This window comes from Massilia oculi (assembly GCF_003143515.1).
Taxonomy (GTDB): domain Bacteria; phylum Pseudomonadota; class Gammaproteobacteria; order Burkholderiales; family Burkholderiaceae_D; genus Telluria; species Telluria oculi.
This window is the reverse complement of record NZ_CP029343.1, coordinates 1299960-1355819: the sequence shown is the minus strand read 5'-3', so window position 1 is coordinate 1355819 and position 55860 is coordinate 1299960. Positions and strand designations below refer to the sequence as shown.

Annotated in this window: 50 protein-coding genes, 1 other RNA gene and 2 riboswitches (2 of these 53 running past the window's edge); of the genes, 34 read left to right on the top strand and 17 right to left on the bottom strand. The window is 65.9% G+C overall.

From position 1 onward, the window contains the following. A protein-coding gene (locus DIR46_RS06265; protein WP_109344464.1) for an AI-2E family transporter crosses the window boundary here: on the bottom strand, window positions 1–857 show its 5' portion. The gene continues 235 nt to the left of window position 1, outside the view; only the first 857 of its 1092 coding nucleotides appear in the window; the start codon lies at window positions 855–857; its stop codon lies off the left edge, out of view. 183 nt (window positions 858–1040) lie between these two features. Here DIR46_RS06265 and DIR46_RS06260 point away from each other — a divergent pair, with 183 nt between their 5' ends. Further along, window positions 1041–1247, top strand: coding sequence for a CsbD family protein (locus DIR46_RS06260; RefSeq protein ID WP_109344463.1), 207 nt, complete (start codon window positions 1041–1043; stop codon window positions 1245–1247). 77 nt (window positions 1248–1324) lie between these two features. Here the strand turns inward: DIR46_RS06260 and DIR46_RS06255 are convergent, their stop codons facing one another. Together DIR46_RS06255 and DIR46_RS06250 are read right to left on the bottom strand one after the other, a co-directional pair. After that, on the bottom strand, window positions 1325–3544 hold the full coding sequence (locus tag DIR46_RS06255; RefSeq protein ID WP_109344462.1) for a S9 family peptidase: 2220 nt from the start codon (window positions 3542–3544) through the stop codon (window positions 1325–1327). A gap of 52 nt (window positions 3545–3596) precedes the next feature. Next, the gene (locus tag DIR46_RS06250; RefSeq protein ID WP_109344461.1) at window positions 3597–5006 is read right to left on the bottom strand and encodes an MATE family efflux transporter; all 1410 of its coding nucleotides are present in this window, start codon (window positions 5004–5006) and stop codon (window positions 3597–3599) included. 127 nt (window positions 5007–5133) lie between these two features. Here DIR46_RS06250 and tssF point away from each other — a divergent pair, with 127 nt between their 5' ends. From tssF to DIR46_RS06235, 3 genes are all read left to right on the top strand, one after another. Further along, window positions 5134–6969: a type VI secretion system baseplate subunit TssF gene (gene tssF, locus DIR46_RS06245; RefSeq protein ID WP_109344460.1), complete on the top strand. Its 1836-nt coding sequence runs from the start codon at window positions 5134–5136 to the stop codon at window positions 6967–6969. Next, window positions 6966–7967, top strand: coding sequence for a type VI secretion system baseplate subunit TssG (gene tssG, locus DIR46_RS06240; RefSeq protein ID WP_229446518.1), 1002 nt, complete (start codon window positions 6966–6968; stop codon window positions 7965–7967). The genes tssF and tssG overlap by 4 nt, the downstream gene beginning before the upstream one ends. Before the next feature lie 106 nt (window positions 7968–8073). Continuing rightward, on the top strand, window positions 8074–8703 hold the full coding sequence (locus tag DIR46_RS06235; RefSeq protein ID WP_109344458.1) for a type 1 glutamine amidotransferase domain-containing protein: 630 nt from the start codon (window positions 8074–8076) through the stop codon (window positions 8701–8703). Window positions 8704–8724: 21 nt separating this feature from the next. Here the strand turns inward: DIR46_RS06235 and DIR46_RS06230 are convergent, their stop codons facing one another. Further along, a complete protein-coding gene (locus DIR46_RS06230; RefSeq protein ID WP_109344457.1) occupies window positions 8725–9282 on the bottom strand; it encodes a manganese efflux pump MntP in 558 nt (185 codons plus the stop codon). Between the two features lie 3 nt (window positions 9283–9285). Next, a riboswitch (yybP-ykoY riboswitch) is annotated at window positions 9286–9458 on the bottom strand. Window positions 9459–9729: 271 nt separating this feature from the next. Here DIR46_RS06230 and DIR46_RS06225 point away from each other — a divergent pair. Both DIR46_RS06225 and DIR46_RS06220 read left to right on the top strand, forming a co-directional pair. After that, window positions 9730–10683, top strand: coding sequence for a DnaJ C-terminal domain-containing protein (locus DIR46_RS06225; protein ID WP_109347925.1), 954 nt, complete (start codon window positions 9730–9732; stop codon window positions 10681–10683). Between the two features lie 3 nt (window positions 10684–10686). After that, window positions 10687–10998, top strand: a complete 312-nt coding sequence (locus DIR46_RS06220; RefSeq protein WP_109344456.1) for a chaperone modulator CbpM — start codon at window positions 10687–10689, stop codon at window positions 10996–10998. Between the two features lie 143 nt (window positions 10999–11141). Here the strand turns inward: DIR46_RS06220 and ssrA are convergent. Continuing rightward, window positions 11142–11500: a transfer-messenger RNA gene (gene ssrA, locus DIR46_RS06215) on the bottom strand. Between the two features lie 150 nt (window positions 11501–11650). Between ssrA and DIR46_RS06210 the strand changes: the two genes are divergently transcribed. Continuing rightward, complete coding sequence (locus DIR46_RS06210) at window positions 11651–12508, top strand: class I SAM-dependent methyltransferase (RefSeq protein ID WP_205289085.1); 858 nt, start codon at window positions 11651–11653, stop codon at window positions 12506–12508. Between the two features lie 42 nt (window positions 12509–12550). On the opposite strand, the gene DIR46_RS27600 is transcribed toward DIR46_RS06210, so the two are convergent. From DIR46_RS27600 to ompA, 4 genes are all read right to left on the bottom strand, one after another. Then, window positions 12551–13168 carry a glycine zipper 2TM domain-containing protein gene (locus DIR46_RS27600; protein ID WP_109344454.1) on the bottom strand — a complete coding sequence of 206 codons (618 nt, stop codon included), beginning with the start codon at window positions 13166–13168 and terminating at the stop codon, window positions 12551–12553. Window positions 13169–13331: 163 nt separating this feature from the next. Continuing rightward, on the bottom strand, window positions 13332–14039 hold the full coding sequence (locus tag DIR46_RS06200) for an HAD family hydrolase (RefSeq protein WP_205289084.1): 708 nt from the start codon (window positions 14037–14039) through the stop codon (window positions 13332–13334). Between the two features lie 5 nt (window positions 14040–14044). Then, window positions 14045–14749, bottom strand: a complete 705-nt coding sequence (gene ubiG, locus DIR46_RS06195; RefSeq protein WP_109344453.1) for a bifunctional 2-polyprenyl-6-hydroxyphenol methylase/3-demethylubiquinol 3-O-methyltransferase UbiG — start codon at window positions 14747–14749, stop codon at window positions 14045–14047. Window positions 14750–14906: 157 nt separating this feature from the next. Then, window positions 14907–15611 carry an outer membrane protein OmpA gene (gene ompA / locus DIR46_RS06190; protein WP_109344452.1) on the bottom strand — a complete coding sequence of 235 codons (705 nt, stop codon included), beginning with the start codon at window positions 15609–15611 and terminating at the stop codon, window positions 14907–14909. A gap of 387 nt (window positions 15612–15998) precedes the next feature. Here ompA and gyrA point away from each other — a divergent pair, with 387 nt between their 5' ends. The 19 genes from gyrA to DIR46_RS06095 all read left to right on the top strand — a co-directional run bounded on the left by gyrA (window position 15999) and on the right by DIR46_RS06095 (window position 38748). Next, complete coding sequence (gyrA, locus tag DIR46_RS06185) at window positions 15999–18614, top strand: DNA gyrase subunit A (protein WP_109344451.1); 2616 nt, start codon at window positions 15999–16001, stop codon at window positions 18612–18614. A 91-nt stretch (window positions 18615–18705) separates the two neighbouring features. After that, the gene (locus DIR46_RS06180) at window positions 18706–19278 is read left to right on the top strand and encodes a DUF2059 domain-containing protein (protein WP_109344450.1); all 573 of its coding nucleotides are present in this window, start codon (window positions 18706–18708) and stop codon (window positions 19276–19278) included. Between the two features lie 18 nt (window positions 19279–19296). After that, window positions 19297–20394, top strand: a complete 1098-nt coding sequence (gene serC / locus DIR46_RS06175) for a 3-phosphoserine/phosphohydroxythreonine transaminase (RefSeq protein WP_109344449.1) — start codon at window positions 19297–19299, stop codon at window positions 20392–20394. Between the two features lie 75 nt (window positions 20395–20469). Continuing rightward, window positions 20470–21540: a prephenate dehydratase gene (gene pheA / locus DIR46_RS06170; protein WP_109344448.1), complete on the top strand. Its 1071-nt coding sequence runs from the start codon at window positions 20470–20472 to the stop codon at window positions 21538–21540. Between the two features lie 19 nt (window positions 21541–21559). Continuing rightward, entirely contained in the window at window positions 21560–22687 is a 1128-nt protein-coding gene (hisC, locus tag DIR46_RS06165; protein ID WP_109344447.1) for a histidinol-phosphate transaminase, read from the top strand. Next, on the top strand, window positions 22688–23596 hold the full coding sequence (locus tag DIR46_RS06160; RefSeq protein WP_109344446.1) for a prephenate dehydrogenase: 909 nt from the start codon (window positions 22688–22690) through the stop codon (window positions 23594–23596). Continuing rightward, complete coding sequence (gene aroA, locus DIR46_RS06155; RefSeq protein WP_109344445.1) at window positions 23593–24924, top strand: 3-phosphoshikimate 1-carboxyvinyltransferase; 1332 nt, start codon at window positions 23593–23595, stop codon at window positions 24922–24924. Before DIR46_RS06160 ends, aroA begins: the two co-directional genes overlap by 4 nt. 18 nt (window positions 24925–24942) lie before the next feature. Beyond that, window positions 24943–25605 (top strand): (d)CMP kinase, encoded by a 663-nt coding sequence (gene cmk, locus DIR46_RS06150; protein ID WP_109344444.1) that lies wholly within the window; start codon window positions 24943–24945, stop codon window positions 25603–25605. 349 nt (window positions 25606–25954) lie between these two features. Next, window positions 25955–27658 carry a 30S ribosomal protein S1 gene (gene rpsA, locus DIR46_RS06145; RefSeq protein WP_109344443.1) on the top strand — a complete coding sequence of 568 codons (1704 nt, stop codon included), beginning with the start codon at window positions 25955–25957 and terminating at the stop codon, window positions 27656–27658. Between the two features lie 33 nt (window positions 27659–27691). After that, a complete protein-coding gene (locus tag DIR46_RS06140) occupies window positions 27692–27997 on the top strand; it encodes an integration host factor subunit beta (protein WP_005668997.1) in 306 nt (101 codons plus the stop codon). Between the two features lie 156 nt (window positions 27998–28153). Continuing rightward, on the top strand, window positions 28154–28471 hold the full coding sequence (locus tag DIR46_RS06135) for a LapA family protein (RefSeq protein WP_071359980.1): 318 nt from the start codon (window positions 28154–28156) through the stop codon (window positions 28469–28471). Between the two features lie 21 nt (window positions 28472–28492). Beyond that, complete coding sequence (gene lapB, locus DIR46_RS06130) at window positions 28493–29668, top strand: lipopolysaccharide assembly protein LapB (RefSeq protein ID WP_109344442.1); 1176 nt, start codon at window positions 28493–28495, stop codon at window positions 29666–29668. Between the two features lie 5 nt (window positions 29669–29673). After that, window positions 29674–30651 (top strand): D-glycero-beta-D-manno-heptose-7-phosphate kinase, encoded by a 978-nt coding sequence (rfaE1, locus tag DIR46_RS06125; protein ID WP_109344441.1) that lies wholly within the window; start codon window positions 29674–29676, stop codon window positions 30649–30651. A gap of 109 nt (window positions 30652–30760) precedes the next feature. After that, entirely contained in the window at window positions 30761–31114 is a 354-nt protein-coding gene (locus DIR46_RS06120) for a ComEA family DNA-binding protein (protein WP_109344440.1), read from the top strand. Between the two features lie 99 nt (window positions 31115–31213). Next, entirely contained in the window at window positions 31214–32599 is a 1386-nt protein-coding gene (locus tag DIR46_RS06115) for a M20/M25/M40 family metallo-hydrolase (protein WP_205289083.1), read from the top strand. Between the two features lie 130 nt (window positions 32600–32729). Next, window positions 32730–33632, top strand: a complete 903-nt coding sequence (gene cysM, locus DIR46_RS06110) for a cysteine synthase CysM (RefSeq protein ID WP_109344438.1) — start codon at window positions 32730–32732, stop codon at window positions 33630–33632. Between the two features lie 132 nt (window positions 33633–33764). After that, window positions 33765–34703 (top strand): diguanylate cyclase domain-containing protein, encoded by a 939-nt coding sequence (locus DIR46_RS06105; RefSeq protein WP_109344437.1) that lies wholly within the window; start codon window positions 33765–33767, stop codon window positions 34701–34703. Then, entirely contained in the window at window positions 34700–37546 is a 2847-nt protein-coding gene (locus DIR46_RS06100) for a CHASE domain-containing protein (protein WP_109344436.1), read from the top strand. Before DIR46_RS06105 ends, DIR46_RS06100 begins: the two co-directional genes overlap by 4 nt. Continuing rightward, complete coding sequence (locus DIR46_RS06095; RefSeq protein ID WP_229446608.1) at window positions 37546–38748, top strand: response regulator; 1203 nt, start codon at window positions 37546–37548, stop codon at window positions 38746–38748. Before DIR46_RS06100 ends, DIR46_RS06095 begins: the two co-directional genes overlap by 1 nt. Before the next feature lie 357 nt (window positions 38749–39105). Here the strand turns inward: DIR46_RS06095 and DIR46_RS06090 are convergent, their stop codons facing one another. The 5 genes from DIR46_RS06090 to DIR46_RS06070 all read right to left on the bottom strand — a co-directional run bounded on the left by DIR46_RS06090 (window position 39106) and on the right by DIR46_RS06070 (window position 44916). Then, a complete protein-coding gene (locus DIR46_RS06090) occupies window positions 39106–39444 on the bottom strand; it encodes a hypothetical protein (protein WP_109344434.1) in 339 nt (112 codons plus the stop codon). Window positions 39445–39897: 453 nt separating this feature from the next. After that, window positions 39898–40983, bottom strand: a complete 1086-nt coding sequence (mltB, locus tag DIR46_RS06085; protein WP_109344433.1) for a lytic murein transglycosylase B — start codon at window positions 40981–40983, stop codon at window positions 39898–39900. Next, entirely contained in the window at window positions 40980–42968 is a 1989-nt protein-coding gene (locus DIR46_RS06080; protein WP_109344432.1) for a transglutaminase TgpA family protein, read from the bottom strand. The genes mltB and DIR46_RS06080 overlap by 4 nt, the downstream gene beginning before the upstream one ends. Continuing rightward, a complete protein-coding gene (locus DIR46_RS06075) occupies window positions 42965–43996 on the bottom strand; it encodes a DUF58 domain-containing protein (RefSeq protein ID WP_109344431.1) in 1032 nt (343 codons plus the stop codon). Before DIR46_RS06075 ends, DIR46_RS06080 begins: the two co-directional genes overlap by 4 nt. Next, window positions 43996–44916, bottom strand: a complete 921-nt coding sequence (locus tag DIR46_RS06070) for an AAA family ATPase (protein WP_109344430.1) — start codon at window positions 44914–44916, stop codon at window positions 43996–43998. Before DIR46_RS06070 ends, DIR46_RS06075 begins: the two co-directional genes overlap by 1 nt. 200 nt (window positions 44917–45116) lie before the next feature. Between DIR46_RS06070 and DIR46_RS06065 the strand changes: the two genes are divergently transcribed. The 4 genes from DIR46_RS06065 (at window position 45117) to ylqF (ending at window position 49437) form a co-directional block, all read left to right on the top strand. Then, window positions 45117–46049, top strand: coding sequence for a histone deacetylase family protein (locus DIR46_RS06065; RefSeq protein WP_109344429.1), 933 nt, complete (start codon window positions 45117–45119; stop codon window positions 46047–46049). Between the two features lie 85 nt (window positions 46050–46134). Then, a complete protein-coding gene (locus DIR46_RS06060) occupies window positions 46135–47007 on the top strand; it encodes a hypothetical protein (RefSeq protein WP_109344428.1) in 873 nt (290 codons plus the stop codon). A gap of 9 nt (window positions 47008–47016) precedes the next feature. Next, a complete protein-coding gene (locus DIR46_RS06055) occupies window positions 47017–48204 on the top strand; it encodes a hypothetical protein (RefSeq protein ID WP_109344427.1) in 1188 nt (395 codons plus the stop codon). A gap of 285 nt (window positions 48205–48489) precedes the next feature. Then, window positions 48490–49437, top strand: coding sequence for a ribosome biogenesis GTPase YlqF (gene ylqF, locus DIR46_RS06050; protein ID WP_109344426.1), 948 nt, complete (start codon window positions 48490–48492; stop codon window positions 49435–49437). On the opposite strand, the gene DIR46_RS06045 is transcribed toward ylqF, so the two are convergent. After that, the gene (locus tag DIR46_RS06045; protein WP_109344425.1) at window positions 49438–50262 is read right to left on the bottom strand and encodes a DODA-type extradiol aromatic ring-opening family dioxygenase; all 825 of its coding nucleotides are present in this window, start codon (window positions 50260–50262) and stop codon (window positions 49438–49440) included. Window positions 50263–50348: 86 nt separating this feature from the next. Next, window positions 50349–50598: riboswitch (cobalamin riboswitch) on the top strand. Window positions 50599–50667: 69 nt separating this feature from the next. On the opposite strand from DIR46_RS06045, the gene DIR46_RS06040 reads away from it, so the two are divergent. The 4 genes from DIR46_RS06040 to DIR46_RS06025 all read left to right on the top strand — a co-directional run bounded on the left by DIR46_RS06040 (window position 50668) and on the right by DIR46_RS06025 (window position 54658). Continuing rightward, complete coding sequence (locus tag DIR46_RS06040) at window positions 50668–52623, top strand: TonB-dependent receptor (protein ID WP_229446516.1); 1956 nt, start codon at window positions 50668–50670, stop codon at window positions 52621–52623. A 4-nt stretch (window positions 52624–52627) separates the two neighbouring features. Continuing rightward, entirely contained in the window at window positions 52628–53503 is an 876-nt protein-coding gene (locus tag DIR46_RS06035; RefSeq protein WP_109344424.1) for a cobalamin-binding protein, read from the top strand. Window positions 53504–53654: 151 nt separating this feature from the next. Then, window positions 53655–54317, top strand: a complete 663-nt coding sequence (locus DIR46_RS06030; protein ID WP_109344423.1) for a thiol:disulfide interchange protein DsbA/DsbL — start codon at window positions 53655–53657, stop codon at window positions 54315–54317. Further along, window positions 54314–54658 (top strand): hypothetical protein, encoded by a 345-nt coding sequence (locus DIR46_RS06025; protein ID WP_109344422.1) that lies wholly within the window; start codon window positions 54314–54316, stop codon window positions 54656–54658. Before DIR46_RS06030 ends, DIR46_RS06025 begins: the two co-directional genes overlap by 4 nt. A gap of 33 nt (window positions 54659–54691) precedes the next feature. Here the strand turns inward: DIR46_RS06025 and DIR46_RS06020 are convergent, their stop codons facing one another. Both DIR46_RS06020 and DIR46_RS06015 read right to left on the bottom strand, forming a co-directional pair. Further along, entirely contained in the window at window positions 54692–55330 is a 639-nt protein-coding gene (locus DIR46_RS06020) for a helix-turn-helix transcriptional regulator (protein ID WP_109344421.1), read from the bottom strand. After that, a protein-coding gene (locus DIR46_RS06015; protein ID WP_109344420.1) for an MFS transporter crosses the window boundary here: on the bottom strand, window positions 55327–55860 show its 3' portion. It continues 684 nt past the right edge of the window; 534 of the gene's 1218 nt are visible here — the last part of the coding sequence; the start codon falls outside the window, past its right edge — the gene reads right to left on this strand; its stop codon occupies window positions 55327–55329. The genes DIR46_RS06020 and DIR46_RS06015 overlap by 4 nt, the downstream gene beginning before the upstream one ends.

The following is a 55860-nucleotide window of genomic DNA, read 5'->3' as shown; positions in this document are numbered from 1 at the left end:
AACAGTGCATACATCGCCATTTCCGGGCTGATCGACAGCGCCAGCAGCACGGCCGGGATGCCGGCCATGATCGGGCCGAGGTAGGGAATGAAGTCGAGCAGACCGGCGATGATGCCCAGGATCAGCGCCAGCGGTACGCCCAGCAGGGACAGCCCGATCGCGGTGGTGGTGCCCACGATCAGCATCGACAGCGCCTTGCCGAGCAGCCAGCTGGCGAGCGAATCGCTCATCTCGTCGATGACCTCGCGTGCGCGGCCGCGCTTGTGTTGCGGGATCAGGCGGATGAAGCCGCCGGTATAGACGCCCGGCGTGGCGGCGAAATAGATGCCGACGAAGATGATGATGACGACGTTGCCGAGGGCGCCCAGGACGCCCGAGAAGAACAGGCCGGCGTTCGGTACCAGCGAACTCATTTGCTTGACGATGTCTTCCGGCGGCGGCAGCTCGTCCACCACACGCTTGAGCAGCGGATGCTGTGCGACTTCGCCCTGCAGACGCTCGATGGCGGCCGGGATTTCCTCCGCCAGCTGGGTCGACTGCTCGGAAATCTGCGGCGCCATGGCCCAGCCGCCCAGGCCGATGATGGCGCCGAGCAGCAGCACGACGATGCCGAGCGCGAGCTTGCGCCGCATGTGGAAGCGCCGGTGCATGATCTCGCTCAATTTATAGAGCAAGATGGCGAACAGGATGCAGGCAAACACCAGCAGCAGCGCATCGGCCGCGAGCACGACGGCGGCCAGGCCGAGGATGAACAGCACGGCGATGCCATTGACGAGGGTCACGCGGCGCGCCAGGCGGCGCTGGGCCTGCGGAGCTTCGTGGGTTGCCGGGACGGCGTCGGTATTGTTGTTATTCATGGAGAATTCTCTTCTTGAGCGGCGGGCCGCGTTGCAAGAAAAGATTAGCATTTGAGCTACAAAAATGTCGCGCGGGTGGGGACGGATCGCTGTGTGCGTGCGCTAACAGATGAGCAGGTGCGGATGGACTATTCTGTACCCATCGCATGGCCATCCAGGCATGCATTACTCAAGGAGAACACCATGAACAAGGACCAAGTCGAAGGCAAACTGAAAGACATCGGCGGCAAGATTCAGGAAGGCGCCGGCAAAATGGTGGGCAGCACCGAGCAGCAGGCCAAGGGCCTGGCGAACCAGGCCGAGGGCAAGACCCAGGAAGCCTATGGCGACGCGAAAGAGGTCGTGAAGGATGCCGTGGACGAAGCAAACCGTCCAACGCCACGTCCGTAAGCCACACCGCGCTTTGACAGCGCAATGAAAAACGGCCGCGTCGATCGACGCGGCCGTTTTGTTTTGGAAAGCAACGATCAGTTCGGCTGCGTGCCGCCCAGCTGCTTCTTGAAGTAGGACTCGATCAGGCCATACACGTGGCGCTGGTTGGTGCGGCCCGACATGCCGTGCTTGGCGCCCGGATAGGTCATCAGGTCGAACTGCACATTGCGCTTCACAAGCTCATCGATCAACAGGGTGGTGTTCGAGAACAGGACATTGTCGTCGGCCATGCCGTGGATCAGCAGCAGATGCGATTTCATGCCGTCCAGGTGGGCGAACACGCCGCTGCGCTTGTAGGCTTCCGGATCGCCCTTGGGCGTACCGCCAACGTAGCGCTCGGTATAGTGGGTGTCGTACAACGCCCAGTCGGTCACCGGCGCCACCGACACGCCCATCGCGATCTTGTCCGACGCTGCGGACAGCAGGCGCAAGGTCATGAAGCCGCCATAGCTCCAGCCGAACACGCCCACGCGTTTCGGATCGACGAAGCTCTGCCTGGCCAGCCAGTCGATGCCGGCCACCTGGTCTTCGACTTCGTGCTTGCCCAGGTTGTTGTGCAGTACGTCGGTGAACTGTCGCTCGCGGCGGCCCGAGCCACGATTGTCGAGACGGAAGACCACGAAGCCCTGCTGCGCCATGTACTGATCAAAATAATTGCCCCAGGCACGGGTCACGCGCTGCGAATGCGGGCCGCCATAGGTGAACAGGAACACCGGGTAACGTTTAGTCGCATCGAAACCGGCCGGCTTGATGATCGAATAGTGCAGGGTCTGGCCATCGGCCGCCTTCAGGGTGCCGAACTCGGTCGGCAGGTGCGCATCGAGGTGGCGCGTGTATGGATGGTTGGCATTGAGTTCGTTTTTCTCGATCCACTCGACCATGCTGCCGTCGGCGCGACGGATCGACACTTGCGGCGGGGTGTTCGGATTCGAATAGGTGTCGACGAACAGCTTGCCGTTGCCGGCGAACGAAGCCTCGTGCCAGCCGTCGCCCTGGGTAATGCGGGCCGGCTTGTCGGCGCCGCGGCCATCCAGCGACAGCGCATAGGTCTGCTTGTCGATCACGGCGTCGCGGTTCGACGAAATATAGATCTTGCCGGCGCCTTCATCGACGGCCAGGATATTGTCCACGCCCCAGTCGCCGCGCGAGATCGGGTGCAGCAGCTTGCCGTTCAGGTCGTACAGGTACAGGTGCTTGCGGCCGGTGCGCTCGGATGCCCAGACGAAGGCCTGGCGGTTCTTGAGGAAGCGCAGGTCGTTATGGACTTCGACCCAGGTGCTGGAGGTTTCCGAGAACAGCGGACGCTGGGCCAGGGTGGCGACGTCGACCGCCACCAGGTCGAGGCGCTTCTGGTCGCGCGTCTGGCGCTGGTAGACCAGGGTCTTGGCGTCGGCGCTGAAGTCGGCGCGCACCAGGTAGATGTCCTTGTCCTGGCCGAGGTCGATCTTGCGCTGCTCACCGGTGGCCGGATTGACGACCATCAGCTCGATCGCCACGTTCGGATCGCCCGCGGCAGGATAGTGCTGGTCGATCACCTCGGTGCGGTCGGCGAAGATCTCGAAACGGCGCACCACCGGCACCGGCGCGTCGTCGTAGCGGCGGTAAGCGATGTGCGAGTCGTCCGGCGCCCAGTAGTAGCCGGTGGTCTGGCTCATCTCTTCCTGCGCGATGAATTCCGCTTCACCATTGTGCACGGTGCCCTTGCCATCGGTCGTCAGCTGGCGCTCGGCGCCGGTGGCGAGATCGATCACCACCAGATTCTGGTTGCGCACGAAGGACACGTAGCGGCCGCGTGGCGAGATTTTCGGATCGATGACGTTGCCCGAGGCGACCTTGCGCGCGGCTTCCGGTTTGGCGGCATCGACGAGATACAGGTCGCCGCCGATCGGCACCAGCAGGCGCTTGCCGTCGGGCGACCAGTAATAGTTGAGGATGCCCGACAGGCCGGCGGTACGCGCGCGTTCGCGGCGCGCCTTTTCTTCGAGCGACAATTCCTCGTTCGGCACCAGCTGCTTGGAATCGACCAGGCGCTGCGTGGCCTTGCTCCTGGTGTTGTATTCCCACAGGTCGAGACGGTACTGGTCGTCGGCGCGCGGGCGCAGGAAGGTCACGCGCTCGCCATCCGGCGACACGCGCAGGTTGCGCACGCTGGCGCCGGCCAGCGAGGCTTCACCGTAGATGCGGTCCAGTGTCAGTTTTTCGGCCATGGCGGGCGTGGCCGCGAGGGCGGCCAGGAGAAGGAGGAGAGGGCGCATTGATGTCTCTTGAGGATTATTAATTTACAGCAATCGCGAGACGATACCAGAGTCAGCGGGGCTGCGCCATCGCGCCGTCGCGGATACGCTGGCGCGCCAGCTTCTCGAACTGCCAGGTCAGCAACACCGCCGCCACCGTCAGCGCCACCACCAGGCCGATCCAGAAGCCGGTGGCTTCCATCGGCGCGGAGGGCGACCACGGGAACCAGGCCGGCGCCAGGCCGAGGATGCAGCCGAGCGGCAGCGACAGGCCCCAGAACGACAACAGCTGGATCACCATCGGCGGGCGCGTCACCTGGTAGCCGCGGATGGCCGAGGCGGTCGCGACCTGGGTCGAGTCCGACAGCTGGAACAGCGCGGCGAACAGCAGCAGGTTGGCGGTCACCTGCTGCACCGCCGGATCGGAGGTGTACATCGCCGCGATCTCCCAGCGGAACAGGGCGATGCCGAGCGCCGCCACGACGCCGAAGCTGACCGAGACGCCCACGCCGACCCAGCCGACGAAGCGCGCGCGCACCGGGTCGCCTTCGCCCATGGCCTGGCCGACGCGGGTGAGCATGCCGATCGCAAAGCTGAGCGGCACCATGAACACCAGCGACGCGAAATTGAGCGCGATCTGGTGCGAGGACACCTGCACCACGCCGTAACGTGCAACCAGCAGGCTGATCAGGCCGAAGGCGCTGACCTCGGCGAAATAGGTGACGCCGATCGGCAGCCCGAGGCGCAGCTGGGCGACGATCTCGCGCGCATCCGGTCCTTCGTAGCGGTCAAAAGGGTAAGTGAGGCGATAGGCCGGCGCGCGCGTGACCCACCACAGCATGGCGCCCAGCATCAGCCACAGCGCGCTGGCGGTGGAGATCGCGCAGCCGACCGCGCCCAGCTGCGGGAAGCCGAATTTGCCGTACACCAGCACCCATGCGACCACGGTATTGAACACCAGGCCGAGGATGGCGATCCACATGATCGGCTTGGTCTGGTTGATGCTGGTGGTGTAGCCGTACAGCGCGCGATACACGCCGAAGGCCGGCATGCCGACGCTGATCACGTGCAGGAACAGCGATGCGCGGTCGGCCACGTGGGCCTCCATGCCGATGTGGTCGAACAGCAGCGTGCACAGGTTGGCGAACAGGCAGCCGACCAGGCCGACCAGCAAGCCCTTCCACATGGCCTGGCGCACCGAGTGCGGCACCCGGTCGTGGCGCGCGGCGCCGATCTCGTGGGCGACCACGGTGTTGATCGCCATCATCGTGCCCATCACCGTCACCAGCACGATCGACCACACCGCCGTGCCCAGCGATACCGCCGCCAGCTCGTCGGCGCTGACGTGGCCGGTGAGGGCGACGTCGGCCACGCCCATCCCGACCGTCGCCAGCTGGCCGACCAGCACCGGCCACGACAGGCGCCACAGGGTGGCGATTTCGGTGCGGACGGGTGTGGCGGTGGTAGCGGTGGCGGTGGTCATGATGGGGCGATAAGGCGATATGGACCCGTGATTTTACTGACTTATTGTCAAGTCAGGAAATTGCGCCGCCGCAAGACAGGCTGACGCGATCTGCACCACCGTAGAGCGACAGCCCGAGGAGCTCTTGATGGACGAACTGTTGCCGTATTTTGAGCGCGAACTGGTCTACCTGAACACCGTCGGCCGCGAACTCGCCCACCAGTATCCGCGCCTGGCGGCCGAGCTGGGGCTAGGGCCGGAGGGCAGCGAAGACCCGCATATCCGGCGCCTGATCCAGGCCTGCGCGCTGCTCAATGCGCGCACCGCGAAAAAGCTCGACGACGACTATCCGGAACTGACCGAAGCCCTGCTGGGCAGCCTGTATCCGCACTTCCTGCACGGCCTGCCGAGCTGTTCGATCGCGCAGGTGGACGGCGGCGACCAGCTGGCGCGGGCCGGCAAGATCGAGCACGTGCAGGCGGTGCCGCGCGGCACCGAGATGAGTTCGCTGAAGGCGCGCGGCGCGCCCTGCGTGTTTCGCACCACGGCCGAGCTGGCGCTGGCGCCGGTGAGGGTGGCGCGCGCCTGGTTCGAGCCGGTGGCCCACGTCCCGCCACGCATTCGGTTGCCGCCGCGCGCGGCGAGCCGCATCGGCATCGCCTTCGACAGCGCGCTGCCGGCGCGCATATTGCATGGGCGCGGCCTGCCGCGCCTGCGCCTGCACGTGGACGGCGACGGCCTGCTGGCGGCGGCGCTGATCGACGCCCTGGGCATGAACGTGGTCGAGACCTGGGTCGAGGCCGAAGGCATGGAAGGCTGGCGCCGCCTCGACGGCGCCGTGCTGCAGCTGGGCGGCCTGGAGCCAGAGGAGGCGCTGGTGCCGGAACAGGACCACGCCCATCCGGCCTACCGGCTGCTGACGGAGTACTTCGCCTTCCCCGACAAGTTTCACTTCCTGGACGTCGACCTGGCCCGGCTGGCGCCCTTGCTGCCGGCCGGCGCGCGCCGCTTCACCCTGCATTTCCTTCTCACCGGCATGCACGCCGAATCGGGCCCGGCGCGCATCCTGCGCGCGCTGTCGGCCGCCAACCTGCTCACCGGCTGCGTGCCGGTGGTGAACCTGTTCCGCCAGGCGGCGGCGCCGGTGCGCATCACGCACCGTTCGGCGATGTACGACGTGGTGCCGAGCCGGCACGAGGAGGGCGTCGAGGTTTACAGCATCGACGCGGTACACGTGCTCAGGACCGAGGACGGCAAGACCGCCAGCGTCGAGTACCGTCCCTATTACGGCCTGCGCCATGGCGAAGGGGGCGAGCATGGCCAGCGCTACTGGTTCGCGCGCCGCGACGACCGCGGTGACAGCCGCCACCGCATGAAGATCGCCTTCACCGACGACGATTTTTCGCGGTTGGAAGAGGACGCCAGCGTGGCCTCGATCGACCTCACCTGCAGCAACGGCGCGGCCGCCTGCGGCGTCGGCATCAAGGCGCCGGGCGGCGACCTGGCCAGCGAAACCGCGACGAGCGGCCTGCCGATCCGCCTGCTACGCAAGCCCTCCGCGCCGCTGCGCTTCGGCAACCGCAACGGCACTCACTGGCGCCTGGTGACGCAACTGGCGCTGAACCACCGCTCGCTGGCCGATCTCGACGCCTTCCGCGAGACCCTGGCCCTGTACGACCTGCCGCGCTCAGGCGCCTCGCAGCGTCAGATCGCCGGCGTCAGCGCGATGGCATCGATCCCGGCCACGGCCTGGCTGCTCAACCGCTACGGCGCGAGCCTGGTGCATGGCATCGAGGTGCGCATGACGGTGGACGAGGATGCCTTCGCCGGCAGCAGCCTGTTCGTGTTTGCCCAGGTCGTGAGCCGGTTCCTGGGCCTGTATGTGCACCTGAACAGCTTTACCCGGCTGGTGCTCGTGTCCGGGCAGAGCGACAAGGAGTTGCTGCGATGCGAGCCCCGCAACGGCAGCCTGGCGCTGGTGTGAACGCGAATGTGCCCCCGGCCAGGCGTACCGGCGCCATCGTCGACCTGCTGCGGCAGCCGCAACGCTATGAATTCTTCCAGGCGGTGCGGCTGCTGGTGTGCTGGCTGGCGCACCAGGGCATCGCGCCCGAGCACGCCCTGGGCGGCCTGATCCGCTTTCGCAACAGCCTGGGGCTGGCCTTTCCGGCCAGCGAGATCGAGACCATCGTGCCCACCACCGAGGGCGTGCCGGCCGTGAGCGTCACGCCCACGCTGATGGGGCTGCTCGGCGTGATGGGAACCTTGCCGCTGCATTACACCGAACGCTTCGCCGCCTGGGAGCTCGCGCTGCGCGACGAGGGGCCGCGCGCCTTCCTCGACCTGTTGTCGAGCCGCCAGGTGGCGCTGTTCTACCGGGCATGGTGCAAGTATCGGGTGCGTCATGCGATGGAACCCGAGGTGGACCGCTTCCTGCCGCTGCTGCTGGCGCTGGCCGGCGTGCCGGCGCGCACGGACGGCGCGCATGACGTGGAGGCCGCCAGCCTGGCCTGGTTCGCCGCGCCGCTGCGCAGCCGGGTGGTCAGTGCCGAGTCGATCGCGGGCGTGCTGCGCGCCTATTTCCGGGTGCCGGTGCGGGTCGAACAATTTACCGGACGCTGGGACGTGCTCGCGCCGGGGCAGCGCACGCGGCTGGCGTGCGGCAATTGCGTGCTGGGGGATGGCGCCACCGCGGGCGCGCGGCTGTTGCGGCCCGAGCTGGGCATCCGCATCCGGCTCGGGCCGGTGGATGCGCGCGCCTTCGAGCGCTTCCTGCCCGGCGCCGAAGGGGCACGGGCGCTGGCCGCCTTGCTGGACCGCTTCGCGATCGAGGTGCCGTATCGCGAGCTGCAGGTGGTGCTGCGGCGCGAGGACGTCGACGGCGCCTGCCTGGATGGCGCGGCGCGGCTCGGGCTGGATGGTTTCCTGTGCACCCGGGCGGGCGGACGCGACCGCGATGACGTGTGCTATCTGCTGGACTAGCATCCGCGTGGAATGCGTGCGACATGGCGGCGGGCATGCGCGCGCCGCGGACGCGGCAGCCGACCTACAATCGATGCAAATGAACCGCATTGCACAAGGAGGTTTTATGCAACAAGTAGCGAACATGCAGCCGGCGGATCACGTGGAGCCGGCCGCCACCCAGTCCCTGCAGGGGCGGCGCGTCGCGGTCCTGATGACCGACGGCGTCGAGCAGGTCGAATACACCGAACCGCGCCGCTTCCTCGAGGGATTGGGAGTGAAAGTGACCCTGGTTTCGCCGAAGAAGGTGGGCGAGGAGATCCAGGGCTTCAATCACCTGACGCCGGACCAGAAATTCAAGGTCGAACTGAGCGTGCAGGACGCCAAGCCGGGCGACTACGACCTGCTGCTGTTGCCGGGCGGCGTCGCCAACCCGGACAACCTGCGCATGAGCCCTGAATCCATCGACTTCATCAAGGCTTTCGGCGACGAGGACAAGCCGATCGCGGCGATCTGCCACGGCCCATGGCCGCTGATCGACGCCGGCGTGGCCGAGTCGAAGCACCTGACCAGCTGGCCGACCCTGCAGCACGACCTGCGCAACGCGGGCGCGGAGTGGACGGACGAAGAAGTCGTCGTCGACGGCAAGCTGATCACGAGCCGCAAGCCGGACGATATTCCGGCGTTCAACGAAGCGATCCAGAAGCAGCTGATGGTGCAGCAGCAGGCGGGGAGCGATCCGGGACCGACGTCCTGATTCTTGCTTGCCGCGGCGGCGTCACTGCAGGTGTTCGTACAGCGTGACGCTGCCCACCGCGATCAGCACCAGGCCGCCGAAGATCTCGGCGCGCTTGCCCACCACGGCCCCGATGCGGCGGCCGATCAATAATCCCAGCGTCACCATCGTCAGCGTCGCCAGCCCAATTGCCAGCGCCGGCCACAGGATGCCCGTATCCGCAAACGCCAGACTGACCCCGACCACCATCGCATCGATACTGGTGGCAAACCCGGTCAACGCCAGCAGCCAGAACGGACGGGCGGGATCGTCCGCTTCGTCATCCGGCTCGCCGCAACCCTCGATGATCATCCGAATCCCCAGGCCGCCGAGCAGGATGAAGGCGATCCAGTGGTCCCAGCTTTCGACGTAGGACGCGGCAATGCTGCCGAGGGCCCAGCCGACCAGCGGGGTGACCCCCTCGATAACCCCGAACAGCAGGCCGACCTTCAGTGCATCCTTGAACAGGACGTGGGCGCGTTGGGAACCCATGGCGATCGCGACGGCGAAGGCGTCGGTGGACATGGCGAAGGCGAGGATGATGATTGCAGCGAGAGACATGACAGCTTTCCGATCGGGCACGACACAAGGCATGCCGCGCGGCCCGATCGTCGCGCGAACATGCCAATGGTCTTGCCAACCAGAAGGCTTGCGCACCATGACGTGGAGACGTCAAGTATGTTGATGCGGAAACTTCCGTTGCGGAAGTAGGCTACTCCCCAAGGGCGGCGCCATGGTAACGCAAGAAGGGCTTGAACACAAGAAACACGCTTGCGAGCGTGCATGGCCCCGGGCTGGTCCGGTTGCCAATTTGTTCATCGAAATTGTCTTGCAGTGAGTGCTTGATCGCCCGTCGTGACCGGGTATCGCTCTCGGTCAAGGCAATAAAATAGAGTCCATGCAAGCATCGCATCCACGACATGCTTCTTGTGTGGCTGTCCCACCGTAATTGTGCGCCGCCTGGGGCACCAGATGAGTACGATGACGAAAACCTTTGCGGAGGTGCGCGTGGAGTATAAGGACTATTACAAGACCTTGAACGTTGACAAGACCGCGTCCCCGGAGGACATCAAGAAGGCCTACCGCAAGCTCGTGCGCCAGTACCATCCGGACGTCAGCAAGCACGACGACGCGACCGAGAAGACCAAGGAAATCAACGAAGCCTACGATGTGCTGGGCGACGCCGAAAAGCGGGCGGCCTACGACGACCTGGGCCGCCGCGGCCGGCAGACCAGCGAAGGATTCCAGCCGCCGCCGGACTGGGCTTCGCAGTATGACTTCTCCGACGCCGGCGCCGGCACCGACGATTTCCTCGCCGATCTGTTTGCGCACATGGGGCGCCGGGGGCGTGCGAGGAGCGGCGGGGGCACGGGTGCTGGCGGCGCAGGCTTCCAGATGCACGGTGAAGACATTCACGCCGCGATCACGATCGCCCTGCGCGACGCCTATGCCGGCGCGACGCGCAACATCGGCCTGCGCGTACCGGTACAGGACGCGCAGGGACAGGTGAGGATGCAGGAAAAGACACTGAGCGTGAGCGTTCCGAAGGGCGTCACGCCCGGCCAGCAGTTGCGGCTGGCCGGTCAGGGCCAGCCCGGGATCGGGGGCGGTCCGCCGGGCGATCTGTACCTGGACATCCAGTTCGGAGAAGACCCGCGCTACCGGGTGGAGGGCGCGAACGTGTACGAGACCGCGCCGGTGGCGCCATGGGAGGCGGCGCTGGGCGCGAAAATATCGGTGCCGACGCCCTCCGGGACGGTCGAAGTGTCGGTCCCCGCGGGATCGCAAACCGGGCGCAAGTTGCGCTTGAAGGGCCGCGGGATCCCGGCAGCCGCGCCGGGCGACCTGTACCTGATCCTCGAGGTGGTACTACCCCCAGCCGATACGCCACGTGCAAAAGAGCTTTACGAACAAATGGCGCGCGAGATATCTTTCAATCCGCGTGCGAACATGGGAGCCTGAGCGATGCAACAGCCACAGACCCTGACCGGCGTGCTGCTGGAAGAAATGGCCCTGAGCCTGGACGAACTGGCGCGGGCGGCGAACGTGGAACCCGAATGGGTGGTGCGCCATGTGCAGGCCGGCGTGCTGGGTTGCGACCCGGTGGTGCAGGCGACGAGCCTGCGTTTCGGCAGTAGCGATCTTGCCCGCGTGCGGCGCTTGCTCAGCATCGAGCGCGATTTCGACGCCAACGAACACATCGCGGCGCTGGTGATCGACCTGAGCGACGAGGTACGGCGTTTGCGCACGAGGATGCGCGTGCTGGGGCTCGAGTAAGGGGGGCATCGCTCAATGCGTGGTGTGCGCGGCCGGCGCCTGGGCAGGCTCGGACCCTGCACGCAGTTCTTCGGGTTCGCTCCCGTTACCGGTGCGCGCAAAAAAGAAAACCCGCTGACGAATCAGCGGGTTAGCGGAATTTTTGGTGGAGGCGGCGGGAATCGAACCCGCGTCCGCAAGCACTCTACAGACAGTTCTACATACTTAGCACTATCATTTGATTTGACCTGGACAACGGGGATGTGCACCCTTTGGACAAGCGAGTTACCTTAAATTTCGGAAGCAACCAAGTAACCCGATTGATTCCTAGCCTCTGTAAATGACTCTACCAGTCTTGCGACTCACCCCAGAGGCGAGGTGTTGTAGAGCTAGCAGCAATTAAGCTGCTTGTGCGTACGAGTTATCGTTTGCAGTTATTGATTTCTGGATGTATTTACGAGGTAACCAGTCCTCGGTATGCCCTGCGCTGCTTTGCAACCCACGTCGAAACCAGGTCGCCCCCAACGTCAAGAACCTCTATTGTACTCCAAGCGCCGAGGATGTACAGCGCCGTTCCTTAGTGCCTGCTTAAAGTCTGTCACCATAAAAAACCTACAATGCATAGCTAAATTGCAATATGCTGATGGGATTCGAGATGCTGACGAGAACCGACATGACGTGCATCGTTTGTGGCAACACCCAGGTGGCTGGCCTGGCCGGATGGCATGCAACCTGCCCGGCGTGCAACTATGAAAGCGCCGCCCTGAGCGTTGCCATCAATGCCCACAGCGGTCCCGCCGTGGACGAGGCCGAGCGCGAGGCTGGCCTGAAGGCGCTGCGCCTGGAGAACTTCCGCACCATCGTCGCCTGGGCCCGCCGGCACGTCGGCGTCAGCCGGCCGCGCCTGCTCGACGTCGGCAGCGCCCACGGCTGGTTCCTCGAGACGGCGCGCGAGCAGTTCGACGTGCTGGGCGTGGAGCCGGATGCGGTGGTCGGCGCCCGCGCCGCCGCGCGCGGCTTGCCGGTGCGTTCCGGCTACTTCCCGGACGTGCTCAGGGAGGGCGAACGCTTCGACGTCATCGTGTTCAACGACGTGATCGAACACATTCCCGACATCCGCAGCGCCCTGGCCGCCTGCCACGCGCGCCTGCACGACGGCGGCATCCTGATCCTCAACCTGCCGAACAGCGGCGGCTTCTTCTACCGGCTGTCGAAGCTGATCGCGCGCCTGGGCTGGCGTGGGCCGTTCGAGCGCCTGTGGCAGAAAGACCTGCCTTCGCCGCACGTCCATTACTTCAATCCACGCAATCTGCGGCAGCTGGTGGCGGGGCAGGGCTTCGAACTCACCGAGGCGGCCGAGCTGCCGGCGCTGCGCGCCAGGGGCTTGCTGGAACGCCTGCGCTGCGCCGGCAACGTGCCGACCCTGTCGCTCTACACCCAGTATGCGGCGATCATCTGCGCGATCCCCGTGCTGCGCATGTTCCCGAGCGACATTATCGTCGGCGTGTTCAAAAAAAAGGCCGCAGACTGAAGGTCCGCGGCCAAGGGGAGAAAGCAATAAGTTAGTGCTTGCTTAGCGACCGTTGCGGTTGGCGATTTCGTTGCCGATGATGCCGCCGCCGATCACGCCGGCGACAGTCGCCAGCTTCTTGCCGTTGCCGCCGCCGATCTGGTTGCCGATCAGGCCGCCGATCACGGCGCCGGTACCGATGCCGACATAGTTAGGTTGCTGGGCCGGGGCCGGCGCTGGCTGCGAATAACGCGGTTCTTCATAGCGCACCGGCTGCGGCTTGGCGTGCACCACGCGGGTTTTCTCGACCACTTTCACCACCGGCTTTTCCTTGATGATCACGGTCGGCTCGGGCTGCACCTGGGCGACCGGCTGGGCATATGCCACCTGCTGGGCCGGGACCATCGCGGGGACCATCGCCGGCACCAGTTGCTGGCCGTTAGCCGCCACCGGCGCCATCTGGCCAGGCTGGGCGACGTAGCCGTTAGGCTGCACCTGCATGCCCGCCTGCGGCATGGCGTAGGGCGACGTGGCTGCCAGCGGCATGCTCGGCTCCGATGCGCTCTTCGAGGTCGGCAGCAGACCGGTGATCGCGGCGGCGCCAGTCAGGCTGACGACGATGACCGACGCGGCTGCAGCGGCCATCAATGGGTGAATGCGGTTGGTGGTCGTGGTTTCCATGATCTGCTCCGTAAAGTATGGCGTGTTCGTATGGGAGTAGATTACTGGCGAGCCGGACCGAGAGATAGACGTGACCCTGTATCAATCGTAAACAGATGTAAGCACAGCGCCACAAAGAAAAACGGCGCCGTGAAAGGCGCCGTTCAACGAACCAGCCAGACGATCAGGCCGCGTGCTCGGCCTGTCGCGCCGCCTCCGACACCTGCCCCAGCAGCGCCAGCAGCTCGGCCGGCGTATCGAGCAGGTAGTCCGCACCCCAGGTCGACGGCTCGATCGCGCCACAATAGCCCCAGGCGCAAGCCACGGTGACCATGCCCGCCGCGCGTCCGGCCTCGATGTCGCGCAGGTCGTCGCCCACGTACCAGCACTGTTCTGGTGCAAGGCCCAGGCGGCGCGCGCCTTCCAGCAGCGGGGCGGGATGGGGCTTGGCGAAGCCCGTGGTGTCGCCCGAGACGATGCAGCCGGCGTGCGCCAGCGCGATCTGCGGCACCAGCGGGTCGGTGAAGCGCGACGGCTTGTTGGTGACGATGCCCCAGGCCATGCCGGCGTCCGAAATGCCGTCCAGCAGCTCGGTAATGCCGTCGAACAGCGTCGTATGCAGCGACATCGCCGACTGGTAGCGGTCGAACCAGGCCAGGCGCAGTTCCTCGTAACCGTCGTCGCCCGGCGCCAGGCCGAAGGCGGCGCCGATCATGCCGCGCGCACCGCTGGATGCGGTCGGGCGCAGCACCTCGTACGGGGTCGGGTCCAGGCCGCGTTCAAGGCGCAGCCAGTTCACGGCCGCGGCGAGGTCGGGCGCCGTGTCGGCCAGCGTGCCGTCGAGGTCGAACAGGATGGCACGCGGTGCCGGCATCACGGTCGGAAAAGTCATGTCGTTCAGAGCGGTTTGCTGCACGCCACCATGTAGTTCACATCGGTGTCGTTGTTCAGCGAGTAGATTTTGGTCAGCGGGTTGTAGGTCAGGCCTTTCAGGCCGTCGACCTGCAGGCCGGCCTGGCGTACGAACTGCGCCAGCTCGGCGGGCGTGATGAACTTGCCGTAGTCGTGGGTCCCGCGCGGCAGCATGCGCAGCACGTATTCGGCGCCGATCACGGCGAACAGGTAGGACTTGGGATTGCGGTTCAGGGTCGAGAAGAACACGTGGCCGCCCGGCTTCACCAGCTTGGCGGCGGCGCGCACGATCGAGGCCGGGTCGGGTACGTGCTCCAGCATTTCCATACAGGTGACCACGTCGAACTGGCCGGCTTCCTGTTCGGCCATCTCCTCGGCCGCGATATGCTTGTAGCGCACCTCCACGCCCGATTCCAGGCTGTGCAGGTCCGCGACCTTGAGCGCCTTCTGGGACAGGTCGATACCCGTCACCTTGGCGCCCTTGCGCGCCATCGATTCGGATAGCACGCCGCCGCCGCAACCGATGTCGATCACGTTCTTGCCGCTAAGTGGCGCGCGCGCGTTGATCCACTCGAGGCGCAAGGGGTTGATTTCGTGCAGCGGACGGAATTCCGAGGTCGGATCCCACCAGCGGTGGGCCAGCTCGCTGAACTTCTGGATTTCTAATGGGTCTGCGTTTGTCGTCGTCATGGCTCGAATAATAGCGGAATAATGCAATTTCGGCGGCGCAAAAACGTCGTCCCCGCGAAGGCGGGGACCCAAGTTTGCAAGCGTTTCGATCACGCTAGCAGAAATTGGGTCCCCGCCTGCGCGGGACGACGTGCTTACGGCAGTGGCTTACAGCCGATTACTTGTTGACGGTACGGGTACCGACGACTTCGATTTCCACGCGACGGTTCTGTGCGCGGCCTTCGGCGGTCTTGTTGTCCGCTTTCGGCTGGCTTTCGCCCTTGCCTTCGGTGTAGATGCGGGTTTCTTCGATGCCTTTGCCTTTCAGGTAGGCCTTGACGGCTTCGGCGCGGCGGATCGACAGCTTCTGGTTGTAGGCATCGGTGCCGATCGAGTCGGTGTGGCCGACGGCAATGATGACTTCCAGGTTCATGTCGCCCAGCTTGGCGCTCAGCTCATCCAGCGAGGCCTTGCCGGCTGGCTTCAGGATCGCCTTGTCGAAGTCGAAGAAGGCGTCGGCCGAGTAGCTGACTTTTTCCGAGGTCGGCACCGGTGCGGCGACTGGTGGAGGCACTGGAGTCGGTGCCGGCGCTGGCGGCGGCGGCGGAGCGACGCACTTGCCGTTTTCGAGTTTCTCAGGCTCCACGCACAGCGGCGCGTCGCAGCCTGGGACCGCATCGGCCGGGGTCCAGTAGCCGGTGCGCCAGCACAGGCCGAAAGGATTGCGCGCGATCACGCCGCGAGCGTCTTGCACATAGGCGCTGTACGGGGTACGGGCCTGGATGTCGGTGGTCAGCGGCGCGTAGGGAGGAGCGCTTTGGGCGGAGGCGACGCCCGCAATCGCGGCCGACGCTGCGAGCAGAACAGTGATCAGTTTCTTCATATTCTTTTCCTTTCGGTTAAATCCGTAGCGATTCAGACGGGCTCCATGTGTGGTCATAAGATTAACACGGCGGCCGCTCCGTCTGTTTCGTATTGTGAAACAAGCAATTGACTTCCTGTCCATTTTGCCACATGCACCAAAATCGCACGACTGCACCCAAATCAAACATCAAGCATTAACTGCTTGACGTTGTTACGCCGCAACATTTTCCCAAGCGGGGCCGGCCGGGGACGACAATGCTGGAAATTTGGCGCCCATTCCATCGTCCCACTCTTGAGTTCCGGCATCCAGAGTGGGTCGGCCGGAATTGAGCAACTGCTATCTGTCGCATGGTAGAATCGTCCGTTGCAACTTATAACCATCGCCTGAAAGCAGTCGACCCGCCCAATGGATCAATTCGCAAAAGAAACAGTCCCGATTTCCCTCGAAGAAGAGATGCGCAAGAGCTACCTCGATTACGCCATGAGCGTGATCGTGGGCCGTGCGCTGCCGGACGTGCGCGACGGCCTGAAGCCGGTGCACCGCCGCGTGCTCTACGCGATGCACGAGATGAACAACGTGTGGAACCGTCCCTACCTCAAGTGCGCGCGCGTCGTCGGCGACACGATGGGTAAATTCCACCCGCACGGCGACTCGTCGATCTACGACACCCTGGTCCGCATGGCCCAGGACTTCTCGCTGCGCTACACCCTGGTCGATGGTCAGGGCAACTTCGGCTCGATCGATGGCGACAGCGCCGCGGCGATGCGTTACACCGAGTGCCGCCTCGACCGCATCGCGGGCGAGATCCTGGCCGACATCGACAAGGACACCGTCGACTTCCAGCCGAACTACGACGGCAAGGAGAAAGAGCCGACGGTCCTGCCGACCCGCATCCCGAACCTGCTGATCAATGGTTCGTCCGGCATCGCGGTCGGCATGGCGACCAATATCCCGCCGCACAACCTGTCCGAAGTGATCGCCGGCGCGATGCACGTGCTGCGTCATCCCGACTGCACCATCGACGAGCTGATCGAGCTGATCCCGGCGCCGGACTTCCCGACCGCCGGCATCATCTATGGCGTCTCGGGCGTGCGCGACGGTTACCGCACCGGCCGCGGCCGCGTGGTGATGCGCGCCAAGACCCACTTCGAGGAAGTGGGCCGCGACGGCAACCGCACCGCGATCATCATCGACGAGCTGCCCTACCAGGTAAACAAGAAGTCGCTGCTCGAGCGCATCGCCGAGAACGTGCGCGACAAGAAGCTCGAAGGCATTTCCGACATCCGCGACGAGTCCGACAAATCGGGCATGCGCGTGGTGATCGAACTCAAGCGCGGCGAAGTGCCTGAGGTCGTGCTGAACAATCTGTACAAGCAGACCCAGCTGCAAGACACCTTCGGCATGAATATGGTGGCGCTGGTCAATGGCCAGCCGAAGCTGCTGAACCTCAAGCAGATGCTCGAGTGCTTCCTGTCGCACCGCCGCGAAGTGGTCACCCGCCGCACCGTGTTCGAGCTGCGCAAGGCGCGCGACCGCGGCCACATGCTGGAAGGCCTGGCCGTCGCGCTGGCGAATATCGACGATTTCATCGCCATCATCAAGGCCGCGCCGACCCCGCCGGTCGCGAAGGTCGAGCTGATGGACCGCGCCTGGGATTCGTCCCTGGTGCGCGAGATGCTCAACCGTACCGAACTGGGCGAGTCCGGCGGCATCGCGGCCTTCCGTCCGGAGCACCTGCCGAAGCACTACGGCATGCAGCAAAGCGGGCTATACAAGCTGTCGGACGAGCAGGCGCAAGAGATCCTGCAGATGCGCCTGCAGCGCCTGACGGGCCTCGAGCAGGACAAGATCGTCAACGAGTACAAGGAAGTGATGGCCCACATCGCCGACCTGCTCGACATCCTGTCCAAGCCAGAGCGCGTCACCACGATCATCGTCGACGAGATGGCCGCCATCAAGGCCGACTACGCCGACAACGGCAAGGACACCCGCCGTTCGACCATCGAGCACAATGCCAGCGACCTCGAAACCGAAGACCTGATCACCCCGCAGGACATGGTGGTGACCCTGTCGCACGCGGGCTATATGAAGGCGCAGCCGATTTCCGAATACCGCGCCCAGAAGCGCGGCGGCCGCGGCAAGCAGGCGACGGCGACCAAGGACGAAGACTGGATCGACCAGCTGTTCATCGCCAATACCCACGACTACATGCTGTGCTTCAGCAACCGTGGCCGCATGTACTGGCTCAAGGTGTGGGAAGTGCCGCAAGGCTCGCGCAACTCGCGCGGCAAGCCGATCGTCAATATGTTCCCGCTGCAGGACAACGAGAAGATCACCGTCGTGCTGCCGCTGCAGGGAGAGAACCGCACCTTCCCCGAAGACCACTACGTCTTCATGTCGACCTCGCTGGGCACGGTCAAGAAGACGCCGCTGCGCGACTTTTCCAATCCACGCAAGGCCGGCATCATCGCGGTCGACCTCGATGAAGGCGACGTGCTGGTCGGCGCCGCGCTCACCGACGGCAAGCACGACGTGATGCTGTTCTCCGACGGCGGCAAGGCCGTGCGCTTCGACGAGAACGACGTGCGTCCGATGGGCCGCACCGCGCGCGGCGTGCGCGGCATGAATCTCGAAGAAGGCCAGCAGGTCATCGCGCTGCTGGTGGCCGAGAGCGAAGAACAGACCGTCCTCACCGCCACCGAGAACGGCTTCGGCAAGCGTACCCCGATCACGGAGTACACCCGCCACGGCCGCGGCACCAAGGGCATGATCGCGATCCAGACCAGCGAGCGTAACGGCAAGGTGGTGGCCGCGACCCTGGTCGAGCCGAGCGACGAGATCATGCTGATCACGACCGGCGGCGTGCTGATCCGCACCCGCGTGTCCGAGATCCGCGAGATGGGCCGCGCGACACAGGGCGTGACCCTGATCGCGGTCGAGGATGGCACCAAGCTGTCCGGCCTGCAGCGTATCGTCGAGACCGACCTCGAAGAAGTCGAGCTCGAACCGGCGCCGGAATAATGGCGCCCCGGGGCAAGTGCTGCGCATCGGTATGCATGCGCTTGCCCCTTTCGTTCAATGCAATGGGCGCCAGCGCCCGCCTGGAAAGCCAATGAAAAAAGTCCTCCTCGCCGTGACCTGCGCCGCCGCCATCGCCGGTGTTTCCCCATCCGCCCTGGCGCAAAGCGCCGCTCCTGCTGCGCCGAGCGCGCAGGGGAGCGAGCAGGAGCGCGCCGCCGTCAAGGAACTGCTGGCGGCGATGGATGTGCGCAAGATGATGCTGGCGTCGTTCACCGAGATGGAAAAGGCGCTGCCGCAGATGATGCGCGCGCAGATGACGGCCGTCATCAATGCCGATCCTGCCGCCAGCGACGAGAAGAAGAAGGAAGCCATGGCCAAGGTCGAGCAGGTGCTGCCGGGCGCCGCCGAGGCGATCAACCGCATGTTCCGCGATCCTGCGCTGCTCGACGATATGATGGCCGAGATCGGCCCGCTGTACGCCCGCAATTACAGCGTGGCGGAACTCAAGGAACTGACCGCCTTCTACCGCACCCCGCTGGGCCAGAAGATGCTGGCCCTGTCGCCGCGCCTGGCCGCCGAGAGCATGGCCGCCGGCCAGCGGGTCGTCGCGCCGCGCCTGAACGGCCTGATGCTGGAAGTGATGCAGAACGCCCAGGCTAAATAACATCGTGGAAAGGACCGCATGACCCAGATCTTCAACTTCTCGGCCGGCCCCGCCGTCCTTCCGAAAGAAGTGCTGCTGCAGGCAGCGAGCGAGATGCTCGACTGGCATGGCAGCGGCATGTCGGTGATGGAGATGAGCCACCGCGGTCCAGAATTTTCCAGCATCCACCGCCAGGCGCTCGACGACCTGCGCGAGCTGCTGGACGTGCCGGCCAATTATAAAATCCTGTTCCAGCAGGGCGGGGGACTCGGGCAGAACGCCATCGTTCCTCTCAACCTGGCCCGTCGCCGCAATGATCCGGTGATCGACTTCGTCCACACCGGTTCGTGGTCCGGCAAGTCGATCAAGGAGGCGGCGCGCTATGCGCGGGTGAACGTCGCCGCCTCGAGCGAGGCGGAGGGTTTCTCCCGCGTCCCGCCGCGCGAGTCGTGGAACCTGTCGCAGGACGCGGCCTATCTGCACATCTGCACCAACGAGACCATCGACGGCGTCGAGTACCCCGACGCGCCCAGGATGGATCCAATGAGCGATCCCGATGTGCCGATCGTGGCCGACATGTCCTCGCACATCCTGTCGCGCAAGATCGACATCCTCAAGTATGGCGTGATTTTCGCCGGCGCCCAGAAGAATATCGGCCCGGCCGGCCTGACCCTGGTGATCGTGCGCGAAGACCTGCTCGACTACGCGTCGCCGCAGTGCCCGTCGGCCTTCAACTGGAAGACCTGCGCCGAGCACGATTCGCTGTACAACACGCCGCCGACCTATGCGATCTATATCGCCGGGCTGGTGTTCGCCTGGCTCAAGGCCAATGGCGGCGTGGCCGCCATGGAGGCGCGCAATATCGAAAAGGCGAAGCTGCTGTATGAGGCGCTCGACCGAGACGATTTCTACGCCAACCGCGTGGCGCCGGAATTCCGTTCGCGCATGAACGTGCCGTTCTACCTGCGCGACGAATCGCTGAACCAGTTATTCCTGACCGGCGCCTCAGGGCGCGGTCTGCTGCAACTGAAGGGCCACAAGTCCGTCGGCGGCATGCGGGCATCGATCTACAACGCGATGCCGATCGAGGGCGTACAGGCCCTCGTCGATTACTTGAACGAGTTCGCCGGTCGTTGAGACCCGCCCCGGCATGCCGGGGCTTTCAGGCGTGGAGCAGCGGTCAGGCGAACCAATCGACCACACAGCATAACGATGACAGACAAACTCAAACCCCTGCGCGAACGCATCGATGCGATCGACGCGCAAATCCTCTCGCTGCTCAGCGAGCGCGGCAAGGTCGCGCAAGAGGTCGGCCACGTCAAGGCCGAAACCAACGCCCCCGTATTCCGTCCCGAGCGCGAAGCGCAAGTGCTGCGCGGCGTCGCCGACCGCAATCCTGGTCCGCTCAAGGACAAGGACGTGCAAACGATCTTCCGCGAGATCATGTCTTCCTGCCGCGCGTTGGAGAAGCGCGTGACGGTCGCCTACCTCGGCCCGAGCGGCACCTTCAGCGAGCAGGCCGTGTTCCAGCAGTTCGGCACCGCCATCGAGACGCTGCCGTGCGTGTCGATCGACGAGGTATTCCGCGCCACCGAGGCCGGCACCGCCGATTTCGGCGTGGTTCCGGTCGAGAACTCGTCCGAAGGCGCGATCAACCGCACGCTCGACCTGCTCCTGGCCACCACCACCATCATCAGCGGCGAGGTATCGATCGCCGTGCACCACAGCCTGATGAGCAAGACCGGTTCGATGGATGGCGTCAAAGTCGTCTGCGCGCATTCGCAGGCGCTGGCCCAGTGCCAGGTCTGGCTCAACCTGCATCATCCTCACCTCGAGCGCCGCGCCGTGGCCTCGAATGCCGAGGCGGCCGTGCTGGCGAGCCAGGATCCGACGGTCGCCGCGATCGCCAGCGAGATGGCGGGCGAGCAGTACCAGCTGGGCGTGGTGCAGGCCCACATCCAGGACGACCCGCACAACCGCACCCGCTTCGTGGTGATCGGTCAGCTGCAGACCGGCCCGTCGGGCAAGGACCGCACCGGCATCGTGCTGGCCGTACCGAACAAGGCCGGCGCCGTCTACAACCTGCTGGCGCCGCTCGAAAAGCATGGCGTGTCGATGACCCGCTTCGAATCGCGCCCGGCGCGCATCGGCACCTGGGAATATTACTTCTACGTCGACATCGAGGGCCATGTGCACGACGCCGCGGTCGCGCGCGCGCTCGAGGAACTCAAGGACAACGCCGCCTTCTTCAAGGTGCTCGGGTCCTACCCGCAAAGCCTTTAATCAAACAGAGAGAGACACCATGTCGAAATTCGGTCCCGAATACGTCCGCGCCATCGCCCCTTACCAGGCCGGCAAACCCATCGCCGAAGTCGCCCGCGAGTTCGGCCTCGACGAAGCGACCATCGTCAAGCTGGCTTCCAACGAAAACCCGTTCGGCCTGCCGGAATCGAGCCGCGCCGCGATGCTCGAAGCCGCCGCCGATCTCGGCCGCTATCCGGACGCCAACGGCTTCGAACTCAAGACCGCGCTGTCGCAGCGCTACGACGTGCCGCTCGAGTGGATCACCCTCGGCAACGGCAGCAACGACATCCTGGAGATCGCCGCCCACGCCTTCGTGCAAAAGGGCGAGGCGGTGGTCTATTCGCAGTATTCATTTGCGGTGTACGCGCTGGCCACGCAGGGCGTGGGCGGACGCGCCATCGTGGTCCCGAGCGTGGACTACGGCCACGACCTGGATGCGATGGCGGCCGCGATCGACGCCGACACGCGCCTGGTCTATGTCGCCAACCCGAACAATCCAACCGGCACCTTCATCCCGGCCGAACAGGTCGAAGCCTTCCTGCAGAAAGTTCCAGGCAACGTGATCGTGGTGCTGGACGAAGCGTATAACGAATACCTGGCGCCGGAACACCAGTTCGAGTCGAGCGCCTGGGTGCGCAAGTACCCGAACCTGATCGTCTCGCGCACCTTCTCCAAGGCCTACGGCCTGGCCGGCCTGCGCGTGGGCTTCGCCATCGCCCAGCCGGAAGTCACGGACCTGATGAACCGCATCCGCCAGCCCTTCAACGTCAACTCGCTGGCGCAGGCCGCCGCGATCGCCGCGCTGAACGACAAGCCGTTCCTGGAAAAGGGGGCGAAGAACAACGCCGAAGGCTACCGGCAGATGGTTGCCGCATTCGAGGAGCTGAAGCTCGAGTATGTGCCGTCGTTCGGCAACTTCGTGCTGGTGAAGGTCGGCGACGACGAAGGCGCCGGCGCGCGCGTGAACCTGGCGCTGCTCAAGCAGGGCGTGATCGTGCGTCCGGTCGGCGCCTATGGCTTGCCGCAGTGGCTGCGCATCTCGATCGGCTTGCCGGAAGAGAATGCGGCCTTCATCGAAGCCCTCAAGCGAGCGCTCTCGACGGAGAGCGCGAGCGCGCGAGGCTGAATGCTCGCTAAAGTCGTTATCGTCGGCGTAGGCCTGATCGGCGGCTCGTTCGCGCTGGCGCTCAAGCGCGCCGGCCAGGTCGGCGAGGTGGTCGGCATCGGCCGCCACCCGGAAGCGCTGGCGCGCGCGCTGGAGCTGGGCATCGTCGATCGGGTGACCGAGGACCATGCCGACGCGCTGCGCGGCGCCGACCTGGTGCTGCTGGCCGCGCCGGTGGCCCAGACCGGCCCGATCCTCGAAGCGCTGCTGCCGCACCTCGAGCCCCATACGGTCGTGACCGACGCCGGCAGCACCAAGTGCGACGTGGTCGCGGCCGCGCGCGCGGTGATGCGGGACCGGGTGCACCGGTTCGTGCCGGGCCACCCGATCGCGGGCAGCGAATCGAACGGTCCCGACGCCGCGCTCCCCAAGCTGTACCAGGGCAAGAAGTGCGTGCTGACGCCGCTGCCGGAGAACGCCGCGCAGGACGTCGAAACAGTCGCCGCCGCCTGGCGCGCCTGCGGCGCCGTCATCCACACGCTCAGCCCTGAGGACCATGACCGCGTGTTCGCCGCCGTCAGCCATCTGCCGCACCTGCTGGCCTATGCGCTGGTGGACGACATCGCCGCCAGGCCGCATGCGGACCTGCTGTTCCAGTACGCCGCCAGCGGTTTCCGCGACTTCACGCGCATCGCCGGTTCGTCGCCCGAGATGTGGCGCGACATCAGCCTGGCCAACCGCGCTGCTCTGCTGACCGAGCTGGATGCATATCTGGCACAATTGACGTCGATGCGGGCCATGCTCGCGGCCGCGGACGGCATCGGCTTGCAAGGAATCTATGCGACCGCCCAGCGCGCCCGCCGCGAATGGCAAGAGGCCATCGAAGCCGGCTCGCCCGAACGGCGTTCGCCCAATCAGGAAAACACATGACGCAGCAAAAACACTATCCGCAGCATATCGACCTCGAGCCCGTGCTTCATGCGCAGGGCACGGTGCGGCTGCCGGGTTCCAAGTCCATCTCGAACCGCACGCTGCTGCTGGCGGCGCTGTCCGAGGGCGCGACCACGATCCACGACCTGCTGGCCTCGGACGACACCATGGTGATGCTGGGCGCGCTGCGCTCGCTGGGCATTCAATGGGATGAAGTCGACGAGCGCACCGTGGTCGTGCACGGCAATGGCGGCGAGCTGCCGAACCATGAAGCCGATCTGTTCATGGGCAATGCCGGCACCGCGATCCGTCCGCTGACGGCGGCGCTGGCCGTGATCGGCGGCGACTATACCCTGCACGGCGTGTCGCGCATGCACGAGCGTCCGATCGGCGACCTGGTGGACGCGCTGAACGAGGTCGGCGCCCGGATCGAGTACACGGGAGAACAGGGCTTTCCGCCGCTGCGCATCCGCCGCGGCCGCGTCAACCCGCAACGCATCGCCGTACGCGGCAATGTGTCGAGCCAGTTCCTGACCGCGCTCCTGATGGCGGCGCCGCTGATGGCCAAGACCCATCCGGTGGCGATCGACGTCGTCGGCGAACTGATTTCGAAGCCGTATATCGAGATCACCCTGAACCTGATGCGCCGCTTCGGCGTCGAGGTCGAGCAGAACGGCTGGGCCTCGTTCACCGTGCATCCGGGCCAGCGCTATCGCAGCCCGGGCACCATCCACGTCGAGGGCGACGCGTCGTCGGCGTCCTACTTCCTGGCGGCCGGCGCGATCGCCGGCGGTCCGGTGCGGGTGGAAGGCGTGGGCGAGCACAGCATCCAGGGCGACGTGCGCTTCGCCGATGCGCTCGAACGCATGGGCGCCATCATCACCCGCGGCGACAACTGGATCGAGGCGAGGTCGAACGGCGTGCTGAAAGCCATCGACGCCGACTTCAACCATATTCCGGACGCGGCGATGACGATCGCGGTGGCGGCGCTGTACGCCGACGGCCCGAGCACCCTGCGCAATATCGCCAGCTGGCGCGTGAAGGAAACCGACCGCCTGGCGGCCATGGCGACCGAATTGCGCAAGGTCGGCGCCGAGGTGGAGGAGGGGCCGGACTATATCCGCATCACCCCACCGGAGGAACTCAAGCCGGCCACGATCGACACCTACGACGACCACCGGATGGCGATGTGCTTCTCGCTCGCCTCGCTGGACGGCAAGGCGCGCCGCGGCAACGCGATGCGCATCAACGATCCGAAATGCGTCGCCAAGACCTTCCCCGATTATTTCGAAGCGTTCGCGGGCATCGCCCGCGACGAGCTGTTCTAACCGATTGCCAGGATCCGCATGCCGAATTCGAACGTACCAGTCATCACCATCGACGGCCCCACCGCATCCGGCAAGGGGACGGTCGCCAGCCGGGTCGCCGAGCGCCTCAGTTTTCACTTGCTCGACTCGGGCGCCCTGTACCGCCTGACGGCGCTGCAGGCGTTGCGCCGCGGGGTGGAATTACGCGACGAGCACGCGATCGCCAAGCTGGCCGAGCACCTGCCGGCGCGCTTCCAGGGAGAGCATATCTACCTGGCGCACGAGGACGTGACGCACGCGATCCGGGCCGAGGAAGTGGGCAATATGGCGTCGAAGATCGCGGCGCTGCCGACCGTGCGCCAGGCGCTGGTCGGGCTGCAGCTGGGCTTTCGCCAGACGCCGGGCCTGGTGGCCGACGGGCGCGACATGGGCACGGTGATCTTCCCGACCGCCAGGCTGAAGGTGTTCTTGACCGCGAGTGTTGAGGCACGTGCGCAACGCCGGTATAAGCAATTGATTGACAAAGGGTTTTCTGCTAATATGAACGACCTCCTGGCAGATTTGCAGGCAAGAGACGAGCGCGACACCAATCGCGCGGTCGCTCCCCTGGCCCCGGCAAGCGATGCGCATCTGCTGGACACCTCCGAAATGGGCGTGGATCAGGCAGTGGACCAGGTGTTGGCCTGGTATGCGCAGAAGTAGCCCGGCAACAGTAATCAAGAAGAGTTTTTTAAAGACTTTGAATGGCGTTTCGATGCTTTCGGCGTAAGCCCTGGGCGTCAAAACGTCATTCCCGCGCAGGCGGGAATCACAGTTCGATGCATACCGTTGGCTCGAGTCATCGCCGTGGTAGGCAAGCAAACTTGGGTCCCCGCCTTCGCGGGGACGACGGTTTTTGGGCTGGTGGCGCCGTTCAGCGGCGCTATCGGCAAGAGATCGCCGTCCTTTGGTGTCTGCAACGCGTTTTTATGTTGCAGGCGTGTTTCAACCCTAACCCAGTTCAGTCCGCATATTGCCGGCCTGCTGGCTAACATGAAATAACACTCCTTTTATGTCTACTGCAACCCAAGATACCGGTATGGAAAGCTTCGCAGCCCTCTTCGAGGAATCGCTGTCGCGTCAGGACATGCGTTCGGGCGAAGTCATTTCGGCTGAAGTCGTGCGCCTGGATCACAACTTCGTGATCGTCAACGCCGGCCTGAAGTCGGAAGCGTTCATCCCGGTTGAAGAATTCAAGAACGACCAGGGCGAACTGGAAGTTCAGATCGGCGATTTCGTTTCCGTGGCTATCGAGTCGCTGGAAAACGGCTTCGGCGACACCATCTTGTCGCGCGACAAGGCCAAGCGCCTGGCATCGTGGCTGGCACTGGAAAAAGCGATGGAATCGGGCGAAATCGTCACCGGTACCGTCAACGGTAAAGTCAAAGGCGGCCTGACCGTCCTGACCAACGGCATCCGCGCCTTCCTGCCGGGTTCGCTGGTTGACACCCGTCCAGTCAAGGACACCACCCCATTCGAAGGCAAGACCCTCGAATTCAAGGTCATCAAGCTGGACCGCAAGCGTAACAACGTCGTGCTGTCGCGTCGCGCCGTCATCGAAGCATCGATGGGCGAAGAGCGCGCCAAGCTGATGGAAACCCTGAAAGAAGGCACCGTGGTCACCGGCGTCGTCAAGAACATCACCGACTACGGTGCGTTCGTCGACCTGGGCGGCATCGACGGCCTGCTGCACATCACCGACCTGGCATGGCGTCGCGTGCGTCACCCGTCGGAAGTCCTGTCGGTTGGCCAAGAGATCACCGCTAAGGTCCTCAAGTACGATCAAGAGAAGAACCGCGTTTCGCTGGGCGTCAAGCAACTGGGCGACGATCCATGGACCGGTCTGTCGCGTCGTTACCCACAAGGCACCCGCCTGTTCGGTAAAGTCACCAACCTGACCGACTACGGCGCGTTCGTCGAAGTGGAACAAGGCATCGAAGGCCTGGTCCACGTGTCGGAAATGGACTGGACCAACAAGAACGTGGCTCCGAACAAGGTTGTCCAGCTGGGCGACGAAGTCGAAGTCATGGTCCTGGAAATCGACGAAGAGCGTCGCCGTATCTCGCTGGGCATGAAGCAGTGCAAGGCGAATCCATGGGACGACTTCGGCATGACCCACAAGAAGGGCGACAAGGTCAAGGGTTCGATCAAGTCGATCACCGACTTCGGCGTCTTCATCGGCCTGCCAGGCAATATCGATGGCCTGGTCCACCTGTCGGACCTGTCGTGGACCGAAGCCGGCGAAGAAGCCGTGCGCAAGTTCAAGAAGGGCGACGAGCTGGAAGCGGTCGTGCTGGCAATCGACGTCGAGCGCGAGCGTGTTTCGCTGGGCGTGAAGCAGCTGGAAGGCGACCCGTTCAACACCTACTCGTCGCTGAACGACAAGGGTTCGCTGGTCACCGGCACCGTGAAATCGGTTGAGCCAAAAGGCGCCGTGATCTCGCTGTCCGAAGAAGTCGAAGGCTACCTGCGCGCTTCGGAAATCTCGCGTGACCGCGTGGAAGACGCCGGCACCCACCTGAAAGTGGGCGACAAGGTCGAAGCCCTGGTCATCAACATCGATCGCAAGGCTCGCAGCATCCAGCTGTCGATCAAGGCGAAAGACAGCGCCGACACCCAGGAAGCGATGAGCAAACTGGCGAACGACAACAGCGCTGCTTCGGGCACCACCAGCCTGGGCGCACTGCTGAAGGCCAAGTTCGATAACAAGAACTAAGCAAGAACTCATCAGTTTTTGACTGGAGCTGCGATGACCAAATCCGAGCTGATCAACCGTCTGGCTGAGCGTTATTCCCAGCTGGTGGCAAAGGATGCGGAGTTCGCTGTCAAGACCATCCTCGATGCGATGACCAACGCCCTGGCGACCGGGCAGCGCATCGAGATCCGTGGTTTCGGCAGCTTCTCGCTGAACAGCCGTCCCCCGCGCATCGGACGCAATCCGAAGTCCGGCGACAAGGTGATGGTGCCCGAAAAACGGGTGCCGCACTTCAAGCCGGGCAAGCAGTTGCGCGAGCGGGTGGATGCGATGGTCGGGCAACCGATCATCAACGATTGAGTCGCCCTGCAGTCCCGAGAAACGGCATCCGCGAGGATGCCGTTTTTTTTCGCCTCTCTCCGATTGCCCATCGGGCCCACGCCCGGTGTTATTTTGAAATATCATGGCGAATATGCGACACTTCGCCCTCACATCATTCTCCAGCGGAACCTGCTGATGAAATTCGTCTCGACCATCGTCGGAATCGTCCTGTTCATCCTGTTCTTCGGCTTTGCCCTGAAGAACACCCAGGAAGTCGATCTGCATTTCTTCCTGCAATATGAATTGCGCGGCCCGCTGGTGCTGATGCTGCTGGCCTTCTTCGTGGCCGGCGCCGCCTTCGGCATCCTGGCCCTGGCCCCGACCGTGTTCCGCCAGCGCCGCGAGAAGTGGCTGAACAAGATCACCATCCAGTCCCTGCAAAGCGCCGCCGGCACCGGCAATGCGGCGCCGACGCCGGACAGCGTGACTCCGCCGCCTGCACCGCGTCCCTGAACAATAAGAAAACTAGAATCCATGGAATTTGAACTCTGGATGCTGCTTGGCATCCCATTCTTTTTTGGCCTAGGCTGGCTCGCTGCCCGGGTCGACATCAATGAACTGGTCTCCGAATCGCGTACCTTGCCGCGTGGTTATTTCAAGGGCCTCAACCACCTGCTGAACGACCAGCCCGATAAAGCCATCGATTCCTTCATCGAGATCGTCAAGCTCGATCCCGAATCGGCCGACATGCACTTTGCCCTCGGCAACCTGTTCCGCCGCCGCGGCGAGACCGAGCGCGCGATCCGGGTGCACCAGAACCTGCTGGCGCGGCCCGACCTGCCGCTCGATGAGAAGGCGCATGCGCAGTACGAGCTCGGCATCGATTACCTGAAGGCCGGCCTGCTGGACCGCGCCGAGGAAACCTTCAACCAGCTGGTCGATACCTCGTATGCGGTCAAGGCGCGCCGTTCGCTGCTCGAGATCTACCAGCGCGAGAAGGAGTGGAAACGCGCGATCGCGGCCGCCGAAGGCCTGCAGGATTCGGGCGCCGGATCGCGCCAGAAGGAAATCGCCCAGTTCTATTGTGAACTGGCCCAGGATGCGCTGGTGCACACGGCGTCCGGCGACGCCATGCAATTGCTCGACAAGGCACTGGAAGCCGACCGCCACAGCGTGCGCGCCACCATCCTGCGCGGCGACGCGCAGCTGGCCCAGGGCGACGTCGAAGAGGCATTGAAGACCTGGCGCCGCGTCGAGCAGCAGAGCGTGCCGCACGTGGCCCTGGTGGCCGCGCGCCTGATGGATGGCTACCGCAAGGTGGGCCGCCCGCAGGAAGGCGTCAACCTGCTCAAGTCCTACCTGGCCGAAGCGTCGTCGATCGACCTGATCGAGGTCGTGTTCAAGGCCGTCATCGAGCTCGATGGCGTGCAGGCGGCCAAGGAACTGGTGGTCGAAGAGCTGCGCCGCAATCCAACCTTGCTGGGCCTGGATAAACTGCTGGAAGCGCGCCTGATGGATGCGCCGGCGAATATCTGGGAAGAGCTGTCGATGGTCAAGAACCTGGTGCAGCGCTATACGCAGAAACTGGCGCGCTACCAGTGCAGCCACTGCGGCTTCAAGGCGCGCCAGTTCTACTGGCACTGCCCGGGGTGCAACCGCTGGGATTCCTATCCGCCGCGCCGCACCGAAGAACTGAATGTGATGAACTGAGCACGATGAACAACCCGACTCCGAGCCGCCTGCTGGCAGCCGACGATTTCCGCCGGGAGGCGGCCCCGCAACTGTCTTCCGTGCGCCTGCTGGTGGTGGGCGACGTCATGCTCGACCGCTACTGGTTCGGCGACGTCTCGCGCATCTCGCCCGAGGCGCCGGTGCCGGTGGTGCGCATCCAGAAGCGTGAAGAGCGCCTGGGCGGCGCCGCCAACGTGGCGCGCAATGCCGCCGCCCTTGGCGCCCACACAGGCCTCCTGGGCGTGGCCGGCGCCGACGAGGCGGGCGACCAGATGGAACAATTGCTGCAGGACGGAGGCATCCACAGCTACCTCAAGCGCGACGAGTCGATTTCGACCATCATCAAGCTGCGCGTGATCGGCCGCCAGCAGCAGATGGTGCGCATCGACTTCGAGGATGCGCCGACCGAGAACGTCCTGCGCGACAAGCTCACCCAGTTCAAGGCGCTGCTGCCGGACTACGACGTCATCATCCTGTCCGACTACAACAAGGGTTCCCTGGTCAATGTGGCCGAGATGATTGCGCTGGCGCGCGCTGCCGGCAAGATCGTGCTGGTCGATCCGAAGGGCGACGATTTCACGCCGTACCGGGGCGCGAGCATCCTGACCCCGAACCGCTCCGAGCTGCAGCAAGTGGTGGGTGGCTGGAAGACCGAAGAACAATTGCTCGAGAAAGCGCAGAAGCTGCGCGAGGAGCTGGGCCTGGATGCGCTGCTGCTGACCCGTTCCGAAGAGGGCATGAGCCTGTTCACGCGGGACGAGGTGCTGCACGTGCATGCCGATGCGCGCGAAGTGTTCGACGTCTCGGGCGCGGGCGACACCGTGATCGCCACGCTCGCCACCATGCTCGGCGCCAAGGCGCCGCTGGCCGAGGCCCTGGTGACGGCCAACCGCGCCGGCGGCATCGTGGTCGGCAAGCTGGGCACGGCGACCGTGACGCGCGAGGAGTTGTTTTCCGCCTGACGCTTGATCGCGCTCAGTCCCCGGACCCCAACAATAGCCGGGGTCATCCGTCTAAGTGAACACCGGCGGCGTCCCGCCGCCGGGAGCATTCACTTACGGAGAACGTTCAATGATCAAGAATCTGATGCTGGCGGCCGCCGCGCTGGTCGCCTCGGCCGGCTTCGCCTTCGCCCAGGTAGACGTCAACAAGGCCGACGCCGCGGCGCTCGATGGCGTGAAGGGTGTGGGACCGAGCATGTCCAAGACCATCCTGGACGAACGCGCCAAGGGCGAGTTCAAGGACTGGGCCGACCTGCAGGGGCGCGTCAAAGGGCTGGGCGATAAAAAGGCCGCCAAGCTGTCCGAGGCCGGCCTGGTGGTCAACGGCAAGGGCAAGGAAGGCGCCGTCGCCAAGCCTGCCGCGAAAGACGCCAGGCCGAACCAGACGGCCGACGCGAAGGCGGGAGCCAAGGCCACGACATGATCGCTTGATGACATGTATTGACTGACATTCCCACGGCCGCGTGGCAAGATGTGCAAGCTCATCTGTTACAGCTTGCACATCAATACCAGAAAGGACACCATGCCTCACGCCCGTGTTTCCACCGCCTTGCTGGCGGCCCTGCTGGCCGCTTCGGCAAGCGCGCATGCAGCCACCCCGGCAGCCACCCCGGCGCAGCCGAACATCACCGCCCAGCAAGCCCAAATCAACAAGATCCTCGGCGAAATTTCTCAGAAGCGGATCGAAAGCCATATCCGCAAGCTGGTGAGCTTCGGCACGCGCCACACGATGTCGGAAACCGCATCCGAGACGCGCGGCATCGGCGCCGCGCGCCGCTGGATCAAGGCCGAGCTGGAGCGCTGCGGCGCCGGCACCCCGCTGCAGGTAGCCTTCGACAGCCACGTGGCCCCCGTATCGGCGCGCATCTCGAAGCCGACCGAGATCGTCAACGTGGTCGCGACCCTGCCGGGCACGCAGGCCGCCTCGAAGGACCGCATGTACGTGGTCAGCGGCCATTACGACTCGCGCGCCTCGGACGTGATGGACGCAACGTCGGATGCGCCGGGCGCCAACGACGACGCCTCGGGCACCGCCGCGATCATGGAACTGGCGTGCGTGATGGCCAGGTACAAGTTCGACGCCACGCTCGTGTTCATGGCCGTCGCGGCCGAGGAGCAGGGGCTGATCGGCGCGCGCCACTGGGCGACCCAGGCGCGCGAAAAAGGCTGGAACGTGGCCGGCATGTTCACCAACGACATCATCGGCAGCTCGCGCGGCGACGACGGCAAGGTCGACGATCGATCGGTGCGCCTGTTCGCCCAGAGCATCCCGGCGACCAAGGAAATGAGCGAGGCCGTGCGCCAGCTGGTGGCCACCGGCGGCGAGAACGATTCGATCTCGCGCCAGCTCGCGCGCCACACCAAGGAGCAGGGCGAGCGCTACGTGAAGGGCTTCAAGGTCAGCGTCATCCAGCGTCACGACCGCTACCTGCGCGGCGGCGACCACATGCCGTTCCTGGAGCAGGGCTATGCCGCGCTGCGCTTCACCGAGCCGGCCGAGAACTTCGACCACCAGCACCAGGACCTGCGCACCGAAAACGGCAAGGTGTATGGCGACACGATCGACCATGTGGACTTCCGCTACGTTGCCAACGTGACCAAGGTGAATGGCGCCGCCATGGCCTCGCTGGCGCTGGCGCCATCCGCACCGCAGGAAGTCAAGCTGCGCACCGCGGGTCTCACCAACGATTCGACCCTGGTGTGGAAGGCCAATGCCGAGCCAGACCTGGCCGGCTACCGCCTCGTGTGGCGCGACACGACCAGCGCGAATTGGGAAAATTCGAAGTGGGTCGGCAATGTGACGGAAGCGACCGTCGACCTGTCGAAGGACAATGTGTTCTTCGGCGTGCAGGCGGTCGACAAGGATGGCAACGTCAGCCCGGCCACGTATCCCTTGCCGCTGCGCTGAACCAGCGTACGTCCTGCCTGTATATTGACGGGGCGGGCATCGGTGGACGGTTCCACCGATGCCCGCCCCGACGCCGTCTTGCTTCTCGGATTAGAATGGCGCTTTGGTATCGCAAGGAATAGAGAAAGCAATGGCTTACAAGACCATCGAAGCCACGATCGGCAATACGCCGCTCGTGCAGCTGCAGCGCCTGCCTGGCGCCGACATCGCGGCCCGCAACAATATCATCCTGGGCAAGCTGGAAGGCAATAACCCGGCAGGCTCGGTGAAGGACCGCGCCGCCATGTCGATGCTGCGCGGCGCCGAACTGCGAGGCCAGATCAAGCCGGGCGACACGCTGATCGAAGCCACCAGCGGCAATACCGGCATCGCGCTGGCGATGGCGGCGGCGATCCTCGGCTACAAGATGATCCTCCTGATGCCCGACAACCTGTCGGTCGAGCGCCGCCAGAGCATGGCCGCGTATGGCGCGCAAATCATCCTGACGCCGAAGTCGGGCGGCATGGAATACGCGCGCGACATGGCCGAGCAGATGCAGAAGGATGGCCAGGGCATCATCCTCGACCAGTTCGCCAACTGCGACAATCCACGCGCGCACTACGAGACCACCGGCCCCGAAATCTGGCGCGACACCGAAGGCCGCATCACGCACTTCGTCAGCGCCATGGGCACCACCGGCACCATCATGGGCGTGTCGCGCTACCTGAAGGAACAGAACGAGGCCATCCGCATCGTCGGCGCTCAGCCCGAGGAAGGCTCGTCGATCCCTGGCATCCGCAAATGGCCCGAAGCCTACCTGCCGAAGATCTACGAAGCGGCGCGCGTCGACCAGGTCGAGAGCGTGAACCAGGCGTCCGCCGAACAGATGGCGCGCCGGCTGGCGGCCGAAGAAGGCATCTTCTGCGGCATCTCGGCTGCCGGCGCCTGCGAAGTGGCGCTGCGCATCGCCCAGACCGTGGAAAACGCGACCATCGTGTTCGTGGTGTGCGACCGCGGCGACCGTTACCTGTCCACTGGCGTCTTTCCGGCCTGATTGTCGTCGGACAAACCGTCCGATCCGCGCAACGGTCTTACTTGATTCAGAGTAAGTACTGTTACACTCGGACCATTCGTCCGTCGTCGCGCCGTTCTCCGGCAACGACGGTCTATCCATGAATGGTCCGACATGTTCACTTTGCAACCCGCCGAGCTTCCCGATCCTGGGCGGCGCACGGTCCTGGTCATCGATGATCAGACGATCAATATCCGCGCGATCTACCAGACCCTCGCATCCGACTATGAAGTGTTGATGGCGACGGGCGGAGAGGCCGGTCTCGCGGCCTGCCGCCAGCACCAGCCCGACCTGGTGTTGCTCGACCTGGTCATGCCCGGCATGAGCGGGCTCGAGGTGGCTGCCCGTCTCAAGGCGGACCCTCTCACGCGCGGTATCCCCTTGCTGTTCGTCACCGCCAGCACCGATGTCGACGAGGAATCGCGATGCTGGGAAGCCGGCGCCGTCGATTTTGTCACCAAGCCGTTCAACCCCATGACGCTGCGGCGCCGTGTCGGGGTCCACCTGGCGCTCAAGCTGCAGGCCGAGACCCTGCAGAAGATGGCCTATGTCGATGGACTGACCGAGATCCCCAACCGGCGTTACTTCAACGAACGCGTTGCCGCCGAGCTGGCGCGCGCGCGGCGCGACGGCACCGGGCTGGTGCTGATGCTGGCCGATGTCGATTTCTTCAAGCGCTACAACGACCACTACGGGCATCAGGCCGGCGACGCCTGCCTGCGCCAGGTCGCCGGGGCGTTCACCCGTATCCTCCAGCGGCCAGCGGATTTTGCGGCGCGCTATGGTGGCGAGGAATTCGCACTGCTCGCGCCTGGCGCCGGATATGCGGCGGCGCAAGTGTTGTCGGCCGGGTTGCGCCGCGAAATGCATGCGCTGGCGCTGCCGCATGCCCGTTCCGATGCCGCGCGGTGCGTCACGCTCAGCGTTGGCGCGGTCTGGACCGACCAGGCGCGCGATGTGGATGTCGACAGCCTGCTGCGGCTGGCCGACCAGCAGCTCTACCGGGCCAAGGAAGCGGGACGCGACCGCGCCTGCATCGCGTCGGCGGCATGAGCGCGCGCATGCGCTACCTGCCGGCGTTGCTGATCGCCGGCGCCGGCGCTGCGCTGAGCCTGAGCGCCGCTCACTACCAGGAGCGCGAGAACCACCAGGTGCTGCAGCAGCGGCTCGAACGCATCCTGGGCAAGGCCGCCGACGGGATCGCCGAGCGGATCCAGAATTATCGCAATGTGTTGCGCGGCCTGCGCGGCATGCTGCTGGTGGCCGGGGCGGACGCGGTGACGCAGGAACAGGTCGCGCGCTACCTCGCCAATATCGATGTCGTACACGAGTTTCCCGGCGCGCGCGGCTTCGGCTACGTGCGCCGGGTGTCCGAGGCCGACGAAGCGGCCTACGTGGCGCGCCAGCGCCGTGTCCACGCGGGGTTTGCCATTCGCCAGTTCGCCCCGACCTCGGGCGACCGCTTCGTGATCCAGCTGATCGAACCGATCGACGGCAATACCGTGGCGCTCGGCCTGGACCTCGCATCCGAGCCCAACCGGCGGCGCGCCGCGCTGGCCGCGATGCGCAGTGGCAGCGCCCAGCTGACCGCGCCGATCAAGCTGGTGCAGCCTGGCGCCACCGCCGAACCGGCTTTTCTGCTCCTGCTGCCGGTCTACGACCTGGGCGTGATCCCGGCGCCAGCCGAGCGCGCGACCCACCTGACCGGCTGGACCTATACGCCCCTGCTGGTGCGCAGCTTCGTCGATGGCATGATCGACCCAAGCGAAGCGGTCACGCTCGGCCTGGAGGATGTCACGGATGGCCGCGCCGAATCCCTGCTGTCTGCGGCCGCCGCGTCGGTCATGCTGCAGACCGACTCCGAGATCACCGTGTTCGGCCGCCGATGGCGGCTGAGCCTGAGCGCGGGCGAGCAGTTCGTAGCACAGCAGGGCCTGCCCAAACCGTCGACGACCCTCGGCATCGGGCTGGCCGCCAGCGCGACGCTGGCGGCGCTGGCATTGCTGGCCGCCGCCGGTCGCCGCCGCAGCCACGAGGTGCGGGTCGGACAGGCCAAGCTGGCCGCCATCGTCGACAGCGCGATCGACGCCATCATCAGCAAGGATTTGAGCGGACGCATCACCAGCTGGAACCGGGGCGCCGAGACCTTGTTCGGCCACACGGCGCAGGAAGCGATTGGCCGCACCGCCGCCGAACTGCTGGTGCCGGCCGAGCGGATGGACGAGGAAAACGGGATCCTGTCGATGCTCGCCGCCGGTGCGCCGGTGGCCGACCTGGAAACCGTACGCCGCCACAAGGACGGCCATCTGATCGACGTCTGGCTTTCGATCTCGCCGGTGCGCGGCGCCGGCGGGAAGGTGGACGCGCTGGCGGTCACGGTGCGCGACATCACCGAGCGCAAGGCGGCCGAGGAACGCGTGCGCGCCGCCAATGCGCGCCTGGAAGACACGGTGGTCAGCCGCACCGCCGAACTCAGCCAGCTCAATGCGCTGCTCGGCTCGGTGCTCGACGCGGCCACCGGGGTGGCGATCATCGCCACCTCCGGCGACGGCGTTATCACCCTGTTCAACCGCGGCGCCGAGCTCATGCTCGGACACCGGGCCGAGGACATGATCGGCCTGGCAACGCCGCAGCTGTTCCACGATCGTGAAGAGCTGGCGGCGCGCATCGCCGAGGTCGCGGCGGCCGAGGGACGCGCGGTGGACGGTTTCACCGCCCTCGTCATCCAGGCCCAGCGCGAGGGCGCGGAGACGCGCGAATGGACCTTCGTGCGGCGCGACGGCGGGCGCATCGCGGTGTCGCTGATCGTGAGCGCCATCTGCGATGCCGAAGGACGGATCGGCGGCTACCTGGGCGTGGCGGTCGACATCACGGCGCGCCAGGAGCTGGTCGCCTCGCTCAACCGGGCGAGGGAACAGGCCGACAAGGCGAGCGAGGCCAAGTCCAGCTTCCTGGCCAATATGAGCCACGAGATCCGTACCCCGCTCAACGCCGTGCTGGGCATGCTGGAGCTACTGCACCTGACCGCGCTTGACTCGCGCCAGCACGACTATGCCAGCAAGGCCGAGATGGCGGCGCGGACCTTGCTGCAATTGCTCAATGATGTGCTCGACTTTTCGAAGATCGAGGCTGGTAAGCTCATCCTTGACCCGCATCCGTTCGAACTCGATGGACTCATGCGTGATCTGGCCACGGTCTTGTCGGGCAACCAGGGAGACAAGCTGGTCGAGACCTTGTTCGACATCGATCCGCGGCTGCCTGCCTGGCTGGTGGGCGACCGGATGCGCCTGCAGCAGATCCTGATCAACCTGGCCGGCAACGCGCTCAAGTTCACCGAGCGCGGCAGCGTCACTGTCAGCGTGGAACTGCTGGGGCGGGAAGAGGCTGGCGCACGCATTCGCTTTGGGGTGCGCGACACCGGCATCGGGATCACTCCCGAGCAACGCGAGCAGATCTTCCAGGGCTTTACCCAGGCCGAGGCATCGATCTCACGCCGTTTCGGCGGAACCGGACTTGGCCTGGTCATCTCGCGGCGTCTGCTGGCGCAGATGGGGGCCACGCTCGAGCTCGACAGCACGCCGGGCGTGGGCAGTGATTTCTGGTTCGAACTGGTGCTGAAAGAAGAGGAACAGCGTCCACCAGCCACGCCGTGCGCGAGCCTGCGCGTGCTGGTGGTGGATGACCACCCGGCTGCGGGAGAAGCGCTGCTGCGCATGGTGCTTGGCATGGGATGGGAGGGCACGCTGGCCGGCGGCGGCGCCGAGGCGCTGGCGCTGGTGCGCGGCGCGGCAGCGCCCTATGATGTGGTGCTGCTCGACTGGAGGATGCCGGCGCCGGATGGGCTCGAGACCGCCCACGCCATCCGCCTTGGCGGTGGACAGCCCCCATCGTGCTGATGGTCACGGCCGCCGGCAGCGAGATGCTCCTGGCCGACTACGACGGCAACCTGGCGGCGCCGTTTGCGGGCGTGCTGACCAAGCCGGTCACGCCGCGCTTGATCGAGGAGGCTGTGCTGCGCGCGCGCAGTGCGGCGCCAGAGACCATGCGTGCGCCACGCCCGCAGCGGCTGGCTGGCATGCGCATCCTGCTGGTCGAGGACAATGCCCTGAACCGCCAGGTGGCGGGCGAACTGCTCGAGAGCGAGGGGGCCGCGGTCGTCATGGCCCACGACGGCAGCCAGGGGCTGGACTACCTGTCGAGCTGCGAGGCCTTGCCCGACGCCGTATTGATGGACATGCAGATGCCGGTCATGGATGGCATCGAAGCGACGCGCCGGATCCGCAGCCGGCTCGGCGGCGCGCTACCCATCATTGCGATGACCGCAAATGCAGGCGCTGCGGACCGGCAACGCTGCATCGAGGCTGGCATGAATGAGCACCTGGGCAAGCCGATTGACCTGGAAGCGCTGGTCCACGCCTTGCGTCCGGCAGGGCTGCAGGTGCAGGGCGGGACGGACGGGGAGGCGACGCTGACGTTGCGCAGCACAAACGCGGACGCGATGCAGGGCGTGCTGGCGCGCTTCGGCGGCGATGTCGCGATCTATCTGCGCAGCCTGGACGCTTTCCTGCCGGAGGCCGAGGTGCTGATGGAGCAGGCCCGCGCGGCGCTGGCGCGCGCCGACCTGGTCGCCGCCGCCGCGGCCTTGCACGGTTTGAAAGGCGCGGCGGGGACGGTTGGCGCGCGTGACCTGACCGACGCATTGACCGCCGCCGAGCGTGCGTCCAGGGCGGGCGCCGACGCGAGCGAGCTGCTTCGCCTGCTCGACGAGAATGGTCAGTGCACAAATGAACGGCTGCGCGCGGCGTGTGCCGGACTGCGCCAGGCCGCGCTGCCCTACATGGCAGCACCGCGTCAGGAGCAGGGCGGTACGACAGTGGTGGATATGTCTCAGCTAGATGATTTACTGGCCACTGGAAACATGCGCGCGCTTGCGCTGGCCGAGCAGCTGATGGCGCAGGCAACACCCGGGTCACGGCTGGCGCTGTTCGCCAGTCAGGTGCGTGATTTCGATTTCGCATCGGCGCGTATCACGCTCGCCACATTAAGGCAGACGGGCATGCGCGGCGCTGACGGCAGCGAATCCGCGCCGGCGGAATGACTGGCGGCCAGATGAGAAGGCGCTGTCATCGTTATCTGTTGATGACCTTGAATGCGATACGCAGCAATTGCTCGATGGAAGTGACCCTCCCACCATCGATCGCCCAATGCCAGCCAAGATCTAACGGGTACAGCGCCAATGAAAAGGCCGCCTGGATTGCAGGCGGCCTTGTTGAATCAGTCGCTGTGACTGCGTAGACCGTACAGTCGGCATGTCGCCGACGTTATCCGGTCGTCCGCCAATGCGGCGGCTCATACACCCGCGCGGGCGTATGCACTACTCATCAGGCGGCGCGCCACGCGCCGTCCAGTCTGTCAGCCTCGAGGTCGGCGCGCCAGCTGGCGCGCCCACGACGACTCAGTCCTTCGAAGCAGGGACCGCGCCTTCCTTTGGCTTGAACTGCTTGTCGCTGATGCGGAACTTCGCACGGCGATCGCCCATCAGGTAGCGCAGGTCGCGGATCGACAGGTCGCTCACTTCGTGCATGCGGATCAGCAGCGAGGCGCCAACCGGCAGGCGGTGGTGGCGAATCTTCGAGATCACCGGCGGCGCGACTTCGAGTGCGCGCGACAGTGCTGCATCGTTCTTCAGGCGCAGGTTCTCGATCAGGGTATCGAGCAGGCGGTTCGGGTTGTACTGAAGCAGCTCATCGCCTTCCGAATCGCTGTTCATATCAATGCCGACTTGGTTAGTCATGATTCAAATTCCTATCTGGGGTTGAAACGGAGTCGCTGGCGGCGTTCGATTCCGAAAGTTTAATTTCGTAATTTTCTATTCAATTGTACAACTATTTTTATTCCGATACTCATGAGCAAGTAGGAATCATTTTTCTCAAGTTGGATTTTGTTGTCTAAATGCAACAATAGCCGCAATGCAATTCTCTCATAAAGTCACTAGAGAAATATATTGTTTTTTATTTAATGACTAGTGTACGAACATCCAGCACTTGATGCCGCACGGTACGATATTTGCTGACGAAGTGGAAAGAAACTGGGGGGTATGTTGCCAACACTGCTATTTTTGTCACGGACGCAACAATGTTGTCGGCGGATACCCCTGGGGGGTATGTAGGACGATGCCTACGCGAAACAGAAGGGGAAAACGGGAAACCTGTTACAAAGGATTACAAAGTTTCCCGTTAGGAAAGACTCAAATGGGACGTGCTGCGCTCACGGCGCGACCCAGATCGACTACCGACATGGCATAAAAGTAACTGCGATTGTATTTAGTAATGGCATAGAAGTTATCGTTAGCCACCCAATATTCCGTTGCTTCGGCGCCATTCTGCAGGTCGATCAGGCCGTACAGGCGGTCGCCTGGCAGCGCGGTTCCGGTCACCACGCCCGCATCGCGCAGTTCCTGCGGGCGCAGCGTGGCCTCCAGGCCGCGCTCGATCAGCGGTTCCCAGGCGCGGGCCGGCGAGACGTCGGCCGCGAACACCGTCGGGCCGCGGTGCTCGGGATTCCAGCCATGCTGGACCAGGAAATTGGCCACGCTGCCGATCGCATCGGTGGCCGACCCGCGCAGGTCGACCCGGCCGTCGCTGTCGAAGTCGACCCCGTACTTGAGAATATTGCTCGGCATGAACTGCGGCATCCCGACCGCGCCGGCGAACGAGCCCAGCAGCGAGAATGGGTCGTAGCCGCGCTCGCGCGCCAGCACCAGGGTATTGGCCAGCTCCTCGCGGAAGAAGGCCTTGCGCGCGGCCTGGTTCGGCGCTTCCGGATAGGCGAAGGCGAGCGTGGTCAGGCTGTCCAGCACGCGGAACTTGCCGGTATCGCGGCCATAGATGGTCTCGATCCCGATGATGCCGACGATGATCTCGGCCGGCACGCCATAGGCCGCCTCGGCGCGCGCCAGGGCATCGGCGTTCTCGTTCCAGAAGCGCACGCCGGCGCGGATGCGGATCGGCTCGATGAAGCGCGCGCTGTAGGCTTGCCAGTTCTTCGGCTTGCCCGGCGGCGCCGGCTTGACCAGTTGCACGGCGCGGTCGATGAAACGGACCTGGCCGAACAGGGTATGCAGCGCCTCGCGGTCGAAACCGTGCTGCGTGACCATCTCTTCGATGAACTCGCGCACCGGCAGCCATTCGACGAAGTTGACGTGCTCGGGGTCTTGGTCTGCAGCGGCCGTCATGGCGGCTTGCGTTGCGGTGGTCTGGGGAGCGGCGAGGGCATCGCCATGCGCGCCGGCGGCAAGCGCGAGCGCGGAAAACAGGATTGCGATCGATTTCATCTGACTTGCGACAATAAGCTTTTCAAGGTGGCGATAAGCCGGGGATCGGTTGACGGAGGCGCGTAGCGCCAGGCGCTGTAACGACGCAGGAATTCCTGCGCCGCCGCGCGCGATGGCGGCGCCAGTTCGGCGGCGGCGACCCGCGCCGCGTAGGCGCTCGGTCCTTCGTGCTGCGCGCGCGCCAGGCCCAGCTGGCCGAGACGCTTGCACAGGGTCGAGTATAGAGCATCGACCGGGTGGATTTCGCGACGCCGGCGCAAAAAGACCAGGGAGGCGAGGCCCAGGGCAACAGACGTTAGCAGAGCGATAAAAGGCCAGCCGAACAGCTTGCGCTGCAAGTCGCGCACGACGGCGCGCTGGCGCTCCGGCGTATAGTTGAGTACCCACTGGTTCCAGCCATTGTTGACGGCGCCGACGGCGTTGCGCAGCTGGGCCAGCCACGCATTGGCGCCGCCCTGGAACGGATTCATGCCGCGCAGCGCCTCGATGCCGAACGGGGCCGGGCGCGGCACCGAGGCGTCCAGTCCGCGCCGCACGCGCTCGGGCGCCACCGCCGCGGTCGGGTCGACCCGCTGCCAGCCAATTCCCGCGATCCAGACTTCGGCCCAGGCATGGGCATCGGACTGGCGCACCGTCATGAAGCCGTCGAGCGGATTGATCTCGCCGCCCTGGTAGCCGGTCACCACGCGCGCCGGCACGCCGGCCGCACGCATCAGGAACACGAAGGCGCCCGAATAGTGTTCGCAAAAGCCCGAGCGGGTGCCGTACAGGAATTCGTCGACCGTGTCCCGGCCCAGCAGCGGCGGCGCCAGCGTGTACTCGAACGGCTGCTCGCGGAACTGCGCCAGCACGGCCTCGACTCTTTGCACCGGGTCGGGAAGTCGGCGCAGCGCGCGCCCGGCGGCCAGCGCGCGCTGGTTGAAGCCATACGGCAGCAGCAGCCAGCGGCGGGCGTCGTCCAGGCTCGGCCCGCCCTGGAAAACGAATTGCAGGTGCGAGCTGGCGCGATAGCGCACGCGGCTGGAGAGCGCATCGCTGGCGGTCAGCTCGAACTGCGGCGACAGGCGCAATGCATGGCCGGCCACCTGCGGCAGCTCGCCCGGCATCTCCAGCGTAAACACCCAGCGCGACTGCGAGGGTTCCAGCGTGACCTCGTAGTCGATCGGTTCGCCGTGCACCGCCAGGTGCAGGTCGCGGCCGGAGGCCTGGCTGGCGCCGCGCGACCAGGTCAGGCCGTCGAAGAAATCGAGCACCGGGCCGCGCCAGTAGAGCTGGGACTGCACCGGGGGCGGCGTCAGGAAGCGCACGCGGAAGGCGGGCTCCTCGGACAGGGCCAGGTTCAACATCTGGCCCGGCGCCATCGAGTCCGACAGGCCCGAACTCGGGCCGCCGCCAGCGCCCGGCATGGTCCACAGCGGGCCGTGGATGCGCGGGAAGACCACGAACAGCACGATCGCGATCGGCAGGGCGAAGGCCAGCGTGCGGCCGGCCATCGCCAGGCGGGTGCGCAGCGGCGGCACGCTGCCTGCGAACTGGAACGAAAGTTGAGTTGCCAGCAATAGCAGCACCGAGGCGATCGTCAGCAGGGCGGTGCCGATGCCCTGGGAATAGAAGAAGTTGGTCAGCACCAGGAAGAAGCACAGGAAGATCACGACGAACAGGTCGCGCCGCGCATGCATCTCGAGCATCTTGAAGGCGACCAGCAGCACCAGCATCGCCACCCCGGCATCCTTGCCGAGCAGCGTGTCGTAGCTGAACTGCACGCCGGCCATCGCTGCCACCGCCACCGGCAGCAGCACCAGGGCCGGCGGCATGCGCTTGCCGCGCAGGGTGATCGCGGCGCGCCAGGCCAGCGTGGCGCCGCACAGCAGCGAGACCCAGAGCGGCAGGTGCAGGGTATGCGGCGCCAGCACCAGCACCGCGCTGCCCAGCAGCAGCAGGGTGTCGGCCTTGTCGCGGGTGAGGGGCGTTGCCAGCAGCTTCATGCCGCGTCCCCATGGTCGTTCTTGAGCTCATGCAGCGCCAGCGCGCGCAGGCAGGCCGCCTGGTGGGCCGCGCCGAGGGCGGCGGGCAAGCGCAGCGCGCCCAGGCGGAAGGCATAGGGCAGGGCGCGGCTTTCCGCCTCCAGCACCCAGCGCGTCAGGCGCGACAGGCGCAGCTCGAGGTCGAGCGTGGACGGCAGGGCATCGAAGTCGAGCACCAGCTCGTCGCCGCCACCGCCCTCGAAATGCTTGGACAACAGGGCGCCGCCGATGCTGGGATCGAGCCGGGCGATCTGGCGCCAGGCCAGCTGGCGCGGCGAATCGCCGGCCTGGTAATTGCGCACGCCGGCGAAATCGTCGTGGCCGGCGGCGCGCAGGCTGCTGCCGCTGCCCCCGCCCAGCGGCAGGCTCGGCGCGCCGTCCTCGGGGCGCGGATAAACCAGGGCGCGCCCGGCGGGACGCCAGTAGCTCCAGGCGGTGAACAGGCCGAGCGGAAAGCGCGTCGACAGTTTTATCCGGGCCGGCGCCACCCAGCCGCGTTGCAGGGTCGGCACCGACAGGGTCAGGATCGCATGGGCGCCGGGCGCGATGTCGGCCACGTGGCGCGGTTCGGCCACGTCGGCAAGGTCGGCCCGGATGGCGTAGCGCGCCAGGCGCGTGCGGTTGAAGACCTGCAGCTCGAACTGGACTTCCTGGCCGGCGAACACGGGCGCAACGCGGCCCTGCTGCAGGGCCAGGTGCGCCAGGTTGCGGTAGGTGGCGACCATGTCCACCAGCGCGCATGAAAGCGCGAGAAAGGTCAGGCCGAAGCCCAGGCCCAGGGCATAATTGATCGAGCCGATCAACAGCACCGCCATCAGCACCGCGAAGCCCAGGCCGGCCCGGCTCGGCAAGATGAACACGCGGCGCTGCCTGAGCACCACCTCGCCGGCGTCCAGCTTGCCGGCGCGCGGCAGCCAGGCGCCGGTCGCGCGGCGCAACCGCCCCCGCAGCCCCTGCCGCCCCCGGACCGTCTGCTGCGCCTGCGCCATCAGACCGGAACCGCCTTCTGCAGCTGCAGCACCAGGTCGCGACTGGCCAGCGCGGTGCCGTGGGCGGCGCGCAGGGGACGCAGGCGGTGCGCGCAGACCGGCACCAGCACCGCCTGGATGTCTTCCGGGATCACGTGGTCGCGGCCTTCCAGCGCGGCCCAGGCGCGGCCGGCCTGGAGCAGGGCGATCGCGGCGCGCGGCGACAGGCCTTCGGCGAACAGGCCGTTCTGGCGCGAGGCCTGAGCCAGCGCCTGCACATAGGTGACCAGGTTGCCTGACGCGTGGATCTCGCGCAGCTGGCGCTGGGCCTGCGCCAGCTCCTCGGGCAGCATGGCCGGTTGAAGCGTTTTCAACATGTTCCGGCGGTCTTCGCCATTCAAGAGCGCGCGTTCGGCGGCGGCGTCCGGGTAGCCCAGGCTCAGGCACATCAGGAAGCGGTCGAGCTGCGATTCGGGCAGCGGGAACACGCCGACCTGGTTGGCCGGGTTCTGGGTCGCGATCACGAAGAAGGGCTCGGGCAGCGGCCGCGTGACGCCGTCGGCCGACACCTGGCGTTCTTCCATCGCCTCGAGCAGGCCCGACTGGGTCTTGGGCGTGGCGCGGTTGATCTCGTCGGCCAGCAGCACCTGGGTGAAGATGGGGCCGGGATGGAACACGAACTCGTTCTTGTCGCGCTCGTAGACCGAGATGCCGGCCACGTCGGCCGGCAGCAGGTCGCTGGTGAACTGGACCCGGTTGAAGCGCAGGCCGAGCGAGATCGCCAGCGCATGCGCCAGGGTGGTCTTGCCCACGCCCGGCAGGTCGTCCAGCAGCAGGTGGCCGCCGGCCAGCAGGCAGGTCAGGGCCAGGCGCACCTGCTGGTCCTTGCCGACCACGACTTCGTTGACCTGGCGTGCGACGGCGTGCAGTTTGTTGAACATGGATTTTCCGTGGGTTGGTCGATGCGTCGTTCGGTTGCGTCTGCGACGGGGGCCGCCGAGCAAGGCCGCGGCCTGCCGTGGTAGATTAGCGCCATTGGCAAGCTTCATGCCCTGGCAAGCGCCAGCCGTTCCAGGGGATTCTATGCGAGAACGGCGACACAGGGTGTGAATGGATGAGCATAGTCGGAGACGAGAGCACCATGAGTACAGCGATTTACAGCCACCCGGACTGCCTGCGGCATGAAATGGGCAGCTGGCACCCCGAATCCCCGGCCCGCCTGCAGGCGATCGACGACCAGCTGATCCTGGCCCGGCTGGACGGGCTGATCGAGCAGCGCAGCGCGCCGCTGGCCGAGGTCGAGCAGGTGCTCCGCAACCATACGCAGGGAGCGCTGGCGCTGGTGCGCGACCACGTGCCGGCCACGCCCGGCGACTACTACCCGCTCGACGGCGATACCTCGCTCTGTCATTACAGCTACCAGGCGGCGCTGCGCGCGGCCGGGGCCGCGGTGGCCGCCACCGATGACGTCATCAAGGGCAGCGTCTCGAACGCCTTCTGCTCGGTGCGCCCGCCCGGCCACCACGCCACGCCGACCGAGCCGATGGGGTTCTGCCTGTTCAACAACGTCGCGATCGCGGCCCGCCACGCCCTCGACGTCCACGGCCTGGAGCGGGTGGCCATCGTCGATTTCGACGTCCACCACGGCAACGGCACCGCCGACGCCTTCCGCGACGAGCCGCGCGTATTGATGGCCAGCTTCTTCCAGCATCCCTTCTATCCCTACAGCGAGGTCGAGCCGGTCACGGCCAACCGCATCAATGTACCGGTGCCCGCGCGCTGCGACGGCGACGCGGTGCGCAAGCTGGTGCGGGAACACTGGCTGCCGGCCCTGCACGCCTTCCAGCCGCAGATGATCTTCATCTCGGCCGGCTTCGACGGCCACCGCGACGACGACATGGGCGGCATCGGCCTGGTGGAGGCCGACTATGCCTGGATCACGCGCCAGATCATGGCGGTGGCGAAGGAGCACGCCGGCGGGCGCGTCGTGAGTTGCCTGGAAGGCGGCTACGACCTGTCGGCGCTGGGGCGCAGCGTGGTGGCGCACCTGAAGGTGATGGCCGACCTCGAGTAGGGCGTCGGCGCCGGTTCACGGAACTCAGCGGCTTTTGCGCGTACTAACCCTGGACCGGCCTTCGTCCGGGCTCGAGGAGACGACCGTGAACAAGAAACACACCCTGTGTGCGCTCTGCCTGCTGTCGGCCGCGGGATTGGCCGAAGCCGCCAACTACACCCTCTGGATCAACGGCCGCAACAGCGGCGGCACGCCCGGCAACTATGCCGACTTCCGCTACTGGGGGCCGGACACCACGCCCGCCGGCGTCAACAAGAAGGCCGTCAACTGGGATGGCTACAGCAGCATCGCTGCGCAGAGCGGGCGCGTGCGCGACGCGCTCGACTGCTTCTGCACCGGCCAGAACTGGTGCTATATCGCGGCCTACAGCGCGGGCGAGCCGCTGCTGGGGTACACACTGGCCCATTTCGGCGGCACCACGCGCGCGCGCAAGAACGCCACGCCCAACGCCGACGGCGTCTGCGGCGACGCGGGCGGCGTGCAGGGCGGCTGGAACATCAAGTGGGTGAGGGTGGCGTCGGGCGCCGCGGGCGGCTCCGAACTGGCCAACGCCGGCGCCTGGACCACCTCCGAACCGCTGGTGCAAGACCTGCGCACCGGCACGGTGCGCGCGATGTACAACCACAACGACACCCGCAATATCTGGTTCTACCGCTACGCCGGCGCGCGCGGCACCGCGTATTCCTTCCTGCTGCCGGGCCAGGACGACGAGGTCGTGGCCTACCACAGCAGCGGCGGCGCGGCCGGCAACTCCGGCCGCGCGCTCTGCAATCCGGGCGACTGGTTCTGCGACGACCTGCGCTATGGCACCGAGGCGAACCAGGGCGGCAGCGTCAAGTGGAGCTGGCACTCGGTCGCCTTCCGCGACGACCGCGAAGACGTCGACCACTACGGCGACGGCAACTGGGGCGGCATCATCGGGGTCGTGCGCCAGGCGATGGTCGATACCGCCAACTAGGGGATCCGCATGCGTTGGCGTTGGCCGGCCGCGGCGGGCCTGGCGGCCTGCATCGGCCTGGGGCTGGGCGTCCTGGTGGACGAAGGCGAGGCGGTGCCCGGCGCAGCGCCGGCACTGTCGTCCGCGCCTGTCACGCAGACGCCGCCTTCCATCGCCGCGGCGCCGCCCGAGGACCGCGCCGCGCGCCGGCGCCAGCTCGTCGAACAGGTCCGCCTGACCGACCACACCTATTGCAGCTACCTGGCGCATTCGCGCTATCCGCACGAGTCGCGGCCGGCCGGCCACCATCCCGACCAGCTGTACCCGAACCAGCCGCTGCTCGAGACCAACCCGATGCGGGCGGAGGGCGGCGACAGCCATCCCGACGTCCGGCTGCAGAGCGCGCAGTCGCGGGTCTACCTGGCGGCGGGCGAGCGGGCCGACTTCTCGCTACGTGCGCTGGATGGAAGCGGCCAGCCGCTGCCGCTGGTCGTCACGCGTGCGCTGGCCCAGGGGATGACCTATGGGCCGAGCCGGCCGGCGCCGCGGGTCGCGGTGCCGTTCGCCGACGAGGGCGGCGCCTGGCGCGGGACACTGGCGCCGGCGGAAAACGCGCTGGCCGGCTTCCATGGCACCATCCGGCTCGAGGTCCGCTACCAGGCCGGCGGCCGCGAAGGCGTCGTGCTGTTCGACGTCATCTATTCGCCACAGTCGCCGGCCACCTGGAGCGGTGCGCCGCGCGAGGCGGTCGACGGCGGCGCGCTGCAGTTCGCGCTGCCGCTGGACGTGCGCCTGCCCGGGCGCTACGTGGTCACTGGCCGCGTCGACGATGCGGCCGGCCGGCCGTTCGCGCTGGCCACCTTCAACGAGGTGCTGGGGCAAGGGGCGCAGCAGGTGCGGCTCAGGGTGCACGGCAAGCTGCTGCACGATGGCGCGCCGCGCCTGCCCTTGTCGCTGCGCGACGTCGAGGGCTATCTGCTGCGTGAGAATCTTGACCCCGACCGCCTGCTGCTGCCGCGCCTGGAGGGAAAGGTGTTTGCCAGCCACACCCGATCGCTCGACGGCGTGCCGGATGTCGAATGGCAGAGCGAGGAACGCAGCCGCTACCTGGCCGAGTATGCGAAGGACCGCGCCGCGGCCCGTGCGCGGCTGGCGCGCTTCGATCCGCAGGCGATCTTGCCGCCGGCCGACTGCCGGATGGACAGGATGGATCAATAGGGAAGCAGGGGCAACTGCTCGACCATCGCCGACACCACGATGGCGCAGCACAGCATCAGCACGCCATACCAGCGTGCCAGCGACCGTTTCAGTTTTTCCCTTATGCGCATTCCCATCTCCGTCTTGTGCAGGCAAGAGGGCAGTGTGCGCGCGGAATATGTCATCAGTGTTGCAATAGCTCAACGGTGTGCATGTTGGAAAACAGCCTTGTGGCTGCGCCGCTACGTTTGTGTCGACGCTCAGCGTAAAATAGCGCCTTGGACGAAAGATTAAGAGAGCAATAGTATGTCGATTCAATGGTTCCCTGGCCACATGAACGCGGCCAAGCGGGAAGCGGCCGAGCAGATGGAAAACATCGATCTGGTGATCGAGGTCCTCGATGCGCGCCTGCCCGAGGCGAGCTGCAACCCTTTGGTGGAAGAGCTGCGCAAGTTCCGCCAGCGTCCCTGCCTGAAGGTCCTGAACAAGATCGACCTGGCCGACCCGAACGCGACCGCTGCCTGGAAAGCCTATTATGATGCCCAGGAAGGCGTGACCGCCTATCCGATGACGACCAAGAAGCCGGCCGACGTCGCCCGCATCCCGGACCTGGCCCTGTCGCTGGCCCCGCACCGCGGCGTGCCGACCAAGCCGTTGCGGATCATGATCATGGGCATCCCCAATGTGGGAAAGTCAACGCTGATGAACGCGCTGCTGAAAAAGCGCGTGGCCAAGGTGGGCGACGAGCCGGCCGTGACCAAGACCCAGCAGCGCCTGTACCTGAACAAGAACGTGGTGCTGGTCGACACCCCCGGCATGCTGTGGCCAAAGATCGCCATGGCCAGCGACGGCCTGATGCTGGCCGCCAGCCACGCGATCGGCACCAATGCCCTGGTCGAGGAAGAAGTGGCCGAATACCTGGGCGAGCTGCTGCTGGTGCGTTATCCGCAGCTGCTCACCGCGCGCTACGGCTTCAAGACCGAAGGGATGGACGGCGTGGCCGTGATCGAGGGCGTGGCCCAGCGCCGGGGTTTTCGCGTGCGCGGCGGCGATTTCGATTACGAGAAAGCTGCACATACCCTGTTGCAGGATTACCGCCAGGGCGCGCTGGGCCGCATCAGCCTCGAGACGCCCGAGTCGCGTGCGGCCAGCCTGGCCCGGCACGAGGCCGAAGTGGCCGAGAAAGCCCGTATCGCAGCCGAGAAGGCCGCCGCCAAGGCCGAAGAAGCGGCGCGCGGCAAGCGCGGGACGTAATCACGCCGCTGGCGGTGCTCCGAACCTGAAACTCGACACCGTCAGATTTCCCATGAACGCCTCTTCATGATAGACGCAGGCCGCCGCCTCCTGCCCGGCCGCCCCCAGCGCCACCATCAGCGGAATCAGGTGTTCCTCGCGCGGATGCGCGGCGCGCGCCATCGGCGCCGTATCCCAGCGCAGCAAGGCCTGTTCGCGCCGAGCCGGATCGAGGTCGAGCAGCGCGTGCTGCAGCCAGCCATCGAAAGCCTTCGAGGCCTCGCGTCCGTTCGGCCCGAACTGGCGCAGGTTGTGGTACGACAGCCCGCTGCCGATGATCAGGATGCCCTCGTCGCGCAGCGGCGCCAGCGCGCGGCCCGCCGCCAGGTGGGTGGCCGGATCCAGGTCGCGCCGGATCGACAGCTGCACCACCGGCATGCGCGCTTCCGGATAGACCGGGTACAGCATCGAGAAGGTGCCATGGTCGAAGCCGCGCTCGGCATCCAGCGCGGCTGGATGGCCCGCTGCCCCGAGCAGGTCGGCCACGCGCCGCGCCAGCGCCGGCTCGCCCGGCGCCGGGTACCTGACCTGATAGGTATGCGGCGGGAAGCCGCCGTAGTCGTAGATCATGCCGGGCGCCGTGCCGGACGACACCATGAACTGCGGCGTCTCCCAATGGGCGGTCACGACCAGCACCGCGCGCACCGTCTCTCCAGCCTCGGCGCGTAGTGCGGCCAGCGAGTCCGCCAACTGGTCGTAGGCCGCTCCGTATTGCTCGCGCATCCACGGCCAGGGGCCGCCGCCGTGCGAGACGAAATAGGTGGGCAAGGTGGGCAAGCGCGCCATGATCGCTCCTGTCGGGCATTGAAACGGCCATGTTAGCCCAAGCGGCGAGCGCTTGCCGGCGGTCGGGCGGGCCGCACCTTGTCAAGGTATAATCGCCCCGTTTTGGTGCTCTCGCGCGCATCCTGGTGCGCGAAGTTAAACGGGAAACACGACATGGCCGCGCCGCGCGCCGCCGTGGAAGTGTGCTGCCCCCGCAACGGTCAACAAGCGCCGCGTCCCCATTCAAGAGGCGTGGCGGGCGGTCTCGACAACCACTGTGCCAGTGTCCATCCTGCGCAGGAAGGTGAGGCCGTCATGCTTGCCAGCCCGGATACCGGCCAACACAGGTGGAAGCGCCAGGCGCTTCTAGTTGACTCCGGGCTGCGGGGAAGCAGGCCGGTGCCTTTTATCGAGAACACATTCATCATGATTTTTGCAGCTGCACCGCGCCGCGCGCCACTCGCACTGGCTTGCGCATCCGCCCTGTTCGCCCTCGCCACCCCGGCGATCGCCCAGGATGGCTTGCCGTCCGTCGTCATTACAGGCCCGCGCTTCCCGGCCCAGGCCACGCCGATCGGCGCCACCGTCATCACCGCCGAGCAGATCCGCAGCGCCGGCGCCACCGACGTCAACCAGGCGATCCGCAAGATCGGCGGCGTGTTCGGCCGCCAGAGCCTGGACGGCTCGTCCGACTTCGGCCTCGACCTGCGCGGCTTCGGCACCAACAGCGCCCAGAACACGGTGGTGCTGGTCGACGGCGTGCGCCTGAACGAGAACGAGCTGGCGCACACGGTGCTGTCGACGATCCCCGTGGACACGGTCGAGCGCATCGAGATCACGCGTGGCGGCAGCAGCGTGCTGTATGGCGATGGCGCCACCGGCGGCGTGATCAACATCGTCACCCGCCGCAGCGCTGGCGCCGGCACCCACGGTTCGCTGTTCGCCGAAGCCGGCCGCTTCGACCACCGCGACCTGCGCGCTTCGGTCTCCCACGGCGCCGGCCCATGGTCGTTCGACGCCGCGGTCAGCGACCGCAGCACCGATAACTACCGCGACAACAACAAGTACGAACAGACCAGCTTCAGCGGCGGGCTGCAGTATGCCTATGCGCCGAACGGCCGCGCCGGCCTGCGTGTCGAGAGCGCGCGCTCCGATTCGCGCCTGCCAGGCTCGCTGAGCGAAGAGCAGTTCCTGACCATTCCGACCCAGACCAATACCCCGAACGATTACGGCTCGGTCGACACCGATCGCGTGACCGCCTTCGTGGAGCACCGTATCGGCAACGTCGACCTGGCGGCCGAGCTGTCGCACCGCGAGCGCGACGTCTCGTCCACTTACGATTTCGGCGCACCATCGACGTCGATCTACGAGGCCGGGCAGACCCAGTTCTCGCCGCGCCTGCGTCACACCCTCGACCTCGGCGACAAGCGCAACGAATTCGTCACCGGCATCGACCTGATCCGCTGGGACCGCAAGGTCACCTCCAGCTTCTCGGCCGGCGACGCGCGCCAGGACTCGAAAGCCTTCTACCTGCGCGACGAACTGCGTTGGAATGTGCCGCACAACTCCCGCCTGGCGGTCGGCGGCCGTCACGAGCGTTTCGAGAAGGACTACAGCGACCCGCTGGCGTTCCCGCCAGTCCTGGGCGAGCACCGCAAGCAGTCGCTCAACGCCTGGACCGTGGAAGGCAGCATCGACGTGATGCCGCTCGTGACCGTGTTCGCCAAGGCCGGCCGCAGCTACCGCATCGCCAACATCGACGAGAACGCCTACCGTTCGACCCTGGACGTGCTGGAGCCGCAGACCTCGCGCGACCTGGAACTGGGCGTCAGCGCCGGCCTCGATGCCCGTAAAGTGACTGCCCGTGTGTTCCGCCACCGCCTGACGAACGAGATCTTCTACGACCCGACCATCGGCTATGGCGCCAACACCAACCTCGATCCGACCCGCCGCCAGGGCGTGGAGCTGGAAGGGCAAGCGACCTTCGCCGACGCCTGGCGCCTGCTTGGTTCGTGGCAATACGTGCAGGCCGAGTTCCGCGACGGCCCGAACGCCGGCCGCGAGATGGTGCTGGTGCCGAAGCACGTCGTCACCGCGCGCCTGGCCTGGACGCCGGGCGATGGCCAGAGCGCCGACATCGGCGCCCAGTGGGTCGACAGCCAGCGCTACGGCGACGACTTCACCAACAGCTGCAGCACCCGCATGCCGTCGTTCACCACGATCGACGCCCGCTATGCGCGCCGCTTCGGCCCGTGGGAGGTGGCGGTGTCGGGCCTGAACCTGGCCGACCGCCAGTACTACAGCCAGGCCTACAACTGCCGCGCCGGCATCTATCCGAGCGATGGCCGCCAGCTCAAACTGTCGCTGCGCTTCGACTTCTGAGGCCATGAAGTCCGCGCTGGCGGCCGTGCTGGCCGCAACGTCGATCAACGCGCTGGCGGCGATCGCCGTCGTCGACGACGCCGGGCGCACGGTCACGCTGGCGCGTCCGGCGCAGCGGGTGATCTCGCTCGCGCCCCATGTCACCGAGCTGCTGTTCGCGGCCGGCGGCGGGGCGCGCGTGGTCGGCGCCGTGAACTACAGCGACTATCCCGCAGCGGCGAAAAAGCTGCCCCTGGTCGGCAGCTACAACAGGATCGATGTCGAGCGCTTGCTGGCCCTGAAACCCGACCTGCTGGTGGTCTGGCATAGCGGCAACCCGACGCGCCAGATCGAGCAACTGTCGCGGCTGGGGATACCCATCTATCACAGCGAGCCGAGCCGGCTGGCACAGGTCGGCGACAGCCTGCTGCGCCTGGGCCGGCTGCTCGGCACCGAACCGGCGGCCCGGCAGGCGGCGCAAGAGTATACGGCGCGCATCGCGGCGCTGAGGACGCGCTACGCCGGGCGTCCGCAGGTGGGCGTGTTCTACCAGGTCTGGGATCGCCCGTTATACACCCTCAACGACGACCACATCGCCAGCGACATCCTGCGCCTGTGCGGCGGACGCAACCTGTTCGGCGCCCTGAAGACGATCGCGCCCGAGGTCGGCGTCGAGGCGGTGATCGAAGCCGATCCCGAAGTCATCCTGGTGGGCAAGCGCGACGATCCCGAGGATCCCGGCTGGAAAATATGGCAACCCTACAAGGGCATGACGGCGGTAAAGCGCGGCAACCTGTTCGCAATCGATGGCGACCTGACCAGCCGGGCGGGGCCGCGCACGGCCGAGGGCGCCACCCGCATCTGCGCGCTGCTCGAAGAAGCGCGCGGGCGCCGGCCTTGACGGCTTGACTATTCACGCCGCCGGCGTAGATTGAAAGTCATCAGCCCTTGTTTCAGCCGTAAGCAAATGCAAAAAATCGTGCTCCCGGGACAGGGCAACCACAAAAAGTGGTAATCTCGCGGTCGTTCGTTCATTCTTTTGGAAGGATTTTATGCGCACCCTGCGTTTCGCCCTCGTTGCCGCTGCCCTGGTCGCCGGTTTCGCCAATGCCTCGCCGACCAATCCTCAGGTTGGCGCCGAATACACCGTGCTCGCGAACCCGCAGCCGACCCAGACGGTCGGCAAGAAGGTCGAAGTGGTCGAATTCTTCGCCTACCACTGCGGCGCCTGCAACGCGTTCGAGCCGAGCCTGGTGAATTGGGTCAAGAAGCAGGGTGACAACATCGTGATGCGCCGCATCCCGCTGCCGTTCCAGGGCGCCAGCGATCCCGAAGCCCGCCTGTTCCTGACGCTCGACGCCATGGGCAAGCTGGAGGAGTATCATCATCGCGTGTTCCGCGCCGTGCACGTCGAGCGCAAGCGCCTGATGAAGGACGACGACATCATCGCCTGGGCCACCTCCAACGGCCTGGATAAAGCCAAGTTCCTCGAAGCGTGGAACTCGTTCGGCGTGCAGACCAAGCTCAAGCGCCTGCCGCAGATCGCCGAAGCATACAAGGCCAGCAGCACCCCGACCGTCGTCATCGACGGCAAATACGTCGTGTCGCCGGCAACGGTGGCGCAATCCAACAAGATCCAGGACATGGGCCAGCTGATGACGGCGACCGGCCAGGTCCTTGATGCACTGGTGGCGAAGGCAGCCAAGGAAAAATGACCGATAAAGTCGAAGGCGAGATCCTCAAGATTTACGAAGGGTCCCGGCCCAAAGAGGAAAACTTGTTCGAGACCAGTAACGTGAATCACCTCGCGTGGACGCTGGCGCTGATCTTCGTCCTGACCACCGTCTGGTTCGGCATTGCGCTCGTCCATGCCGAAAACCAGCGTCACGCGATGGCGTCGAACCTCTGCCCCGATCAAGTGTTCAAGGAAGGGTTCGACAAGAAATGCCTGACGACCGTGCGTTCGCGCGATCACTGGTGGGAGCATCTGTGGTACGGCGTGACCCATGTGCGCTCGCACCCCGATCACGACGGCCGCATCGATACCCGGAAGTAAGCCGACACGGCGTCCCCTGCGGACGCCGTTGTTCTATTCGGCGGTCCGCGGCGTGACCGCGTAGGCGCAGCGCCGCGCCCCGCCGAGCTGGTGCTCGATCCGCACCACCTTCACCTCCGGTCCCAGCACCCGCTCGAACACGGCCAGCTCCGAGCGGCAGAAATCCTGGCAGGCCGCCGCCGCCGCGCAGATCGGACAATGGTGTTCGACCAGCAGGACGCCGCCATCTTCCTGTGGCTGCGCCTCGGCCATATATCCTTCTTCGTCGCGTACCCGGGCCAGGGCTTCGACCCGGCGCGCCAGCGGCGCGTCCGGCGCCACCTCATGCAGCCGGCTGCGGTACAGCGCTTCGCTGGCCTGCTCGCGGGCGGCGATCAGGCGCTCCATGGCTGCCGGCCCGAACAGCGCCTGCACCTGTCCAATCAGGTCGACCGTCAGCTCCGCATGGCGGTCGGGAAAGCGGGCATGGCCGGCCTCGCTCAAACTCCAGCGCCGCACCGGGCGGCCGACCTTGCCGCTGCTGTCATGGCTTTCCACCAGCCCCTTATCCTGCGCCTGATCCAGGTGGCGGCGCACGCCCATCGACGTCAGCCCCAGCCCATCGGCCAGGGCCTGCGCGGTCTGCGGTCCGCGCATCTTGAGCTGCAACAGGATGCGTTCCGGTGTGTTCATGCGTTCTCCAGGTGGGGATGGGGGCTGCGCGCGCTCCAGCGGCGCAGGGCGACCGAGGCCCAGGCGGCGAGCAGCCCGCCGACGACCAGCACCAGGCGGGTATCGACCAGGGTCAGTACGGCGCCGGCCAGCGCCATCAGGATATTCGCCAGGCAGAAGATGGTCGACAGCAGGGCCATCACCGAGCCCTGGCCGTGCGGCGCGAACTCGTCCGCCGCCCAGGTCTGCAGCGCGGTGTTGTAGAAGGCATGCGGTGCGCCGAACAGGAGGATGCCGGCGATGCCGATCCACAGGTTGCCGAAGCCCACGCACAGCACGGCCGAGGCGGCCGCGGCCGCATACCAGCCGGCGCGCAGCCGTCCCTCGACCCGGCTGGCGTGGCCGGCGAACAGGGCGGCCATGGTCATCAGCGCGCACATGCCCATATTGACGACGGCGATCTGGCGCGCATCGTAGCCGCCCACGTCCACCAGCCACAGCGGAAAGAACTCGTACAGCGCCGCGACGCCGCAGCAATAGGCAAGGTGGAC

Excerpts from the sequence above, each read along its gene's own strand:
- DIR46_RS06260 (WP_109344463.1), top strand. The coding sequence starts at position 1,041 with ATGAACAAGGACCAAGTCGAAGGCAAACTGAAAGACATCGGCGGCAAG.
- DIR46_RS06255 (WP_109344462.1), bottom strand. The coding sequence starts at position 3,544 with ATGCGCCCTCTCCTCCTTCTCCTGGCCGCCCTCGCGGCCACGCCCGCC.
- DIR46_RS06250 (WP_109344461.1), bottom strand. The coding sequence starts at position 5,006 with ATGACCACCGCCACCGCTACCACCGCCACACCCGTCCGCACCGAAATC.
- tssF (WP_109344460.1), top strand. The coding sequence starts at position 5,134 with ATGGACGAACTGTTGCCGTATTTTGAGCGCGAACTGGTCTACCTGAAC.
- DIR46_RS06235 (WP_109344458.1), top strand. The coding sequence starts at position 8,074 with ATGCAACAAGTAGCGAACATGCAGCCGGCGGATCACGTGGAGCCGGCC.
- DIR46_RS06230 (WP_109344457.1), bottom strand. The coding sequence starts at position 9,282 with ATGTCTCTCGCTGCAATCATCATCCTCGCCTTCGCCATGTCCACCGAC.
- DIR46_RS06220 (WP_109344456.1), top strand. The coding sequence starts at position 10,687 with ATGCAACAGCCACAGACCCTGACCGGCGTGCTGCTGGAAGAAATGGCC.
- DIR46_RS06210 (WP_205289085.1), top strand. The coding sequence starts at position 11,651 with ATGACGTGCATCGTTTGTGGCAACACCCAGGTGGCTGGCCTGGCCGGA.
- DIR46_RS27600 (WP_109344454.1), bottom strand. The coding sequence starts at position 13,168 with ATGGAAACCACGACCACCAACCGCATTCACCCATTGATGGCCGCTGCA.
- DIR46_RS06200 (WP_205289084.1), bottom strand. The coding sequence starts at position 14,039 with ATGACTTTTCCGACCGTGATGCCGGCACCGCGTGCCATCCTGTTCGAC.
- ubiG (WP_109344453.1), bottom strand. The coding sequence starts at position 14,749 with ATGACGACGACAAACGCAGACCCATTAGAAATCCAGAAGTTCAGCGAG.
- ompA (WP_109344452.1), bottom strand. The coding sequence starts at position 15,611 with ATGAAGAAACTGATCACTGTTCTGCTCGCAGCGTCGGCCGCGATTGCG.
- gyrA (WP_109344451.1), top strand. The coding sequence starts at position 15,999 with ATGGATCAATTCGCAAAAGAAACAGTCCCGATTTCCCTCGAAGAAGAG.
- DIR46_RS06180 (WP_109344450.1), top strand. The coding sequence starts at position 18,706 with ATGAAAAAAGTCCTCCTCGCCGTGACCTGCGCCGCCGCCATCGCCGGT.
- serC (WP_109344449.1), top strand. The coding sequence starts at position 19,297 with ATGACCCAGATCTTCAACTTCTCGGCCGGCCCCGCCGTCCTTCCGAAA.
- pheA (WP_109344448.1), top strand. The coding sequence starts at position 20,470 with ATGACAGACAAACTCAAACCCCTGCGCGAACGCATCGATGCGATCGAC.
- hisC (WP_109344447.1), top strand. The coding sequence starts at position 21,560 with ATGTCGAAATTCGGTCCCGAATACGTCCGCGCCATCGCCCCTTACCAG.
- DIR46_RS06160 (WP_109344446.1), top strand. The coding sequence starts at position 22,688 with ATGCTCGCTAAAGTCGTTATCGTCGGCGTAGGCCTGATCGGCGGCTCG.
- aroA (WP_109344445.1), top strand. The coding sequence starts at position 23,593 with ATGACGCAGCAAAAACACTATCCGCAGCATATCGACCTCGAGCCCGTG.
- cmk (WP_109344444.1), top strand. The coding sequence starts at position 24,943 with ATGCCGAATTCGAACGTACCAGTCATCACCATCGACGGCCCCACCGCA.
- rpsA (WP_109344443.1), top strand. The coding sequence starts at position 25,955 with ATGTCTACTGCAACCCAAGATACCGGTATGGAAAGCTTCGCAGCCCTC.
- DIR46_RS06140 (WP_005668997.1), top strand. The coding sequence starts at position 27,692 with ATGACCAAATCCGAGCTGATCAACCGTCTGGCTGAGCGTTATTCCCAG.
- DIR46_RS06135 (WP_071359980.1), top strand. The coding sequence starts at position 28,154 with ATGAAATTCGTCTCGACCATCGTCGGAATCGTCCTGTTCATCCTGTTC.
- lapB (WP_109344442.1), top strand. The coding sequence starts at position 28,493 with ATGGAATTTGAACTCTGGATGCTGCTTGGCATCCCATTCTTTTTTGGC.
- rfaE1 (WP_109344441.1), top strand. The coding sequence starts at position 29,674 with ATGAACAACCCGACTCCGAGCCGCCTGCTGGCAGCCGACGATTTCCGC.
- DIR46_RS06120 (WP_109344440.1), top strand. The coding sequence starts at position 30,761 with ATGATCAAGAATCTGATGCTGGCGGCCGCCGCGCTGGTCGCCTCGGCC.
- DIR46_RS06115 (WP_205289083.1), top strand. The coding sequence starts at position 31,214 with ATGCCTCACGCCCGTGTTTCCACCGCCTTGCTGGCGGCCCTGCTGGCC.
- cysM (WP_109344438.1), top strand. The coding sequence starts at position 32,730 with ATGGCTTACAAGACCATCGAAGCCACGATCGGCAATACGCCGCTCGTG.
- DIR46_RS06105 (WP_109344437.1), top strand. The coding sequence starts at position 33,765 with ATGTTCACTTTGCAACCCGCCGAGCTTCCCGATCCTGGGCGGCGCACG.
- DIR46_RS06100 (WP_109344436.1), top strand. The coding sequence starts at position 34,700 with ATGAGCGCGCGCATGCGCTACCTGCCGGCGTTGCTGATCGCCGGCGCC.
- DIR46_RS06095 (WP_229446608.1), top strand. The coding sequence starts at position 37,546 with ATGGTCACGGCCGCCGGCAGCGAGATGCTCCTGGCCGACTACGACGGC.
- DIR46_RS06090 (WP_109344434.1), bottom strand. The coding sequence starts at position 39,444 with ATGACTAACCAAGTCGGCATTGATATGAACAGCGATTCGGAAGGCGAT.
- mltB (WP_109344433.1), bottom strand. The coding sequence starts at position 40,983 with ATGAAATCGATCGCAATCCTGTTTTCCGCGCTCGCGCTTGCCGCCGGC.
- DIR46_RS06080 (WP_109344432.1), bottom strand. The coding sequence starts at position 42,968 with ATGAAGCTGCTGGCAACGCCCCTCACCCGCGACAAGGCCGACACCCTG.
- DIR46_RS06075 (WP_109344431.1), bottom strand. The coding sequence starts at position 43,996 with ATGGCGCAGGCGCAGCAGACGGTCCGGGGGCGGCAGGGGCTGCGGGGG.
- DIR46_RS06070 (WP_109344430.1), bottom strand. The coding sequence starts at position 44,916 with ATGTTCAACAAACTGCACGCCGTCGCACGCCAGGTCAACGAAGTCGTG.
- DIR46_RS06065 (WP_109344429.1), top strand. The coding sequence starts at position 45,117 with ATGAGTACAGCGATTTACAGCCACCCGGACTGCCTGCGGCATGAAATG.
- DIR46_RS06055 (WP_109344427.1), top strand. The coding sequence starts at position 47,017 with ATGCGTTGGCGTTGGCCGGCCGCGGCGGGCCTGGCGGCCTGCATCGGC.
- ylqF (WP_109344426.1), top strand. The coding sequence starts at position 48,490 with ATGTCGATTCAATGGTTCCCTGGCCACATGAACGCGGCCAAGCGGGAA.
- DIR46_RS06045 (WP_109344425.1), bottom strand. The coding sequence starts at position 50,262 with ATGGCGCGCTTGCCCACCTTGCCCACCTATTTCGTCTCGCACGGCGGC.
- DIR46_RS06040 (WP_229446516.1), top strand. The coding sequence starts at position 50,668 with ATGATTTTTGCAGCTGCACCGCGCCGCGCGCCACTCGCACTGGCTTGC.
- DIR46_RS06035 (WP_109344424.1), top strand. The coding sequence starts at position 52,628 with ATGAAGTCCGCGCTGGCGGCCGTGCTGGCCGCAACGTCGATCAACGCG.
- DIR46_RS06030 (WP_109344423.1), top strand. The coding sequence starts at position 53,655 with ATGCGCACCCTGCGTTTCGCCCTCGTTGCCGCTGCCCTGGTCGCCGGT.
- DIR46_RS06025 (WP_109344422.1), top strand. The coding sequence starts at position 54,314 with ATGACCGATAAAGTCGAAGGCGAGATCCTCAAGATTTACGAAGGGTCC.
- DIR46_RS06020 (WP_109344421.1), bottom strand. The coding sequence starts at position 55,330 with ATGAACACACCGGAACGCATCCTGTTGCAGCTCAAGATGCGCGGACCG.